We start from the raw sequence: 54,941 nt of genomic DNA, 5'->3' as shown, positions 1-54,941 counted from the left end.
TCCACCGACCTCGCGGCGAAGGTCACCCGCCGTATCCGTGCTGTCGCCAGTCAGCGCACCCAGTCGTCCTCACCGCCAGGACCGACCGTGATCGGGTCGATTCCGTGCCCGGTCAGATGCCAGGACTCAAATTGTGGGTCTGGCCCGATCCAGGGCCCTGCGCCTTCTTGAAAGTCGATGACCAACGCGCCATGGTCACGCACGTCGACCGCGGTGACCGACTGCCAGTAGAGCGCTAGAACAGGCGCGAGGCTCACACCTGTGCCGGGGTCCAGCTCGTGCCACTCGCCAGCAGCATCCCGGAACAGGAACGGCGCCTCCACCACCAACTCGGCATCCAGCCGGTACCTCTCGTCCGGATCGAGGGCGCACAGGCTCAGCCGCACTTGCTGATCAAATGCCGTGCGCTCCGCTCGAGAGCCGATCAAGGCCACTGGAACCTTCATGCCGCCTCCCCACGTCCACAGCAAGCCGACAACCTGATGATTCGACATCGTAGGTGCAGCCCGTTCCCCAGCGGCGTGCCCCCTGCGTGCCCGATCACCAGGAGACGAGCGGGGAACCACAGGGAATCGCGGACAGCGAGGAGCTCCCACGCAGGTCAACGACATCGCAGGTCAGCAAGCATCCGCGTACGGGGTCTTCCAAACTAGCTGCGCCGAATCGGAGGCTGGCCCGGGCAGCAGGCCCTGTGGAGGGCTTCGGGCAGTCAAGCCCGGTCACGGAACCGAGGCCAGGACGGGGACGACGGGAACCGATGGGGCCGACTGCTCGGCCCAGACGATCTTCCCGGTGGGGGTGAAGCGGGTTCCCCACCGCTCGGCGAGCTGGGCGACGATGAAGATCCCGCGGCCGCCTTCGTCCACGGCCGTCGCGTAGCGCAGATGCGGGGAGGTGCTGCTGCTGTCGCTGACCTCCACCACCAGGCTCGTATCGCGCAGAAGGCGCAGGTGGACAGGGGGTGCCCCGTAACGGATGGCGTTGGTGACCAGCTCGCTGAGGATCAGCTCGGTAGCGAATACCGTCTCCTCCAGGTTCCAGTCGGCCAGCTTCGCGAGCACCTCGGCGCGCAGGGCGGGCACCGCGGCGGGAATGGCTGGGATGTCCCATTCGGCGATACGGTCACGGGGAAACGCGCGGGTTCGGGCGACCAGGAGAGCGGCGTCATCGACTGAACGGGCGGGTAGTACCGCCTCCAGGATCATCTCGCACGTCTTTTCCGGGTCGAGCCCCACGCCGGAGAGCGTGTCGCACAGTAGCTTCAGGCCGGTCCCGATGTCGCGGTGACGGTTGTGGATGAGCCCGTCGGTGTAGAGCACGAGCTGCGTGTCCTCCGGCAGCCTCCGCTCGACGGCCTCAAAGCGCAGGCCGCCTACGCCGAGCGGGGGGCCTGCGGGCAGGTCGACAATCTCCACGCGGCCGTCCGGATAGGCGATAGCGGGCGGAAAGTGACCGGCTCTTGCCATCGTGCAGCTACAGGAGACCGGGTCGTAGATTGCATACAGACACGTAGCCGCGACAGTCCCCTCCTCGCTGTCGCCCGCCTCCACATCCATCTGATTGACCACGTCGTCAAGGCGGGCCAGTAGCTCGTCGGGCGGTAGGTCGAGGGTGGAGAAATTGCGGACCGCGGTGCGTAGCCGCCCCATCGTGACCGCGGAGCCTAGGCCGTGGCCAACCACGTCCCCGATTACCAGGGCGGTGCGGAATCCCGGGAGAGGGATCACGTCGAACCAGTCCCCGCCGACCTCAGCCTCGGCGGGCACGTACCGGAACGCCGGCCGGACGGCGCTAGTGTCCGGCAGCGCACGAGGCAGCAGGCTGCGCTGCAGCGTGGTGGCGATGGCGTGCTCGCGGGTGTAGCGGCGAGCCAGCTGAGAGACGGCAAGGCCGACAACGAGCAGCAGCCCGGCGGTGACGATGTCGTCCGCGTTTTTGAAGCGGATGAAGCTTTCGTACGGAGTGGTGAAGAAGAAAATAAACCACGCGGCGGCGGAAAGGGCTGTCAGAACCGCGACCCACCGGTAGCCGAGGGCGGCCACCGCCGCGACGACCAACATCAGGATCAGGGCTACGTTGGTCTGGGACAGGGTGGCTCGGATAGGTGTCAGGAGCGCGCACACGGCGAGTGGGCCTGCCACTGCCGCAAGGAACGCGGTCAACCCCTTGACGAGACCACGAGGCATGCACACCTCCCTTCTCTCTGGTGTAGCAGGGGTCACGTGGCGCGGCCAGCCGATATGGGTCTGGCCGGAACCTCGGGTCGAGGCCCTGGATGGCGTCCCGACCCTGCGGAGAAGCGTGGGCATGCCACATTGACAAACTCCTGTCGCACAGACAGGAGCCGCGCTTGTCAAGATCGCATGCGGCGGCTGGCATCAGCGGCTGACACGTTAAGCGCGAGCAGCAGCGGTCGAAGCCGGACATCCCTGGACGATCGACAGGGACGTACGGACGGTTGGTCGGCGTCGCCGGTCCCCGGTGATCGACCTGATAACGAGTTCCCCCGCGATCGATCGGGGCGGGGTCGTGACATGACGAGGGCCGCGCGGGTTCTTCGAGTGTGATCAAGAAGTGGGCCCGCGCGGCCTTGTCCCATCCTGCCTTCTGCGGCGTGAGCCGCCAGCACTTCGGCAAGTTGGTCGACGAGGTCGAACCGGGGGGAATCACGGTGCGAGAGCGAGCGTCACGACCGGCGCGGACACGGCCGCCGCCGTCCGGCCGGGGCCGGCCCGAAGTACGAACTCGCCTTCCGAGACCGGCTGGTCATCACGCCGGCCTACCTGCGCACCGGTCTGCCCCAGGATGCCCTCGCCGTGGTCCACGGCGTCGGCTCCTCGACCGTCGGCAGGGCGATCGGCGAGGTCAGGCCCCTGCTCGCGGCCCGTGGCTTCGCCGTCCCCGACCGGCCCGGCCTGCGCCTGCGCACGGTGGAGGACGTGTTCGCCTACGCCGAGGCCGAGAACATCGAGCTGCGGCTCGACGGGGCCGAAACCCAGGTCCGCCGCCCACAGGCCGGCCGCCCCGGGCGCCGGGCGTTCGTCTCGGGCAAACGCAAGCAGAACACCATCAAGACCACCACGTTCAGCGACGGCCAGGGCCGCCTGCTCTATTCCGGGGCGGAACGGCCCCGCCGGATGCACGACCAGACCGCCGTGTGCACTGAAGGGATCGCCGAGCAGTTCCGGACCCGTCCCGGCGTGAGAGCGAAGGTCGACTCCGGCTACCAGGGCCTCGCCAAGGAGTTCCCCCGTCAGGTCACCGCTCCGCCGAAGAAGCCGAAGGAGGACGACTGCGACGGCAACAAGCACGCCTGGCGCGAGGCGAGGCGACGGCAGTCATCGGCCAGGATCTGCGTCGAGCACACCAACGCCGAACTGCGGCAGCGGGCCCCGATGAGACGCTTCACCGGACGCCGTGAAACCTTCCCCGAGACCCAGCAGGCCACCGCCGCCCTGATCTTTGACCGTGCCGCAAAGAGGCCCACCCGCCGCGAGCACAGCACCGCACTCGTCCTCGCCGACAACGCCGCCTGCTGATCATCCACCAGCCGAACCACCAGGCCTGCATGCCCCGAACTCAATCGCGGGGGAACTTGTACGGCTACCCAGACCTTCGTCTGCGATGGGCGCCCTCCCTCACCACTGGTACGTCGTGGAGTGGGGGGAGAGACCATCCTCAAGCGGCTGCTACATCAACAACTTGACAACGCCCCGCCAACGTCTCTCGCCGGGCATCGCGATGCAGCAGACTCATCCTCACGGCCTTCGTGCTGAATGTGTGTGTTCCTTGGTCGGAGCACATGTTCGGACGAAGGCCGCCTCCGTGTACGGCGGTTACCGAACCGAGTGATCAAGTTCGACGCACCATTCGACGACGGACGTTAAAGATCAAGCTAGGGCCTGTCTCTTTGGAGTAGAAGCTCAACGGCTCAAGATCCACCGGACCCGCTAACAAAGCAGGCGATCTGGCGGGGTAAGCTGGCATTCCATGGCAATAAGCTCCGCCCTGTGGTCCTTCGCCCTAGTTGTAGGGCTTCTCACTTTGACTCCCGGACTCGACACGGCGCTAATCTTGCGCACGTCGGCCCTTGGCCGGCGCAGGAGAGCCTGGGGCGTCGTCCTCGGAATCCAGACCGGCACCCTGGTGTGGGGTGCGTTCACCTCCCTCGGAGTGACCGCGCTTCTCACGGCCTCCCACCTCGCCTACACCGCGTTGCGCTGGATCGGCGCCGCCTACCTGATTTGGATGGGGGCCCGCATGCTCCGGGACACCTTCCGGGGACTGCCCACGCCAGATACGGACGATTCCCTTCTGGCCGCCGGTGCGGACTCGGTCAGCGGCGGCTGGCGGCAGGGAACGCTCACCAACCTCCTGAACCCGAAAATGGGCGCCTTCTACGTCGCCGTCCTGCCTCAGTTCATCCCCCCAGGCGCCGGCCACTTCACCATGGGCCTCCTGCTCACCATGGTGCACATCCTCATCGGTCTGCTCTGGTCTGCCGTCCTCATCGGCTTTTCTCGCGTCCTGCACGGCTGGCTCCGCAAGCCCCAGGCCCGCCGTCTGCTCGACCGGATCACCGGCACCGTCATCGGCATCTTCGGTATCAGGCTGGCACTCAGCAACTGACAATCCGACTGTCAGGGTCCAGCGACCCGCTCAGCGCCGGACCCAGATCAAGGTAACTCAACACGACACACTGCAATCCCCAAGGAACCACGACGAGGTCAACGACCAGCATCATCCCACCCCTGGAGTTGTCGTTCCTCAGCAATCAACTCCGGCTTACAGCAGGTAAATTGGAATTAGAAGCCGTATGCCTATCGATCACGAGGACGGTTCTGGTCGAACAGGGTGCCTGGTCGGGTGATCTTGACCGGGTGGGGGCATGAAAGCAGGGCCTCTGGTGCAGCACGAGGGTTGTTGAAGCCAACTCGTGAGACCGGCGGCCCTGTTGATGCAGTTGTACGCGGTTTCGTCCTTCGAGTTCAACTCGGCGCCGTCGGCGTGCGATTGCCTCGCTCACCGGTTCGGGAACGCAGCCGACCGGCCGGAGAGAGGACGGAGGTACCCGTCGGACATGACCGACGCGAAGTGGGCGGTGGTACGTGACGCGCTGCCGGTGCCGGCCTGGCTGGAGGGCCGGGGCGGCCAGCCGGAGGGCTATTGTCACCGGCAGATGCTGGACGCGGTCTTCTACGTCACCGACAACGGCGTCAAGTGGCGTTCCGTTCCCGCCGACTTCCCCGCATGGGACCGCGTCTATGCCTTCTTCCGCAGGTGGCGCAAGAACGGCCTGGTCAAGGAGCTGCACGACCGCCTGCGCGGCAAGGCCCGTGAGGCCGCGGGCCGTGGGCACGCGGGCCATGGGCCAGGGATTCACCGGATCGCGGAGGAACCCAGTGACCCCGGCGAGAAGCCCGTTCCGTTGGAGCGCCGCACAACGCCCGCGCCGGAATGCCGGACAGAACACCGCCGACGCGAACGGCCGCTGTCACGCCCCGCATGGCCAGCAAGGGCATCGAGTCCAGCGAGCGACTCGGACGCCACCGCTGGACCATCGAGCGCACCATGGCCTGGCTTGCCGGCTGCCGCAGACGCCACCGCCGCTACGAACGCAAGGCCGAACACTTCCTGGTCTTCACCAGCGTCGCCTGCATCTTCATCTGCTACCGCCGACTCACCAAATGAGACGCTCTCTTACCTGCGTCGATGCCGGCCCAGATCACGGCCATGGTGCCTCCATACGGTGCGGTGTGCTGATGCCTGCCGACGGACGACCTCGCTGTCGATTCCCTACGGAGCGATCATTCACAATTCCTATCTCAGCTGAACGTGACGCTCCGGTTGGCGGCATCCGGTGCGATGAAGGCGAGAAGTGCCTCGGCCTCGTCCAGCACCGCCGCGGTGTCTGTCTGCGACAGCGGCCGGAACGGGGAGATGAGCAGTGTGGAGCCCATCTTCGACCATGTGCCGTGGACGAATCCGTCAACCAGGAAGGTGGGCCGCACCATCGCCTGACCCGGCATCACCTGCTTACGATCCGTCTCGCTGATCACTCGGGCGCGGTCCGCGTGCCCGAGGAGGAGGTTGTCGAAGGCGGGCAGAAAGCGCACCGGGACGGGTCGGTCCGGGTCGGCGAGCGGCGCGTCGGGCAGGTCGAAGAGCTCTGTGCCCTGCTCGTCGCGGAAGACGCGTAGCTGCGGCCGCAGCTCGTCGAGTGTCTCGCGCAGGCGGGTCAGCCCCGACCATGCCTGGATGTCCTTCACACCGGCCGGGCCGAACGCCGCCAGGTAGCGGCGGATCAGCCTCGCGACCTGCGGCGCCGCCATCGGTCGGCCGATCCACTGCTCCGCGACCGTGATGGCGATGCCGGCACGGGTGCCCCAAGCTCCCCACGCGCCGGTGGCCGGGGCATGCACCATCGGTACCCTCAGTTCTACCGCCCCCGCGAGCACGCGGCCGTCGCGGCCGGGGAAGCGCTCGGCGAGCGACGAGGCGAGCTGGTGCCGCTGCAGGGTCCGACCAGCCATCAGCTCCGTGCCGGTGGCGGCGATTTCGTCGAGGTCCAGCCCGGCAGTCTGTGCGGCGAAGTACCGCGCCCGCGTGGTGCGGTCCAGGACGGGCTGGACGACTGGCCGCAGCCAGCGGAAGTCGTCGCTGCTGGTCAGGTGCTGGGTGCTGCGCAGGACTGCGGAGCGCACCACGCGCCGGTCGTGGAGCAGTGCCGTCAGTTCGTCGTGCCGGAAGTCGGCCAGCCGGGTCCACAGGCCCACGTAGGGCCAGTTGGGCTCCTGCCCCTGCAGGGCGACCAGGTGCTCGACGACGTCGAGCGCTGGGCGGGAGGTTCGGGCCGCCAGGAACTGACGTTGGAGCAGTGTCCGGTTCAGGGTGCGGGTGGAGAGCACGGGGATATCGGGCATGTGGTGCCGGATCTCCTTGGATGTGGTGGGGACGCTGCAGCGAACGAGCCGCCCGTCAGTATGTGACAGGCGGTTCGCGTTGAGCCTCAGCCGACGATCTTCACGGAGACGTTGCCCCTGTAGTTGCCCTGCAGCAGGGAGACGAGCGCCTGAGGAGCGGCCGTGACGCCACCTTCCACGATCGTGTGGGGGAACACGAAGCGGTCCTCGCCCAACCAGGTGCTGAAGTGCTCGGTCCACGCCGCGACCTGCTCCGGCGTGTGGTAGGTGGAGAACGGCAGGACCTCGATCCTCTTGGCGGTCGCCGCGGTGAGGTCCGGCTCGGGGAACCGGTTCTCGTGGTCGCCGATCTGGGTGGCCAGCGCACCGCAGAGCGCGAACCGGGCACCGGGTGCAGCCGCTACGACCGCTGCCTCGAACTGTTCGCCGCCGACGTTGTCGAAGTAGACGGTAATGCCCTCGGGTGCCAGTTCCCGCAGGTGATCGAGGAGGGGGCGGTCGTGGTAGTTGAACGCGGCGTCGAAGCCGAGCTTGTTGACCAGGTAGTCGATCTTCTCCTGGCTTCCCGCGCTGCCGATCACCTTCGCGGCGCCCCGGCACCTGGCGATCTGCCCGGCCAGCGACCCGACGCCGCCCGCCGCACCGGAGACGAAGACGACATCATCGGCCCCGACCTTGGCGACCTCGGCCATCCCGTAGTACGCGGTGGGCCCCTGGCTGAGGTAGTGCACCGGGCTCGGGAACAACTCCGGGTCCAGCTTGGGGTACTGGTCCGCAGGCCCGGCCGAGTACTCGCACCACCCCGTCATGGTGCGGACCAGGTCGCCGACGGCCAGGTCCGCGCTGTTGGAGCGCACGACCGTGCCCACCGCGCCGCCTCCGATGCGCTGGCCGACCTGCCACGGCGGGATCGGCAGATGGGAGTCGGCGCGCATCATCTCCAGATAGGCGACCGACAGGCCCAGGTAGTCCGTGCGGACCAAGACCTCTCCGGCGCCCGGTTCGGGCGTCTGCACCTGCACGAGGTCGAAGTTGTCGAGCCCAAGCTCCGTCTTCAGGTGCTTGGCCAGCCGCACTTCCCACGCCGTGGGGGTGATCGTCGGCATCGTGCTGTCGGTCATCGTTCTCCTTGTTTCGATCAGTCGGCGCACCCGGCCCGGGGCCCGTGCCGTCCTCGCGAGATCCACGCTACGAGCTATAACGGTCACTTTCTGACCTCAATTGCCGCCATCCTGAGGTCATGGCGAACACAAGCTCCCGGACTCTGCGGCTGCTGTCCCTGCTCCAGACCCACCGGCACTGGCCCGGCGGCGAGCTGGCCGACAGGCTCGGTGTTTCCGTGCGCACCCTGCGGCGCGACGTCGACCGGCTGCGCGAGTTGGGCTACCCGGTCGAAGCCAGTCGGGGCGTCGAAGGCGGCTACCAGCTCACGGCAGGCGCCGCCCTGCCGCCGTTGGTCCTCGACGACGAGGAGGCAGTAGCGCTCGCCATCGGGTTGCGTGCAGCTGCCCAGGGCGCGGTCACCGGAATTGAGGAGTCCTCGATCCGCGCGTTCACCAAGGTCGTACAGGTCATGCCGGCGCGACTGCGCCGACGGGTCGACGCCCTGCGGGTGGTGACCGTGCCCTCCGTCGAGGGTGGTGGGGGGAGTGTCGAGACCGGTGTGCTGACCGCCATCGCGCAGGCATGCCGGGACGAGGAACGGCTTCGCTTCTCCTACACCGCCCGCGGTGGCGCTCGGAGCGCCCGCCATGTCGAGCCGCACGGGCTGGTCTCGCTCGGGTACCGCTGGTACATGGTCGCCTACGACCTGACCCGGCAGGACTGGCGTAACTTCCGGCTCGACCGCCTCGACGATCCGCGCAGCACCGGAGAACGGTTTCGCCAGCGTGAGCTACCCGCCGAGGACGCTGCGGCGTTCGTCCGTTCACGGGGCGCCGGTGTCCCCGCGCCGCATAGCGTCGAAGTGCTCGTGTACGCCACCGCGGCGGCTGTCCGCACGCGGATCGGCCCGTGGGCGACGGTCGAGGAGGTCGACGAGCAGCGATGCCGGGTACGGATGACCTCGCAGACGCTGGACTGGCCGACTCAGGCACTGGGCAATGTGGGTGCGGAGTTCGAGGTGCTCGGCCCTCCCGAGTTCGTCGACTTCATCCGCGAGTGGGCTGCCCGCTTCACCCGTGCCACCGGCTCGTGATTTTCTGGTGCCCGGGGCTTCCCGCCTGGCTTCTCAGGCAGCCACAGCCGAAGAATTCCGCCGGCTTGGGATAGTGCACCTCAGGGATCCATGGGGGCGCACAGCGCGTCCCTCGGGCGGGGCCCGGACCTCGAGAGGTCAGGTGATTGGCGGCGGCGGGCGGCCGGGTCCCGGGCGGCGACGTGCCGGGGAGCCCTCATCGAGATGACTGGATGCCCTCGGCCCCGACACGGGGTCGTCCAGCGGGAACGGCCGGGGATTGGACCTCGCACACGTCCTGCGCGGCGGGCGGGCATCGAGCCACGCCCCATGAACGCATCGGATCGTCACGCGGCGGCGGGCACCCGCGCAGCTGCACGTCGCTGCTGCGCGGGTGCCCGCCGCCCTGCTGCCTCAGCAGCTCGGTGCCGGTCAAAGTCCCGGTTCCGGAGAGGGATCCCTGCTACGTGCTACGGGCGCGCGATCCGTTGGGACAGCCATGCGAGCGCGGGCGGCATCCGGTATTCCACGGCATGGTGCCCTCCGTCGAACAACTCGAAGCGAATGACATCCTCATCCACTCCTATCTCGGTGAGGGCGTCGCGGAATGCTTGTGCACCCAGGTCGAGGAACCATTCGTCGCGGGTGCCCGCGTCGATCCAGATCGCGCGCTGGGATCGCAATGCCTCGGCGTGCAGCGGCGCCATCCTCACCGGGTCCCAGCCCAGCCAGCTCTGCCAGATCTCCGTTCGGATCGCGCCCGTGCGCGGATCGAAGGGCAACTGCGGTGTGCCGTCCGGAGCAGGCGAAAAGCAGGCCGAGACACCGAGCAGTTCGAGCAGCCGCAGGTCCTCATCCTTGGTGAAGGCCACTCGTGAGCGAAAGTCGTCCCACCAGCGGAAGATGTCGCCGTCGTACGCCCTCAAGTGACGTGCCGCCATGAGGAAATGAGGGATGTACTGGGCCTCCGACAATGAGTCGCCTGAGTGTGTCGCGAACGCTCCGAACAGGTCGGGTCGGAGCATCGATGTGATCATCGCGCCGAGCCCGCCGCTGGACTTCCCCGCCAGTGCCCGGTGATTGCGGTCGGCGAGCGACCGGTAGTGGGCATCGACCCACGGCACGATCTCCTCGCAGAGGTACGAGTGGTACCGGCCGGTCCCTGGTGAGTCGACGTACTGGCTGCCGCCGTACGTGGTCCAGGCGTCCACGAACACCAGAATCATCGGCGGCGCTTCGCCACGGGCGAAGATTCCGTCGATGAGTTCGGGTACCGGCCGGCGGTAGGGGGTGCAGTTGCGCCAGATCGGGAGGGTGCCGGCGTAGCCGAGCAGCAGATAGGTGACGGGGTATCGGTGCTCGGGGTCGGTGTCATATCCGGGCGGGGTGTAGACCCACAACGGCCTTTGCGCCGAATCTCCCAGCGGATTGTCGCGCAGCAGGGTGCTGTCGATGACGTGCTCGTCGATGCGGCCTGCGAGCGCGGTGGGCAATGGAGCCATCAGAACCTCCTCGGAAGCGAGAGGTTCGACACTACTATGATTTCAAAATATATGAATCCGAAATAACTGGTTGTATGCTGGTGTCATGGACGCAACGCAGCACGGTCCGCTCTCATCTGCGGACTCGATCGACCGGCACATTGCTCGCTGGGGGCACGAGGTTCCCGACCTGGACCCGAAGATCGAAGGCGTCGTCACGCGGATGCAGATGCTGGTTCGACATCTCCAGCGCTGTAAGAAGGCAGGGCTCGCCAAGCGCAAGCTGGAGATGTGGGAGTACGAGGTCCTCTGGCGCCTGCGCTCTGCCGGGGAGCCGTACCAGATGTCGCCGACGCGGCTGGCTCAAGTTTTGGACACCCATCCGGCGACGCTGACGAACCGGCTGGACCGTCTGACGAAGTCCGGCTATGTGACCCGGGAGCATGCCCCGGAAGATCGCAGGAGCCTGCTCGTCACATTGACCAAAAAGGGACACAATGCCTGGTCATCCACGATCGGCGATCAGATCGCGACTGAGCGCGCACTACTGGCGCCGCTGTGCGAAGCGGAGCGGGAGCAACTTGTGATCCTGCTGCGAAAAGTCACCTTGGCAGCGGAGTCAGATGGCCCGCCACTGATGCCGACTCTCGACTGAACACACCCACCAGCTCAGTAAGTTCTGACAGCCCTCGAAGCGCGGCCGCGGGTAGCCGTCTCGCCAGGCCAGGCGGGCGGTGGCGGCAATGTCCGCTCCAGCGAACACCGACTGGCCGGCAGGCTCGGCAAAGTCAGGAAGCAGGCTCACGACGCCGTCTCCTCGGCTCGCAGCGGCAGCTCGGCGTCCTTGTCACCGACGTCGCGTTGTGCCGCCGCGATGGCGGCCTTCCCGAAACGCGGCAGGATATCCGCCGACAGTCGGCGGGCGTAGGGAACGAAGACGGCGGCGAACTGCTCGCGCGGCATCTGGCGGTACTGCCGGGCGAAGAAGGCTTTCAGCCGCGGCAGATTCGGCAGGTGACGCGGGGCGAACAGCGCCAGGGGGCAGAGCAGGCAGACCCAGGGCCGGGCCCGACACGGCTTGCCCTTCGGCCCGTGCAGGCCAGCGAATTGGTCGGCGCAGGCCCCGCTGAACGCGTCCGCTGGCCCGACAGCAGCTCAGCGAGGACGTTCTCGGCGAGACAACGCCGTACGCCGTTGATACTAGAGACGCTGATCGATGCGCCAGATCCCGGCCAAAGACGCGAGCTGGCGCGACATCTCCATGATGGCGCCGGTGTTCCCGAACGCCGCAGCGACTGAGTGCTCGAGGCACGCCATCTCATGAGCCGTTCGTGTCTCCAGCGACCGACAGGGACCTCGGTCTTCGGGAGAGCTCTACGGCTCGCGAACTGCTGAGAGGTCGGCCCCTGCCAGCGGGCTGGGGACATGAAAACCTGGCTGACTGCCGCCGCGCGGGGCGCGGTCTCCGTGCTGAAAAAGATCCGCGTCCGCGGGCCGCTCGCCTGGCCCCGCACACGGCCGGGCGCGGTCGCCGCTGACAAGACGTCCCACGCGGACAAGCGTCAAGTTGCGGCGGTGGCTTCCGCGGACGGTCGTTGCCGAGTGAGCCGGAACTCGAGCATCGCCGCAAAGCGTTCGCCGGGATCATTCAGGTTCAGTTGCGCGATTTCTGCCGCTCGGCGAAGGCGGTATCGGAATGTATTGGGGTGGACATCCATGGCCGCAGATGCGTTCAGGGTGTTGCCGAGGTGGTCGAGCCATTGGGCCACGGTTTCCGCCATCGTGGTTCCGTGTTCTCGATCGTGGTGATGCAGCCGGGCAATGGGGCCGTCCAGCAGTCCGCCCTCATTGCGCAGTTGGTCACCGATCTCCAGCAAGAGTGCGTTGAGTTGGACGTCGGCGAACATCGCGACTCGGCCCGCCGGTTCCTGGCGCAGGACACGTAGGGTTCTGTCCGCATCGTGCCGCGAGCGAGCGAGGTCGGCCGGATCGGATGACGAGCCGTCGCGACCGATGCCGATCGCCACTCCTCCAGGTCTTTCCCGTGCGCGGTCGAGGAAATCGTTCGAAACCCGCTGGGCCATGGCCGTGACGTTTTCTTTTCCTTTCCTGATCGGCGCCGGCACGATCGCATAACACACGTCGCCGACCAATGCGGCAACCGCGCCGGGTGCCGCGACCGACAGGTGAAATGCGAAGGAGTCGGTGATCCGTTCCAAGGCCTGCCGTCGCGTCTGCCCGGAGACGGCAGTGTCGGCCGAGTTCCCATTCGGAAGGGACAGGCCGAGCACCGTCACGGTCCGGTGCGCCAGTCCAAGACGCTCGATCGCGCCCGACGCCGGGGCGCCTCCCGTCAATGCGGTTGTGATGAGGTCCGCGCGAACCTGCCGGTCGATGTCTACACCGATACGGTGCCGCAGCAGTTGCAGCGCAACGACTTTCGCGGCATCGACGAATACTTGCTCCTTTTCGTCGCTCAGGGGCCCAGGGACAGCCGCCCAGATCGAGCCGAGCACTTGGTCACCTGCTCGTACGGCAATCGCCACGCGCGGAAGACCTGGCACTCCTTCGATCTGCGGTGTGTCGATGAAGATCGGTTTCTCGCCGGCGTAGAGCCGTTTGAAGACGCCCGCTCGTTCCTGCGCGAGGCGGGCGTGCTGGGGGACGACACGTCCGAGAATCGTCTCGATCCGTGTTTGATCAGCCTCGTTCTGGCGATCGGAGAACGCCAGAATCTGTGAGTCGCGATCTTCGATGGTGATCGGCGCGTCGAGCAGTGATCCGATTGCGTTGGCCAGGGCGAACGAGTCTTCCGCGGGCATTCCGGCCAGCAGTTCCTCGCCGCTCGCACTGCTGGAGAGCAGCGAGCGGAGCAGGACGACCAACTGTGCCCACGTTGCTCCGCCGGCGAGGCCGAGCAGGACCACACCGCTGCGTTCGATGCAAGCACGCAGCTCCGGCTCGAGATCCAACGGCGCACGTACCACAAGGGCGGGCGCCTGGCGTGTGACCGCACGATCGAGCAAGGCCGGCAGATCTCGGACGTCGGCGGCGGTACACAGAAGCATGGCCCCGGGGCGAACCGGTACCTGTTCCCGCGGATCGTCGACGACGACGTCGGTGATCAACGTCGTTCCGTCGACGGTCCCCGCAAGAACCTCCAGCAGGGTGCCGGCGAGGTTGCTCACGACGTTGTCGAGCCTGGCTCCAGGGCTGGTCATGATCGGCACCCTTCGTTTGCTTCCTGCTGCACCCAACGGTACGTCGTTCGTGAATCCGCACCACATCCCGGTCGTGATTGGTGCTGCCGCACGATGCACGTCGTGGTGACGCGCAGCACGCTGGTGCACATCAACACCCCACCCCCGAAAGCAGGCAGTGTTTACATGTTCGCGACACCATCCACCAACGGTGCATCCGACGACGCGCGGTGCGCTGTCTCCGCGTCGTCCATGTCGTCATGGGCGGAAAGCCTCGCCGAGCTCGGGTTCGAACTGCCGTCGAGGGCCACGCCGATCGGCGTCTATGTTCCGGCGGTGCGGACCGGTGATCTGGTCTACACCTCTGGCCAGTTGCCGTTGGTGCGGGGATCGATCGAACGACCGGGAAAGGTCGGCCGCGAGGTGTCGGTGACGGACGCGTCGAGGGCAGCGGAAATCTGCACTCTGAATGCACTTGCTGCGATCGATGCCCTCGTCAGCCTCGACTCGGTCGTACGGATCGTGAAGGTGACCGGGTTCGTCGCTTCCGCCGACGACTTCGCCGGCCAGCCCGACGTCGTCAACGGCGCCTCGAATCTGCTCGCGAGCGTTTTCGGCGATGCCGGTACACACGCGCGCTCGGCTGTCGGCGTCGCCGAACTGCCACTGAACGCCCCTGTCGAAGTCGAACTCATCGTCGAGGTTGCCTGACCCCCGACACCCAGCCGGACCCGACCGAGCGACGCCCGGCACGGTCTGCCACGACTGTCCTCGCCAACCCAAAACGCCTATATCAAAAAATTGACCTCAAACAAGGACACATCATGACAGTCGACAGCTCCCTCGAAGAGGCGAACGAGGACAGCCTCGCGCAAGGACTCAACAAACGACACATCCGCATGATCGCGATCGGTGGCGCCATCGGAGTCGGGCTCTTCCTCGGGTCCGGGAAAGGCATCTCCTACGCCGGGCCGGCCGTGATCGGCGTCTACGCGGTCACCGGCGTGTTCATCTTCATCATCATGCGTGCCCTCGGCGAGCTGCTGATGTACCGGCCCGTCGCGGGGAGCTTCGCCGAGTATGCGCGCGAGTTCTTGGGCCCTGCATACGGTTTCGTCACCGGCTGGGGTTACTGGATCACCTGGACCATCATCGGGATGGCCGAACTCACCGCAGCCGGGGTCTTCGTCAAGTCCTGGTTCCCGTCGATGCCGCAATACCTCACGGCACTGATCGCGCTGCTCGCACTCGTCGGATTGAACCTGGCCAAGGTCGGATTCTTCGGGGAGGCCGAATTCTGGTTCGCATCGATCAAGGTCGTCACCATCCTTGCCCTAATCAGTGGCGGCATCCTCGCACTGGTCTTCAACGTCGGCAAAGCCGGCCAGGCAGGCGGGATCGAGAACCTCTGGAATCACGGAGGCATCGCCCCGCACGGGCTGCTCGCGGTCCTTCTGGCCTTCCAGATCGTGGTCTTCTCCTACCAGGGCGTCGAACTCATCGGCATGACCGCAGCCGAGACCAAGGACCCGGAGTCCGTGATACCGAAGGCGATCAACTCCGTGCCCTGGCGGATCGGGATCTTCTACGTCGGCACCCTGATCGTGCTGATGTCACTGTTCCCTTGGGATCAGTTCAGCGCGGACGAGAGCCCCTTCGTCAAGAGCTTCTCGCACATTGGTCTTCCCGCGGCCGCCGGCGTCATGAACTTCGTCGTCCTCGCCTCCGCTCTGTCGGCGTGCAGCGCCGGGCTGTACAGCAACGGGCGCCTGCTCAAGAAGCTCGCCGAGGACGGACTCGCACCCAAGGTGTTCGAGAAGACCAGCCGTGGTCACGTGCCTGCAGCCGCCATCATCGCCTCCGGCACTCTGATGCTCGTCGGCGTCGCGGTCAACGCGATCGTCCCGGAGAAGGCGTTCTCGTACATCTCGTCGGTCGCCACCCTCGGAGGAATCTGGAGCTGGGGTGTCATCGTCGTCTGCCACCTCGTCTACCGGCGTCGCGTCGAACGCGGTGAGGCACCCGCGAGTACGTTCCGGCTCCCTTGCGCCAAGGCCCTGTGCTGGGCCACCCTCGCCTTCCTCGCAGCTCTGACGATTCTCCTCGCGTTCGACGAGGGTCAGCGCATCGCCTTGTACGCCCTGCCGGTCTGGGCAACGGTTCTCATCGGCGGCTACCGGATGTCGTCGCGAAACTCCGCCCGCAAGGAGCACGTCCCGGCCCGGGCACCGAGCGCGCTGTGAGCCCTGAGTCCATCCACGTGCGCCAACGCCCTGCCGAGCAGCCACCTGAAGGAACAGCCGTGATTCCCGCCGCATACCCCCAGCTGCGTCTCGACGCCGCCGCCCTCGATCACAACATCCACGTCATGGCCGACTGGTGCAAGACCCATGACGTCGCGCTTGCTCCCCACGTCAAGACCACGATGTCCGCTCCCATCATCGAACGACAGATCGCGGCCGGCGCCGTCGGCGTCACCGTTGCCACCGTCGACCAGGTCGCGACCGTGCTCGGCTGGGGACACAACACCGTCCTCATCGCGAACCAGATCGTCGATCCATTCGGACTGGCGCGACTTCGGGCCTGGCTCACCGCCGAACCGGAACGGAAGATCCGGTGCTTCGTCGACTCCGCGGCCGGGATCGCCGCAGCGAATCAAGTGTTCGGCGCGCACGGCCCCGCTCTCGAGGTGCTTTTGGACATCGGCACCCCGGGTGGCCGCACCGGTATCCGCGACCCGAAGCAGGCTCGCCACACAGCGGAGCTCGTCCGAGCCGCCCCCGGACTCCGGCTCGTGGGAGTCGCCGGGTACGAAGGCGTCGCCCCGAACACAAGGACCGACGAAACGCTTGCGGCCGTGGACGAACACTGCCGCCAGGTCCGCGACGTCTACCTCGACGTCGCCGAACTCTTCGAGACCGACCGCCCCGTGTACTCGATGGGCGGATCGGCCTTTCCTGACCGTGTCGTCGACTTCCTCCCGACGGACGACGACGTTCCGGGCACAATCCGGTTGCTCAGGTCCGGTTGCTATGTCACGCACGATCACGGCGTCTACGCCCGCGTGAGCCCGATTCCCGGCCTCGTCCCAGCCCTGGCCGTGCGCGCGGTCGTCGTGTCCGCCGCCGAGGACGGCACCGCCGTAGTCGGGGCCGGGAAGCGCGACCTTCCCTACGACACCGAGACGCCGATCCTTCTGTCCGCCAGCACGGCGGGCGGACAGGACAAGTCCGATGTCCGCGGACGTGTGCGCGCGCTGTACGACCACCACACCGTGCTCTGCGACGCATGGAATCTTGAGGTGACGGATGTCGTCGAGTTCGGGATCTCGCACCCGTGCTCGGCATTTGACCGGTGGCCCGAGTACCTCATCACCAACGACCACGGTGATGTGATCGACGTCTGGCGCACCGACTTCCGCCGATCGTCGATCGCCACAGCGCTCAGCGCGTCGGCGAGAAGAACAGAGGCAGCTCATGCACGGTGATCAGCCGCTTGAACCGGATACACGGTCCGCTCGATCGAGGTCCGCGCGCATCGCCACCAGTTGTCCCTGACGCTCCCCTCTGGCACCGGGGGCGTACCCACCTCGCCTGGAGATTGCTTAGGCACCAGGTTGCGGATGACGGAGACAGGGCGGGGAAGGGGCCGCTGTTATCCACCCCACGGCCTGGCCCGCACACCGCCGACCCCGTCCACCTCTCCACCTCATCGCATCGGCATCCACCCCGGCGTCGCGGTCCGGTTGACCGAACGGAGATCGCTTCTTCAGGCCATGGTGCCCCGGTGGAGAGCGTCCCTATGGGAAGGCCAGTTTTCGCAAAAGCAGTGAGGAGAACGGTGTGGGCAGGGCGCGCAGCGTGCGGACCGGTGCCGCTTTGGGCCAGGGGAATTTTGCCTGCGCCAGTTCCTTCTTCAGGGCGCGTACGACGTGCCAGGCCGCCTGCTCCTGGCTGATCTGGAAGGGCTTGGGCAGGCCGTCTTCGCTGATGCGCTCGGTGGCGACGAAGCCAGGGGGGATCGTGGTGAACCGGATGCCCGGAGATGAAGTGAATACCGCCGCTTGGGACTTCGTCTCCGCCCATGCCGGGATGTTCGGCATCAAGTGGATATGCCGGGTGCTGGAGGTTTCCCGCTCGGGCTACTACCGGTGGATCGCCGGCGCCGAGGCGCGGGCGGGGCGGCAGTTCGAGAAGGACCCCCTGGTCGAGGAGATCCGCGAAATCCATGCCGAACACCGCGGGAACTACGGCGCGCTTCGAGTCCATGCCGAACTGCGCGGCTTCGGCCACACGGTCAACCGCAAGTGCGTGGCCAGGTGCGGTTCGCGGTCCAGCATCGCCGACAGCACCTCCCGCTCGTCCAGCTTCGGGTTCGCCAGTGCCCACAGGATGGGCATCCCGGTCGGGGTGCACACCAGGAACAGGCGCAGGCCCCAGAAGAACCGGGAGTGCGAGGCGCAGTACCCGTATCCGGCCCAGCCGGCCATGTCCGACCGCTTCACCGTCGGACGCGAGCGGCCACACTCCACCGGCGTGGAGTCGATGATCCAGTGGTTGTCGAACCAGAAGTCCGTGTCCACCGCCAGCATCCGTATTGCCTTCTTGACCAGCGGCAATGCTGTCTTGAGGCGCTTGTTGTACCCGAACTGCTGTGGCAGGTACGGCAACATTGGCGCGAGGTTTTGCCTCGCGTACCGCAGCGAGCGTGCCTCGGAGTGGAACCCCAGCAGGGCCTGCGCGACCGCGAGCGTGACCACCTCGGCATCAGTAAGCTTCGGCGGCCTGCCCATCCATCGGTTGGTCTCGGTTCGTCTTCGATCTTCACGTACAGCGCGGTCAGCAGGGTGTCCAGTTCGTCGTTGACGCCACGATCTTGGACACCCCGTTCGCATTTTCCAACGCACAGTCAGGCGAAGCCGCTACTCGGGCTATCCGTGCGTCCAGGACCTCCGTGCGGCCAAACCAAAGACGAGACCACCGACCAGGAACCAGGGATTCCACAGCAGCAGCGTCCACAGCCGCTGTTCCGGGCTTACGTTTATTTCCGAGCCCGCAACGTCGGTCAGCAGCAGCACCTCGACGGCGATGCCACGTATGAGCAGCACAGCGCAGGCACACCACCCCAGGGCCTTGACCACCCGTCCTGCCAGACCACGAGGCCGCGGCCTGGCGAGAAGCCATCCCAGCACACCGCCGACAAGGCACAGCAATCCCACGCCCCACAAGCCCACCACCACGAACCACCCGGGGCGTTCCTCGGCCAAGGGCCCCGCCGAGACGCTGAGGCCCCAACTGCCGCCCAGCGCCCAGTAAAAATGGAGCACGGCGAAAGCGACCGCCCAGGCACACGCTATGCGTCCCCACAACCCCAGCGTTGTCTTGTCATGCGGATCTTCATACATAACGAGGAGCATGCCACTGCTGCGGCACGCCGCCACCACCCTCACGAGAAACCAGCACGCCCACCTTCCAGTCGGCCACAACGTGCGACCGAACACATCGGACGTGATCGTCTAGTCCCGCGTGTGCGTGCGATAGAGGTCGAGTTCGCCGTGGAGCTCCAGAGCCAGCACGGTGCACAGCGAGTCGAGTTGGTCGTCGGTGAGGTGCTTCAGTTGCGGACCATTCCGGTGGAAACATCGGGATTGCTGAGATCGCTTGATGATCAAAGCAACGGTCGTGCTGGAGCGGCGCGTACAGCGCGGCGCGAACGGATTCTCCGGCGAGTTCGGTCATCTGCCGGTCGACCCGGCGGGGCCGCGATGCAACTGCGGCAACGGCGGCTGTCTGCAGGCTCTGGTCGGGCAGACGGCGCTCCTCGAACGGGCCCGGCGTGCGGGGGTCGGGCTCGGATTACGCGACGGCCTCGCCGAGCTGATCGACGCGGCGGAGGGCGGGGAGCGGGCGGTTCTGACCATCCTCGAGGAGGCCGGCGAGCCGCTCGGGCGCAGTGTCGCCGGCCTGGTCAACGTCCTCGCGATCAAGGCCATCAAGGTGATCGGCGAGAGCCACGTGCGGTGGCCCTTCCTCGGCCCGGCCTTCACAGCCGCGGCCGTCGCCGGGACGATCGAGCCGCTACGGGACCTGGAGATCACCGTGTCGCCGTGGCGGGACACGGAGCACGCGCGGGGCGCGGCCTGTCTCCTGCTCGCCCGCAGCGGAGCGATCACCGGACCGTAGGTTCAGCACGGCGCCGCCCGGCTCGCCCCGACCGCGTGAGATCCGTGCGATCCGTACGATCCGAGGGATCCGTGCGACGCATGACCCGGCGGCGTCATCCCTCCTTCACACGGCCGAAGACCTCGACCTCGGCCATGTTGAGCTCGACGGGGGACGCACTGGCGAGCCACACCCGCACATAGCGGCCCCCGGCCGTGGTCTCGACGGTGGTGGGGCTCCCGGCCTGGTCCGTCTCGTGGTGGCTCCAGACGCCCGGCTTACCGAGCTGGTCCGCCAGCGTTCCGGAGAAGGGCTGGTCGGACACCAGCACGTAGTAGTCCTTGAGCCTCCCCGCGCAGCAGTCCGTCCGGTTGTAGATCCTGATCCGCTCCAGGTTCGCGGTCGCTCCCAGATCGACCTGCCACCACGGCTGCGCCTCCTTGCCGCTGGTGGTGGAGAAGTCGAAGCGGTCACCGTCGACGGACTTGTCGGCGCTGAAGGGGAACGTCCCGCCCCAGTCGTAGTCCGAGCTCTGCGTCGCCGTCCTGCCACGGGCGAGTTCACGGAGCGGCGGCAGCCCCATGGACTCGTCATGCAGCTCCTGTACGCGTGTCACGAAGTCCTCGATGAACGGATCACCGATCTTCACCTGGCCGTGCTGGTGGTGCTCCGCCGGGTCGACGGTGATCTTCGATGCTGCGTCGGCAAGGGAGTCCATTGCTTCGCGCTCCTCGGCCGCCTTGGCCGCGTTCCCGGCATCGATGTCGGCGAGGACGTCCAGTCCGTGCTCCATCGCCCGTCCCCACAGTTCCGTGGTGTCCAGCCAGCGGGAGGCGTCGGAGAGGAACAGCTTGTCGGGTACGCCGTCCCGGATAACGGCCGGTGCTCGCGTGACCGCGCGGACGTACGGACGGAACTCCCTTATGGCCCCACGCGCGTCGGTTCCGCGGTTCTGCCAGAACCGATCCAGCCGGGCGCTGAACACTGGCGCCTGGGGCTGCCACAGCTCGGAACCGAAGGTCGGGGCCGCGTGGTTGAGATCGACGAACACCTGCACCGCGTCGGCCGTACCGGGGTCGCCCGCGGCGATGTGGAGAGCGGCCTGGCGTCCGGAGCGGGCCCGGTCGTAACCCCGGTCGTTCCACGAGAAGTCCGACATCGTGAAGACGGCGAGCTTGCTGGCGGCCTCCTGGTTCATCGGGTTGGAGACGATGCCGCTGAGGTGGTCGGACAGACCGGGCTCACGCTTGTCGTACGGCGCGAGCAGCAGCCGTCCCGCGGTCCGGCCGAAGTCATTGACCGGATAGTTGTCCCACACGAAGACCTTCCGGCCGAAGAGTTCGGCGGCCTTGGACGCCTGGGCGTTCGTGATCTCCCGCGGCACCACGTCAGTCCCGGTCCACATCACCTGCACCGCGGGGTCGAGCGTGGAACGGATCGTCTCCTTGTACGCGGTGTCGGTCAGATCGCCGTACTCGGTGGGCACCATCTGCAGCGGGTTGGTCCCATCCAGCTGGGCGACGAAGTCGCGCTGCACCTTGTTCAGCAGGCTCACCTGCGCGCGGGCGGCCGGACCGCGCCCAGGTGAGCCGAACTTTTCCTGGTCGCCGGCACAGTTCCAGCGGGTGTAGCTGATGTCGTCCAGCGGAATGGAGAACGACCGCACGCCCACGTCGTACATGGCCCGCAGCTTGTCGGTGAGCGCCTTGGTGTCGGCGGGGTCGGAGTAGCAGATGGACGCGCCGGGCGAGACGGCGAAGGTGAAGCGCACATGGTTAGCGCGGGCACGCCCGACCAGGTCGCTCAGCTCGGCGAGCTTGTCCGCCGGGTAGGGCTCGCGCCACTTGTCGCGGTGGTACGGGTCGTCCTTCGGCGCGTAGACATAGGTGTTGGACTTCACGTCGCCCAGGAAGTCCATGTGGTCCAGGCGTTCGGCCGTCGTCCACGGCGGGCCGTAGAAGCCCTCGATGGTGCCGCGCAGCGGCATCGAGGGGTAGTCGCTCGCCTGTGCGCCCACCACCTGCCAGTCGTCGCCCTGGCGTTGGAAGAGCTGACGCAGTGTCTGCACCGCGTAGAACTGGCCCGTCGCGTCCGTGCCTCCGAGGGCGATCTGCTGGTGCGAAGCCCGTCCCGACACGCGCAGGGCGTACCCCTCGGCGTGGTCGGACACGGCGGTGTCACCCAGCGCGCGTGCGATGTCCGGGCGTTCGGCGGATCCGAGCCTGATGGTGAGCAAACCGGCTGCCCCCGAGGGGACTTCGCCGGGGGTGACGACATCGACACGCGCGGCGCCGTGCTTCTTCATTTCGCGGATCAGCCGGTCACGGGCGGCCGCGTCCGTGTGGTCGTCCGCGACTACGAGCACCCGGCCCGTTACGGTCGCGTCGCGTCCGGCGCGGGAGATGGACTGCGGGGTGGGGGAAACCGGCGGCAGAGGGTCGGCGTCGGCCGAGGCCGTGTCCGGGACCGACTGGGCACTGGCGGCGTGCGGCAGCACCCCGAGCACCATGGCACTTGCTATTGCGAACATTCCGGCGGCGATCCTGCGTCTTGCCATGAAGATCTCCAGAGTGGTCTAGACCATAATGACCTCAAAAGGTTACTGCTGGAACTCGGTTCACTGTCAACAGGTCCGACCTATTGGATTAGACCACTTGATTCGCTACGTTTCGCTGGAGCCAACCACGGAGTCCAAGGCAAACACGATGAAGGGGAAAGCTCTGTGCTCAACCGTAGGTCGGCCGTAGCATGCGGCGCGCTCACCACGTCGGCCCTGCTCAGCGGCGTCGGGGGTGCCGCTCGCGCGTCCGCCGAGGTGAGGCGTGCCGCAGGGTACGCATCAGGGGCCGGGGACACATGCGCGCCACCCACGATCATGGCCGTACGCGATGTCGCGGCGGCGCCGGGGCGCTGGCGGCCGGGCGCCGCCACCCGCATCGTCCTGGTGCCGGGCTCCTCTGGGCGACTGCGCGACGAAGCCCGCACAACGGCGGCCGAGTTGGTCCAGGAGGGCCATCTGGACCGGTCGCCGCAGATCGTGGTGAAGCCACACCCCGCGCCTCACGACCTGGCCCTCCAGCTCGGCCGGGTGCCCGGTTCGGCTTCCCCCGAGGCGTATCGCGTCGAGACGGCCGGTGATGTCACGACGATCACCGGCAGCTCCGCGACCGGGTCTTCCACGGCACCCGGACCTTGCTCCAAATCCTCCGCCAAAAGGGCGAGGTGAGCGGGCGCATCACCGACTGGCCCACGTATACAGAGCGCGGCCTGATGGTCGACGTCGGCCGCAGACACTTCACACCGGGCTGGCTGGAAGGGAAGATCCGCGAACTGGCCTGGCTCAAGCTCAATGTGCTGCACCTCCACCTCAGCGACGGTCTGGGCTTCCGTATCGAGAGCGCATCGCATCCCGAGATCGTCACGCGACCGGCCCTGACCAAGGACGAGGTACGGCATCTCGTCTCCGTGGCCGACCGATATCACGTCACCGTCGTCCCCGAGATCGACTCGCCGGGGCACATGGAGGCTGTGCTCCGGGCGCACCCCGAACTCCAGTTGATCCGCGTCGACGGCACCAGGGACCCCGGGAAACTCGACTACAGCAAGCCCGCGGCCCGCAGACTGATGCAGGATCTGATCGCGGAGTACGCCGACCTCTCCCCGGCCCGTGGTTCCACCTCGGTGGCGACGAGTACTTCGGGTACCCGTGGGATTCGAACATCGGTGTCAGATCGTGCGCTAAGCCTTCGTCGGCCCTGGTGGGCGGCCGGTGGGTCGCCGGCGGCGGGACTGGTCCGAAGTCGTGTTGGTAAGGACGGCTGTTGGTGAGGGGCGAATAGCTACGGAGGACTTTGTGAGCCCTGAGCTGCGTCGCGTTCGAATCCGCGACTAGAGTCCTGGCCGTGAACCGTGTCGCACTGCATCTCAAGCGCACCACCGATCAAGGCATTCACGACGACCTTCTGTTGCGACTCGGCGTGTGGCGGCACGCGTGCGACTCGTATTACTTCGCCAGCGACGAGACTCCGACGACTGGCGCGGACGTGGCGCAACAACTCGCCCGCCTCCTCGAACAATGGGGTGAGCAAGTCCAGCAGCTGAGGCCGACCGGGGGCACAGCCTTCCTGCCGTTCGACTTCTCCGACGAGTGCACGGGGTGGCTTCGCGTGACGTCCCCAGACGGGAATCACGCTCGGGTGGAGGCTGGCTGGAGCCTCATCGAGGGCTGGAGCTTCTACCCCTCAGACATCGCTGACACAGCCCGGAACGTCGTCGACTTCGAGCCTGTCACCAACACCGCTGTGGACTGCCGCATTGAAGACCTGCTCGCCACCATCGCCCATAACCGAACCGAGTTCGACGTGAGTAGCCGTTGATCCACGACTTCGAGCCCAAGGAGCTCTCTCGTTGGTATCGGGGTCGCCTGGTAAGTGGCCCGTTCAGGCCGTTCGACCAGGACGAGTTCGACGCCCTTGAACGCGCGGTCGGACTGGCCCTGCCGACGGCGTACCGCTCGTTCTTGGAGGTGGCGGGCGGAGGAAGCCTGGCCTACTCAGTCCATCTCTCAGCCTGCGAACCCGAACCGCTCCAGGGCTTCGACGACCTCTATCAGTTGGGCCGTGACGACGCCGGTGAGTACGGCTGGGGCACTCTTCTGGGAGAGTACCGGCGCAGTCGCGATGGGTGGCTCGCGGAGAATGTGCCTCTGACTGGCCTGCTGCCCATCGCCCGCAACGGCGGCAGCGACACCCTCTTCCTGGACCTGAACCTGGCCACTCATGGCCAGCTCCATGCGTTCGTCCATGCCATCGCCTGGCCGGGGTATCTGGGCAGTCATGTCTTCACGAAGGTCGCCGACAACTTCGACGCTTACCTGGACAGCCTGTTCATCGACCCCGACATGGCGGAGGACGCCTGGGCCGACGTCGCCGACGGCGATCCATCGGATCCTTGGCGAAGGACCGTCGAGGAGTGGCTGGACAAGGAACTGCCGGGCTGGCGCGCTGAAGCCTGGGCTACGTCCTGATCTTGAGGCGAGCGCCTCAAGCGCCTTCGGGTCCCTGGAGACTTCGCAGGGTCGCGTAGCCCAGGTAGTCCGTTCCGGCTCGCTCGGCATAGCGCATCGCCGTCTGAGGATTCACGCCCAGGGCGTCTGCCAGGACGGCCAGCGGGGCTTGGCGGACCATTTGAATCCAGGCTCTGGAGCGTGAGGCCATGGCCGGGATTCCGGATTCGCGGAGAATCGTTGCAACGCTGTAGACGTGCATCGTCCGCCCGGGCATGCGCCCGGGAAACACCAACGGACAGTCCGGGTTCGCGGCCGTGCTGAGGCCGGGTCGAGAAGCGAGATGGACCCGGATCACGGCGGCTGCCGCCTCCGGAACCCCGATCCAGTCTCTGCCGAGCTTCACCTCCAGCCCGTTTGGGCCTTCGCGGAAGTCGTCCATGCGCATCGGAACGACCCTGACGAGGGGCTGTCCGAAAAAGGACGAGCATGATGCCGATGGCACGGTGGGCTGCCGGCAGGGTCTGATGGAGAAGCAGAGCGCGGAGCGATTCGATGTGGTCCTTCTCGCTCGCGAGTGGGCCGTTGCCGTGAGGCGCCCAGGGAACGGCGAGCCCGCTGACCAGCCGCTGCTTGATAGCCCAGCAGAGAAAGTTGTTCGCGTGTCCGCGCGTGCTGGTGCCGTTGCCGAACCTGGCATCGACGTCATGCTGACTGCACTCGTCCAAGCTCCTTCCGCGGTCGCCGAGCCAGCGCAGGAACTGGATGGCGACGGTCGTGTGCTGCTTGGCACGCAGGAAGGCGCTGGCGGTCACGGGTCGTTGGGGGCCAGCTGCTGATCTCGCCACCCCGACAGCATGCCCTCGAAGACCTGGCTCCGGGTGCAGCAGCGGAGCGCCGCCCACGATGAACAGTGACGGTGCCGCCCCCGGCACATCCCATGAGGAACCGCCCACGCCAACCCCCAACACGCCGCGAGAAAGGCGAATGAATCGTTCATTAAATGAGAACGAGCGGGGTGCCGCAGGTCACGCGGGCAGCCGTCAGGCGGTCAGGGCGGATCGTCGGGGTGTCTCCGGGCTGCGACCAGCCGATGCCTGCCTGCTCAGGCGCCCCCTACCAGCCAGGGGTGAGTCCTCTCACCTGATGCAATTCACGGCACTTTCTCCCAGATAACGCCCTATTATCTGCGGTATCACTGAGCGTGACCTGCGGAGACGTTCTTCGCACGCTGCGTGAAGCGACCCTGTTATCTGCGGCAAGGGAGGGGCGGTGCCCGCAGTCCTGCTGCTGCCGACCGGGAAGGTGCTGACGGTCCGGACGGCGGCCGACGCCTTCCTCGACTCACTCGGCAACCCGAACACCCTCCGGAACTACGGCATCGCCGTCGGGAAGACCGCCGAGCGGGTCGGCGAGGGCCGGCCGCTCGCCGCGGTGGCGGACGACGAGATCGGCGAGGCGCTGGAGCTGCTGTGGGGCAGCTCGGCGGTGAACACCTGGAACGCCCGCCGCGGCGCGGTGCTGTCCTGGACCAGCTGGTGCGCCGAGCGCGGGTACGACGGGCCGGCGGTCCCGGCCTGGGCGAAGCGCCTGGCGCCGCCGGACTCGGACACCCCGGTGCGCTCGAAGATGGCGATCGACCGGCTGATCGCCCGCCGGGACGTCCACCTGCGGGAGAAGACCCTGTGGCGGATGCTCTGCGAGATGTGTGCCCGTTCCGAGGAGATCCCGAACGTCAACATCGAGGACCTGGACCTGGCCGGCCGCCGCTGCCCGGTGAAGTCCAAGGGCGCCCAGCCGAAGGTCCGCCGCCGTGGCGCCGCCCGTGCCGACTACGTGCTGGAGACGGTGTTCTGGGACGCGGGCACCGCCCGGCTGCTGCCCCGCCTGCTGAGGGGCTGCACCCGCGGGCCGGTGTTCGTCACCCACCGCCGCCCCGGCCCCGGCAAGGTGCTCTCCGCCCGGGACGTCTGCCCGGACACCGGCCTGGCCCGTCTCTCCTACGGCCAGACCCGCGCGCTGCTCGACCAGCACACCGCGCTGGCCGGGCCGGGCACCGGCTGGGACCTGCACGAGTACCGGCACTCCTCCCTGACCCACCTCGGCGAGCAGGGCGCGTCCGAGCTGATGCTGATGGCCAAGTCCCGGCACAAGAAGGCGGAGAGCGTCCGCCGGTACTTCAAGCCCTCGGCGGAGGCCATCGCGGACGTCACGAGCCTGCTCGCGCCGGGCGACACCCGGCGTTGAGCTGCCGCAGGGAAGGGGCGACGGCGTCCTGACCGGTCGGTAGTGGGTGGGACCGGGAGGGACCGCGTCATTTGCTGGACGGTGAGGCTGTCGGTGCGGAGGCGTTCCAGCTGGCGAGGAGGTCGAGGGTTTCGGCGTCTCGGCTGCCGGGCGGGAGGCTGCGGGGGATGAGGTAGAAGCCGTCGTCGACGGTGAGTTGGGTGGTCTCGACTCGCGAGCGGAACGCACTCAGGCCCCATGATCGTTCTCACCGATAGTCACGGTTCTATTGATCCCCGAAGCCGAACTGGCTCACAGGTCGTCCGGCTGGAGGGCGGGTGCGGTGGCCTGCGCATCGACCGCTGTGGCGGCGAGGCTGCCGAGGAGCTTGACCCGTTCCTCGGTCGGGGATCCCGCCGCGCTCATGTAGGCGTACATCTTCCATCCGGGGTGGTCGGGCAGCTCGACACCCTCGTAGACGAATTCGAGGTCGCCGACGTCGGGATGGTGGATGTGCTTGGTGCCGGTGTGGTGCAGGCGGACGTCGTGGGCGGACCAGCGGCTGCTGAAGGCGTCGCTGCGGGCCGCGAGTTCCCCGATGAGGTCGGTCAGGGCCTTGTCGCGCGGGTTTCGTCCTGCGGCTGTCCGCAGGTTCGCGGCAGAGGTGTCCGCGGCACGCTCCCACTGCGGGTAGAAGGAGCGCGCGGCGGGGCTGAGGAAGATGAACCGCGCGCCGTTGTTCCGGGCGTCCGGGTCCTCAAGCAGCGGGGCGAGCAGGGCGCGGGCGAGCTGGTTGGTGGCGAGGATGTCGGCCCGCTGGTTGACGATCCATGCGGGTGCTCCGGTGATCGCGTCGAGGAAGCGCTGGAGCGAGGGCCGGATCGTCGATTGTGCCGGGCGGGAGCGGCGTCGGCTCGGTGAGGGGTTCGCGGCCCTGGCGAGGTCGTGCAGGTGCTCGGTCTCCGCCTCGTCGAGGCGAAGCGCCTGGGCCAAGGCGTCGAGTACCTGGGGAGAGACGCCGGCGAGGTTCCCGCGTTCCATCTTCGCGTAGTAGTCGCTGCTCATCCCCGCCAGCATGGCGACTTCCTCGCGGCGCAGGCCGGGCAGGCGGCGACGGCCGCCGCCGACGATCCCCGCCTGCTCGGGGGTGATCCGGTCGCGTCGTGTGCGCAGGAAGTCCCGCACCTCGGCCTGGTTGTCCATGTCATCCACGGTACGGCCGGTCGAGGATCTGTAGGAGTGACTGCCAGTACACGTATAAGCCGTCCCTCGCGCCCTCTGGAGGCCGGTGCTGCAATGGCTACGTCGGGGCGATCCGGACCCTTCGGACCGCCGAGCGCCGACCGCCATCGGGCGGCCGGCCACGCATTGTCACCACGAAGGACAGGAAACACGATGAGCCAGGACCAGAAGCAGGGACGCGTCGCCGTCATCACCGGGGCCTCCTCCGGGATCGGCGCCGCGACCGCCCGGTCCCTGCACGCAGCGGGCTACCGGGTCGCGCTTCTTGCCCGCCGCACGGACCGCATCAAGGCCCTCGCCGACGAGCTCGGCGACGGTGCGATCGCCATCTCCGCCGACGTCACCGACCGCGGCGCCCTCGTCGCGGCGGCCGAACAGGTGAAGCAGGAGTTCGGCGGCACGGACGTGCTGGTGAACAACGCCGGGGTCATGCTGCTCGGCCCGTTCTCCGCCGAGCGGCGCGACGACTACCGCAAGATGATCGAGGTCAACCTGCTCGGTGCGATCACGGCCACCGAGGTGTTCCTCGACCAGCTCAAGGACGGCGTCGGCGACCTGGTGAACGTCTCCTCCGTCGCCGGCCGGGTCGCCAACGTCGGCAGCGGCGTGTACGCGGCCACCAAGTTCGGCATCAACGGCTGGTCGGAGTCGCTGCGCAAGGAGCTGCTGCCCGACGTCCGCGTCACCGTGATCGAGCCGGGCGTCGTCGCCACCGAGCTGCCCACCCACATCACCCACGAAGCGACCCGCCAGGGCGCCCAGCAGCTCTACGACGTCGCCGAGGTCACCGCCGAGGACGTCGCCGAGGTCATCACCTTCGTCCTCCAGCGCCCCGGCACCTGGCCATCCACGAGATCCTGCTCCGACCTGCCAGCCAGGCACTCTGACCTGATCACCTCTCGTGCGCGAGCGGCGTCCGCGCCCGCACGGAACGAGGGCACCCCGCTGCGGCACCGACGCCGGCCGCGGCGCGGGAGTCCTTGGGGGTTTCCCGTACGGGTCGCCCGCGCGCAGCCGACCCGTACCCGGTGCTCGGCGAACCGGCATCGACCAGCGAACGAACAGGATTTCTCGTGAAGCACATCCACCTGCGCGACCTGGACGTCTCCCGCATCGGCCTGGGAGCCATGGGCATGTCCCACGGCTACACCGGCGCCGGCACCGACGACGACCAATCCGTGCGCACCATCCACCGCGCCCTGGACCTGGGCGTCACCCTCATCGACACCGCCGAGGTCTACGGCCCCTACACCAACGAGGAACTCGTCGGCCGCGCCCTCAAGGGCCGCCGCGACCAGGCGGTGCTCGCCAGCAAGTTCGGCCTCATCTCCCACACCGGCCGCCCCGGTGCCACCGACAGCAGCCCGGCCAACGTCCGCGCCGCCGTCGAGGGCTCGCTCAAACGCCTGGGCACCGACCGCATCGACCTCTTCTACCAGCACCGCGTCGACCCGGGCACGCCCATCGAGGAGACCGTCGGGGCCCTGGCCGAGCTGGTAGCCGAGGGCAAGATCCGACACATCGGCCTCTCGGAAGCCGGCCCCGAGACCATCCGCCGCGCCCACGCCGTCCACCCGATCACCGCGGTCCAGTCCGAGTACTCGCTGTTCACCCGCGACCCCGAGGCCCGCATCCTGCCCGTGCTGCGGGAACTGAACATCGGCTTCGTGCCCTTCTCCCCGCTCGGGCGCGGCTTCCTGACCGGCACGATCCGCTCCACCGGGCAGTTCGACCCCACCGACTTCCGCGCCGACAACCCCCGGTTCACCGGCGAGAACTTCCAGCAGAACCTGCACCTGGCCGACCAGGTCGCCGCCATCGCGACCGAGATCGGCGCCACCCCGGCGCAGGTGGCACTGGCCTGGCTGCTCGCCCAGGGCGACTTCATCGCGCCCATCCCCGGCACCCGCCGCGTGGCTCGCATCGAGGAGAACGCCGGCGCCGACACTGTCCGCCTCACCGCTGGCCAGCTCACCGCTCTGAACAGCCTGCCCCCGGCCGCCGGCGACACCCACAACGAGGCCGGCATGCGGATGATGGAGCGCTGATGACCGGGACCAACCCGCGCGTCGCACCGGACCTCGTCCGCCGCCACGCCCCGAAACTCGCCGATCTGACCGACGACGTCCTCTTCGCCGATGTCTGGGAGCGGCCCGACCTGTCCCCACGCGACCGCAGCCTGATCACCGTCGCCGCCCTGGTGGCTCTGGGCCGCGACGCCCAGCTGACCGGCCATCTGCGCCGTGCCCTTGACAACGGCCTCACCACTGGCGAACTCGTCGAGGCGATTACCCACCTCGCCTTCTACGCCGGCTGGCCCGCCGCCGTGAGCGCCACCGGCGTCCTGGCCACGGTCACCGAACCCACCGACTGAACCGGCACCATCCGCCGACCACCCGTCCTTCCAGGAGAGTCCCCCGTGCAGCACGTCACCCTGAACAACGGCGTCGAGATGCCGATCCTCGGCTTCGGCGTCTACCAGATCCCCGCCGACAAGACCGAGCAGGCCGTCACCGACGCCCTCGGCGCTGGCTTCCGCCTGCTGGACACCGCCGCCGCCTACGGCAACGAGGAAGCCGTCGGCCACGCCATCAAGAACAGCGGCATCCCCCGCGAGGAACTGTTCGTCACCACGAAGCTCTGGGTCCAGGACGCCCCCGCCCAGGACAACACCCGCCGCGCCCTGGAGACCTCCCTGACCAAGCTCGGCCTGGACCACGTCGACCTGTACCTGATGCACCAGCCCTACGGCGACGTCTACGGCCAGTGGCGCGCCATGGAGGCCGCCACCAGTGAGGGCCTGGCCAGGGCGATCGGCGTCGCCAACTTCTACCCCGACCGCCTCCTGGACCTGATCCTCAACAACGAGATCACCCCGCAGGTCAACCAGATCGAGACCCACCCCTTCTTCCAGCGCACCGCCGACCACGACCTCATGCGCGAGCACCGTGTGCAGCACCAGGCGTGGGGCGGCTTCGCCGAAGGCAAGAATGACCTGTTCACCCACCCCGTCCTCAGCAAGATCGGCGAGGCGCACGGCAAGTCCGTGGCCCAGGTCGCGCTTCGCTGGCTGATCCAGCGCGACATCGTCACCATCCCCAAGTCGGTCAACCCCGACCGGATGGCGCAGAACATCGACGTCTTCGACTTCCGCCTCACCGACGACCAGATGTCCGCCATCGCCGCCCTCGACACCGGCGCCACCCTGTTCTTCGACCACCACGAACCCGAGATGGTCGCCTGGCTCAGCAAGCGCCGTCTGGAGGGCTGAACACCTCCCCCGGGGGCTTCGGCGAGGTGGGCGCGTGTGCCGTGTGCTCAGCCCCAGTCGGCCTGCTCCGGGTCTCGCAGTGGCCGCAGGCCGCCGGGCATCTCGGGCAGGAGGAAGGAGTACCGGCCGAGCATGTTGACGTGGTGCCGGATGAACGGGGAGAGCCGGGCGACGTCCTGCTCTCGGACGTCGAAGCCCTGCGCGCGGAGCCGGACCAGGACGGCGTCCATGTAGCGGGTGTTGAAGAGCACCAGGGCGTTGAGGACCAGGCCGAGCGCGCCGATCTGGTCCTCCATCCCCTCCCGGTAGTGCTGGTAGAGCTGACCGGCGCGGCCGTGGAAGATCTTCCGGGCGAGCGCGTGGCGGCCTTCCTGCAGGTTGACCCGCCGGTAGGAGAGCCGGGCCCGGCCCGTCTCCGGGCACACGTCCAGCGACGGCGTCCCGGCCGGGGCCTTCCGGCCGGTGAGGAACAGCGGGCCTCAGGTGCGGCGGCCGATCAGGCGAGGCAGAAGTTGGGCGGTGCCGGACTGCCAGTGAATCCACTCCGTCGCCCCGCCGTTGGCGGTGATCTTCCCGCGCTTGTCCTGCGGGTACAGGTCTTCCACGTTCAGGCACAGCACCTCATCGGCCCGGGCCGCGGACTCGTAGAGCAAATTCCAGAACGTCTTCTCCCGCAGGGCGACGTCCAGCCGCCACAGGGCGGCGATCTGGTTCTCCGCGAGGGCCTTGGTGCGGTCCGGCGGTGCCGGCCGCCGCTCGATGCCGATCGTCGGATCGCATTCGATCCAGCCCTGGCGCTGCCACCAGCCGATCGCTTTGCGGGCAATGGACAGCTCCCGATTGACGGTGTCGGCGTCCATATCGTCCGCTCGCGCCGCGGCCAGCTCCGATGAGCAGCCGAAGCCGCGCGCTGTGCCGACGGCCGAGGTGACGTACGAGGTCACGGGGTCGGGGATCGCCAAGATCTCCTACCTCGCCTGTATCGAGGTTGACACGGCCACGGTCGAGAAGGGCGTCACGCTTCCGTGGAGGAAGTCGGTTCAGGTGCCCCTCGGTAAGGCTCCGACCGTCGCCATCATCCTCGACGGAAAGGGCGGACAGGCGGCCTGCACTCTTGCGATCCGCGGCAAGCACGTCCAGCGCGCCACCGCCATGGGCGAGTTCGGGCGCGCCACGTGCACCGGAGATCTGCCCCCCGGCGACGGCGAGGGGTGACGCAGCACCCTCCAGGACACCCACTGTCCGGTTTGTCCGCTCGGGCGTGCCGGGGCAGGCACGTCGTGTATAACCGTTGCGCTGCGCGGCGGGAATGCGGGGTCCGAACTCCCCGCAGCCGAAGCACGATTGAGCCCCAAGGCCTCCGAAACCGTGCTGCCACCCCCTCGTTTCCCGTCCCACGGCATGAACTGCCGTCGGCCCGCGGCCGGCCGCGGACACTGATCAACTGCGTACGAGGGATGGGATATGAGTCCGAGAGGAGCCCGCGCCAGGCGGGCGAACGGGAAGAAGCGCGCGGTCTGGCTGGCGGCGGGAGTCGTCGTCCTGGGAGGCACGGGTGTGACGGCCGTCGCCGTCTCGGGAGGTGGCGAGGACGCCGGGCCCGGTGACGGGTCGCGGCCGGCGAATGCGCATGTGCTGGCCCTGGACGGCAAGGACCCGAAGAGGCGCGCGCTCCCGCGCACCGAGACGCAGACGTTCTCTCTCATCGGCGTCTCGTGGGAGGACAGCGGCGACACCTTCGCGGGCACCGCGCAGATACGTACCCGCAAGGCGGCCACTGGCGAGTGGAGCGAGTGGCGCGACCTCGACTTCGACGTACGGGCGCCAGAGTCCGCTGAGGGCGACGCGTCGGAGGTGCGCGGCGCTTCGGAGCCGTTGTGGGTCGGCCCGTCGGACGGGGTCGAGGCGCGGGTCGTCGCGGACGGCGAGGAGACCGCGGTGCCCGATGCACTCCGGCTCGACATGATCGACCCCGGCAAGACCGTCAAGGGCAAGGGCAAGGGCAACGGGAACGGCGGCGACAAGGGGAACGGGAACGGGAAGGGGAACGGCAAGCCCACCGCCTCCCCCGACGCCACGCCGGAGCCCTCCGATCCCGCGCCGACCGACGCGCCCACGACGGCCGCTCCCAGCGCCGATCCGGGCGATACGACAGGAGGCTCCGGCGGCGGCGAGGGCTCGCAGCCTCCCACCGACGAGCCGACGGGTTCGGCCAGTGCGCCCGAGGAGCCGGCTCCGTCCACCGCCCCGACCGAGTCCACCCCTGGCACGGACCCGACGGAATGACCGCCGGACGAGCCCACCGGCGCGCCCACCGACGAGCCCACCGGCCGGCCCTCGGCCGAGCCTCCCACCAGCGAGGCCCCTACGGACCCGACCCCCGGCACGGTGCCCACGGAGGAGCCCACCGGACCCGCTCCCACCACCGATCCGAGCGGCACCCCCGAGCCCAGCGCCACCGCTCCGACCACTCCCGCCATCGTCAGCCGTGCCGACTGGGGCGCGGACGAGTCACTCGTCCAGGACCCGCCCGCGTACCTGAACAAGGTCGACGCCGTCTTCGTCCACCACACGGCCGGGACGAACGACTACACCTGCGCAGACTCTCCGGCCATCATCCGCGCGATCCTCACGTTCCACGTGCAGACGAACGGCTGGAACGACATCGGCTACAACTTCTTCGTCGACAAGTGCGGCACGGTCTTCGAGGGCCGTGCGGGCGGCGTGGACCGGCCTGTGCTCGGGGCCCACACCTATGGATTCAACAGCTATTCCTCGGGCATCTCCCTGCTCGGCGACTACGAGAACGGCGGCACGCCGACGGCCGCGGCCAAGCAGGCCATCGCCGACCTGGCCGCCTGGAAGCTCGGTCTGCACGGCGTCGACCCGGAGGCGAAAGTGACGCTCACCGCTGCCGCCGACACCGGCGTGTGGACGAAGGGCCAGGCCGCCAATTTGAACACCGTCTCAGGGCACCGCGACGGTTACGCCACGCTCTGCCCCGGCGCGAGCCTGTACTCCGCGCTCCCGGGGATCCGTACTGCCGCCGGCAATTCCCCGTACGCCACCGGAAACTGACGAGCACGACCACCACGAACAACAGCGGCCGGAACCCTTCCACAGGGTCCCGGCCGCCAGGCGTCGCGCGGCGCGAGACCTCCCACTCCTGCTCCAGGCTATGGCGGAGGTAAGTCCGGATGAGGGGGGCGCCTACCGCCCCCATGTGCGGGGGCTCGTGACCGGCTGGCGCGCGCTGTTACGTCAGGCCGCGGGCCCGACGGGAGGACGGGACCTCGACAGGGCCGTCTTTACCTGGCTCGACGCGGCGCTGCGACGGCAATACCTCAAGGCCGTCATCTTCGACACGCTGCGCCACGCCGTGAATGTCCCTGGGCCCGAGGGACCGACCCTCCGCACCTCCGCGCAGTGGTGGGTCCAGGGGCAGGACCGCCCCTACTCCAAGGAGAAGGATGACCTCAAGCGCGAGCTGTCCGCGCTGCTCGACCAATACCTCATAGCTCGGCGGAGCCAACCGGCCGCCCCACTTCCGTCGTCACCGAACGGAGCCGTCGATGTGGCCCATGCGCTCGTCCATGAGGACCTTCTCGGTGCCGAAGTCCTCCATCACGGTCCGGTGGGTATGGCGCGGGCCGTGAGGCGTGAGGGCCCTTGGCAATCGGGTCCCAGCAAGCGTCGGCCCGGTCACTGGCACCACGCCCTCGGGCCGGGGCACCAGGCCACGGCTCGCCGAGCGTGGTACGGGGCGGGCCTCCTGCGGTGCCTTCTTCGGGCACCAGCCGGAGACCGCCGTGGTGAACAGCCACGTCGCGAAACCGTTTCGACGCCGGGGGGGCAGCGTGCTCCGACACCGCACCGCCCCGTACGAACCCCAGGTCCGCGATGGCCTGCTCCACCCTCATCCGCTGGGTTTCGGTGACGCGGTCGGGGTGGTTGCGGACGTTGGACACCGTGCCTGCGGAGACTTCGGCACGGCGCGCGACGTCGACGAGCTTTGCGCCTTGTTGGCCACCGGTGCGAGCCGCGCTCTGCCCCCGGAAGACGTAGGTCTTGCTGTGACATGGGCAGGGTGTCAGCTTCGTACGGGCAATGTGGTTGGCGACCAGGGCCGACAGCCAGTCCATCGCGTGGATGGTGCGGTAGCTGTCGTCCTTGGGCGGGCAGCGCACCAGCTCGCCCGTGTCGAGTTCGTACAGCTGCCACTCGACGCGGACGGAGCCCGAGCGGGCGGATTCCGTCTCCAGGCCGACGATTTCGCCTCAGCGCATGCCGGTGTAGCCGTTGAGGACCACGGCGACGAACTCGTCCTTGCGGACGGACAGCAGGGCGGCCCGTTCGCCACCGGAGGCACTCCGGGGTCTACTCGACAGCTGACCGCTTCCTTCCAACACGGCCCCGGAGAGGATCTGAACGAAAGACCTGACCCTACGGTCGGCGCCGGACCGCTGCGGGGAGAACGGAGGTCGGTGGCGGTACTCATGGGGCGAACACGGCGTGGACTCCTTCGAGTTGAGGTGGTTGACGGACCATGACTTCGAGGTGGTCTGCCGTGACCTGTTCAGTTATGTCCTCGTCGAAAGCGACCACGTCCGCATCCTCGTCGACTGCGGGCTCTTCCACGGTCTCGCCGACCTGCGGCGCCGCAACTGGCGGCCCCTCCGCTGTGACACCTCGGACATCCACGCCGTGGTCGTGACTCACGCTCATCTGGACCCTTGCGGATACCTGCCCCACCTCGTCCGCCCTGGATTCCGGGGCCCGATCCTGACCACCGTCTAGGACCTGTCCGGCCGATCATGAGGGTTGCGGGGAGCGCGTGGACGCGCAGCGCGGCGGGTGTCATGATCACGCGGGCGTCCGGCGCGGGTCCGGTGCGCGGGGAGGGACCATGAAGCTCTACGTCGCCATACCTGTTGTTCTGCTGGCGTTGCTCATCGCCGCCTCCGGCGTAGCGGGGATTACGCGTGGCTGGGTGCTTCCCACGAACCGGCGGCCGGTCCACCGCCCCCGCCTCTACGGGTGGGGCCAGTTGGTGGGTGCCTTCGCCCTGTGCTCGCAACAGGTCTTCTTCTGGGTGCCCAGCGACCCCGACACCCGCCAGTGGGGGTCGCTGAGCGGCAGCGCGCTCCTGCTGACCGGCCTCATCATGATGATGTTGAGCCATCGCACGCGCGGTAATCGGCAGGGCAGCGGCACGCCCTGAGGGAGGCGTCCCGTTAGAGGTTGCCCATTCGGTTATGTGACTGTCTGACCGGTGGGTCGTTGTTCCAGCATGGGGCGGGGCGACTTGACGGATACCGAGTGGGAACGACTGCGGCCGTTTCTGCCAGTCGGCAACAAGTTTCTGCCAGTCGGCAACAATCGGTGCGGCCGGTGACGGGACCACCGGCAGGTGACTGACTGCGTCTACGAGCGAGAGCACGGCACAGAGGCGGCAACAGGGCGATCCGTATCTGGACGGAACGCGTGGTCGAGCGTGGTCGCCGAGCTGGTGAAACCGATCCGCTCGCCGGCCTGCCCCATCGAGCACGCCGTACCGGGTCCGCGCAGCGAAGCCCGTTCGGCGCTGACGCTTGACTTCGACCATGGTCTCCTCCATAACGTCATCCCATGTCCGACAGGAAAGGCTCGAGCGAGCCCGGAAAGCTGCCGCGCTCGCTGTACGAGCGGGAGCTGTACCGGCTCCAGACCGAGCTCGTGAAGCTCCAGGAGTGGGTGCGGGTCGAAGGCGCACGGCTCGTCGTGGTGTTCGAGGGACGTGACGCGGCGGGTAAGGGCAGCACGATCAAGCGCGTCGCCGAACACCTCAATCCCCGGTTGGCGCGTATCGTCGCTCTGCCGCGGCCCACCGAGCGTGAGCGCGGCCAGTGGTATTTCCAGCGCTATGCCGAGCATCTACCAGCCGCGGGGGAAGTGGTCCTGCTCGACCGGAGCTGGTACAACCGCGCGGGCGTCGAGCGCGTCATGGGTTTTTGCACCATGGAAGAACACCAGCGGTTCCTTCGCCAGTGCCCGATCTTCGAGCGAATGCTGGTGGAGGACGGCATTCTGTTGCGCAAATACTGGTTCTCGGTGAGTGACGCGGTGCAGGAGGAGCGGTTCCGACGCCGACTGCAGGATCCCACCCGCCGGTGGAAACTCTCGCCGATGGACCTGGAATCGATCACCCGCTGGGAGGCCTATTCGCGGGCGAAGGACGAGATGTTCGTCCATACCGATATCTCGGAGGCTCCGTGGTACGTCGTCGAGAGCGACGACAAGCGCCGGGCCCGCCTGAACATGATCGCCCATCTCCTGTCGACCGTGCCGTACGAGGCAATCACTCCGCCTCTGATCGAACTGCCTCAGCGGCCTCCGGCCACCGGGTACCAACGGCCGCCGAGGAACCTTCAGACGTACGTCCCCGACCGCGCGTCACAACTCAAGAAGTGAGGCGAGGGGTCTCGCACGATCGGGCCGTCAGTGGTACGACAGCCACCGGACACTCGGCGTGGTGGAGCAGGGGACGAGCAACTCGGCCGAGTTGGAGTCCGAGGTGGCTGCGGCGGCGATGCGCGCCGACAACGATCGGGTCTGCAACGGCGCGCGCCGGACCAGCACTTTGCGGCCGTTCCCTCAGCCGCCGCCGAGTGCAGCCGGACCGTCGGGTATTCGCGTACGGGCTCGACCACCGCTTCGTCGATCAGGGTCGCCGCACGTTCCTTACGGTAAAGGTGCGGCTCACCGGCAGTGCGCTGATGATCGGCGCGGTCGTGCGAGGGGCAGCGCCAGGCATGTACGGCATCCAGCTCGCAGCCCCTTGCCCCAGCCTCGTGGAAGGCAAACCGGACCGCCGCCCCTCCCCGGTTCCCCGACACACACGAGGATCCGCCCGCGCACGCCTTCGATACACGCCCTGTCACCGCGCACGACGATGACGGGACAAGAGTCCCGGGCGGCCACGGCCAGACTGACCGAGCCGAGCAGAAGTCCGGTGAGTCCGCCACGGCCTCGCTCCCCGGTGATCAGCGCCTGGGCATTGCGCCCCTCGTACAAAAGGGCGATCACCGCGTCCTCGGGCGTCACCTCGACCGAGACGTCGACGTCCGGATGACGGCGGCGGGCACGTTCAGCGGCACATTCGACGATGCTGTCGGCGAGCGCCTGGTTCGAAGGGCGCCCCAGGCTGAGCGTTGGCGCGGCGCTTCACACACTTGCCCCCTTCTCGTTCCACGCAGCATGCCATCGGTCCGAGGAACAACCCGCTGCCATCTCCGTAACCAGCGACCAGAACGCCCATCTCAATCAGCAGCCAGGGTGCCCAAGAGAGCCGGACGGCCACTCCTCGGAAGCCACTGAAGGAAAACCCCAAAACCACATCTGGCCCTCCCTGGCCACCCGACAACTTACGAAGCACCCCATGGCTGTATCCCGGCACTCCGTCAGCGACGTCATGACCCACACGGCCGTGGCCATCGGCCGCGAGGCCTCGTACAAGGAGATCGTCGAGCTGATGCAGCAGTGGAAAGTCAGCGCCGTACCGGTCCTCGAAGGCGAGGGCCGCGTCGTCGGCGTCGTCTCCGAGGCGGACCTGCTGCCGAAGGAGAAGTTCCGGTAGGACGGCCCGAAGCTGCCCGGCCAACTGGAGGCGGCGTCCAAAGCCGACGCTGTACTGGCCGAGGAGCTGATGTCGAGTCCGGCCGTCACCGTCCACCCCGACGCCACGCTCGCCGAGGCCGCCCGCATCATGGCGCGCAAGCGAGTGAAACGACTGCCCGTCGTGAACGATCTCGGCATGCTGGAGGGCGTCGTGAGCCGCAGCGACCTGTTGAAGGTGTTCCTGCGCCCGGACGAGGAGATCGACGAGGGGATCCGAACCGCTGCTGTCGCCGAGCTCTCCCCCGGACCGGGTGGAATTCTCTGTGCTGGATGGTGTCGTCACCCTGCGGGGACCTCTCCAGAACCCTTCGCTGGTGCCGCTTCTGGCTCGGGCCATTCACGCGGTCGAAGGCGTCGTGGACGTGCGCATGGAGCTTGGCTGACGTTCCCTCCAGGCACTACGTCCCACAGCAGCTGGTCCGGCTCCGCAATGCGGGCGGTCGCGACCCAGCAGGGGTATCGACTGGGTGAAGCTCCTCCGGCGGAGTGGACACTCGACCTCAACCGTGCGGGGGCAGTGTCGTGACTGCGCTGCTACTGAAACTCGGCCGGGCCGTACCAGTCTCCTTGATCAAGTCGACTGTCACCACAGTCATAAGCCGTGCGCTGTGAACGCCACGGCGTGGAGAGCCGGGCGAGCTGAAGCGCTGCGGCCTGCACGAAGATCTCGGCCCGCGACGTTCCGGGTGGCTCTTCTTCGTTGCGTCGGAAACACTGGGACGGTTTCTGGGACTGCAGCCGATGGGGGGCCGTGTCCAGGAGGACTCAGATGGCCACAAGGCGACAATTCATCAAGGCCGGCCTCGCCGGCGGAACGTGCCTCTTCATCCCGGCCGGGTCTGCGTCCAGGCGGGCCTGGCCGGGCGTCCCCAGCCGCGTCCTGGACCCGACGCGCATCGACAAGTACGTCACCGAGCTTGCCGTCCCGCCGGTCATGCCCTGGGCCAAGAGGGACGACGCAGGACGCGTCGACCACTACACGATCGGTATTCGGCAGTTGCGGCAGCAGATCCTGCCGGCCGGTATGCCCGCCACAACGGTGTGGGGATACGGGTCGACCCGGCATCCGGGAAGCTTCTCCTATCCGTCACGCACCGTCGAGGCGACCTTCGGCCGGGCCATACGGGTCACGTGGGTGAACCAACTGCTCGACCGCCACGGCAACCATCTGCCGCACCTGCTGCCGGTAGACCCCACACTGCACTGGGCCAACCCCGAAGGCGGAATTTCACGGCGTGATGCACGGCCGGCCTTCACCTCGACACCCGGCCCTTATACCGGACCCGTGCCGATCGTGACCCACCTGCACGGGGGGCACAACACGCAGGAGAGCGACGGCTACCCCGAGGCGTGGTATCTACCCCGCGCTTCCGACATCCCCGACGGATACGCACGGGTGGGCTCCTTCTATGAACAATTCAAGACGATATTCGAGAGCCAGTTCGATGCGGCCTGGGTGCCAGGAACCGCCATATTCCAGTACGCCAACCAGGAGCGTGCCGCCACCTCCTGGTTCCATGACCATGCCCTGGGGGTCACTCGACTGAACGTCTACGCGGGGCTGGCGGGCTTCTACCTCCTGCGCGGCGGGCCCGCCGACCTCCCGGACGGTGTGCTTCCGGGGCCGGCGCCGAAACTCGGCGACCCCCCGGGAAGGCACTACTACGAGATCCCGGTCGTCATCCAGGACCGGTCGTTCTCCACCGACGGCAGCCTGTTCTACCCGGCGAGCCGCGCATCCTTCGACCACTTCACCGGGCCCTACATCCCCGGCAGTGACATCTCCCCCATCTGGAACCCGGAGTTCTTCGGCAACACCATGGTGACCAACGGCCGTACCTGGCCGGCTCTCTCCGTCGAGCCGCGCCGCTACCGCCTGCGGTTTCTCAACGGCTGCAACGCACGCTTCCTGATCCTGAAGATCGTCACCGACCCGATGGCCCCACGTCCCGCGGCCCCGGTCCTCCCCTTCTGGCAGATCGGTTCGGAGGGAGGCTTCCTGCCGTCACCCGTGCAGCGCGACCAACTGCTCACCGCCCCCGCCGAACGCGCGGACGTCATCGTCGACTTCACCTCCATCCCGGTCGGCACTGATCTGTACCTCATCAACGAGGGCCCCGACGAGCCGTTCAAGGGTGGGAGAGCAGGCACAGACTTCCGGCCGGCGGCCCCCGGCACCACTGGACAGGTCATGAAATTCACGGTGGCACGACCGCTCGCCACGTCGGACAGGACCGTGCCCCCCGCCCACCTCACCCTTCCACCATTCGAACCACTCGGTCCAGCGAGCCACACGCGGCAGGTCTCCTTGCAGGAGCAGAACTCCGCCGTCCTGCGGGGCGTGGGCCCCCGCGTGGTGATGCTCGGCACCGTGGACCGGCATGGACACCAGACCCCCATGGGATGGGCCGATCCCATCACGGAGAACCCGGCACTCGGGGCGACCGAGATCTGGGAAATACACAACTCCACCCGCGATGCCCACCCGATCCACATCCACGAGGTTCAGTTCCAGGTCGTCGACCGGCAAAGCACCGGGCACAACGCAAGGCCTCCAGAGCCCTGGGAGAGCGGTTTCAAGGACACGGTGATCTCCTATCCGCACGCCATCACCCGGGTCAAGGCCACCTTCGACCGGGCGGGACAGTATGTGTGGCACTGCCACATGCTCGAACACGAGGACAACGAGATGATGCGGCCATACCGTGTCGGCCCTCACTGAACACCAAGGCACCTCGCTCAACACTGCCATCGCTATGTGACGGTGACCGTTTCAGCCACCCGGCGTGTCGAGCCGGCTCCGGCCGCCACCTTGTTCCGGTCGCTGGTGACCCGGCCCGGTTGGAGATCGTGCGGCAGCTCGCGGTCAGCGAAGCGAGAATGGTGGAGGTTCGAGCACCTGGCCTGTCTGTGCGAGTGCGGGCTGGCCGGCTCGCGCCCGGTGGCCGGGTGTCGGTATTCGCTCTCGCCCGGCCCGTGCTGCTGACTGCGGCGGAGGCTGGGCCTGGGGCGACTGAGTGCGCGGGTGCCTCATCAGGCGGGTTCCTGACGGACTTGCACCAGTCTCATGACTTCGCCTTCGCGGTCCGAACACGCTCGAAGTCCCTCCCGAGATCACCATCACGCTGGGCGACAGCTCGGGTACCCGGTCGAGCGAAAGCCCGGACGACGCGTGCGTGGACCGCGTGCCTGCCGACGGAGGCCGAGACTCCGGCGTCGCCCTGTGACAGGGTTCAGGTGCCCGGGGTGCCCGGCGAGGGACCGAACAGCCACCATGTGGACACCAGAGGGCCCGAACGGCCCAAGGGGCGAGGCCAATGGGCACTGGCGCACTACCTGGTACTACCGGTACGGGTGGAGGGTGGAAGAGTCGCCAGGAGGTGAGCCACGGTGATGTACTGGAATGGTGGCTGGGCCTGGGTGACCCTGATGCCCCTGCTGTGGATCGCCCTGATCGGCCTTGTGGTGTGGGCGGTCCTGCGCCTGACGCAGCACTCGGCTGGTCGCCACGACGCCACGGACGACCCCCGGAAGGCACCGAGGGAAACGCCGGAGGAGATCCTCGACCGCCGCTTCGCCTCCGGCGAGATCGATGCAGAAGCGTACACCGAGGCACGCAAACGTCTCGCCGACCACCGACCGGGACCCCGGTGACCATGCTGAGGGGCCGTTGGCTGCCGCTCACCATGCTGGTTACGGCGCTGGTGATGCCGATCGCCTCGATCGTGTGAGCCGCCAGCAGTGACGTCGGGCGATCCGGCCCGCCGGCGAAGAGTGGGTGCAGTCTCCCGCGACGGACCGATGCGCAACCTGGACGGCGCTGAGCGCGCGCCGGATGCTTCGCCGACCGATGGGACCCCCGTGTCGGAGAAGCCATGGAGTTCAGCAACGGCTACTACGCCCCGGAGCGCGTCAGGTGGCACCAGGACAGCCTCACCGTGTGCCACTTGGGAAAGAACACCTCAACTCGGTGGCGGGCGCTCAGGGCACCGCCGTTCCACGGTAGCCCCGCCGAGGCGGGAGCCCAGGCAACACCGTGGACGGGACCCGCGGCCGCATATCGGCGGGCTCCTTCTGCACCGGATGACCGGCGAGGGCCGCGACGATGTCGGCTGCGGCCAGCACCCCGGCGAGACGCCCGTCTTCCTCCAGCACCGGCAGGGCGTCGGCTTCGGTATAACTCATGAGGTCGGCCGCGTGGCGTACGGTCTGCTCGACATGTACGAGCGCCGACCTGCGGGCGGGCAGGAGGTCGCGCACGCGCAGGCCGGACAGCGAGGCGGCCGGTGCCGCACAGACAACCGCCACATCGGCCCTGTCCAGCAGGCCGGCACAGCGACCGTCCGGATGCACGACCGGAAGGTGACGGGAGCCGGATCGCTCCAGCAACTCCCAGGCCACGAGCACGGTTTCGTCGACATCGATCGTGACCACGGCGGCGCGCATCACGACGGCGACCGTCCGCGCCAAGACCTCCTGCTCACCGTGGACCGCCCCCGGCTGCTGCTCCTCCATGGTCGCCTCCTTCATGTTTGCGAGCGTCGCCGCGGTGTCACGGGGAGGGCATCGGCTTCCCGTTCGCCGCGGTGTGGGTCGGGCACAGTCAACTGCCCACGCAGCACCACCGCACCAGCCCGTACGCCCACCTCCTGATCCTCGAGCACGGCATGACGCGACTCAGCCCAGCGGGTACTCACTGGGCGGGCAACCGCCTCTTCCAGACAGGCGACAACCTCATCGTCGCCGATCTGGGAGAAGTCGATTGTGTAGAATTGTCCGACCGCAAAGAAGTTCCGCGGGGTGTGCAAGGCATATCAGTTCCTCTGCCTCCTCGCCGCGCCGTGCGGTCCAGTCGTGAGGTACCACGGGGACGGCGAGCACGATCCGTGCAGCACCGCGGGCGCGGGCGACCCGGCAGGCCGCGCGCGCTGTGGACCCCGTGGCCACCCCGTCATCGACCACCAGCACCGTACGGCCCTCCAGCCTGATCGGTTCCCGCCCGCCCCGGTACCGCTGGGCACGGCTCTCCAGCACCTCCCGCTCACGGGCCTCGACCTCAGCCAGCTCATCCGGCGTGATGTGCGCCGTGCGGACCACGTCATTGATCATGCGTACCCCGCCCTCGCCAATCGCTCCCATTCCCAGCTCTGGCTGGAAGGGCACACCCAGCTTCCGCACCAGGCAGACATCCAGCGGCACGCCCAGCGCCTCGGCGACCTCCGCGGCGCCCGGAACCCCTGTGCGGGGCAGGCCAAGTACCACCACCTCACCCCCTGAGGTGCGCCAACCGGGTGGCCAGTTGTCGGCCGGCATCACGACGATCCATGAAGAACACGATCCGACCTCCTCGTCCCGGAGGAACACGTGGGCGACGCGTGCGCCCCCTACCTCCATCCTCGCCCCTTCGCTGATGCTTGTTACGCAGGCGAGCACGCATGAGGCCGTGCTCGACGGGACCTGCCCGGGGTCCACAAGCGCTTCGAGGTGACGGTCTGCGCCTCTCTCACCACTTACCAAGGAACTGCGTACCGGCGACGTACAAAGCCAGGCGGAACTGCGTTCGGACCTTCGACTGATGGCCGCCGATTGCGGCCTCACACCCCACGTCGGTGTCCGCCAGTGGGGTGACCGGATCCGGGCGAACGTCTGCCCGCCGCAGCCCGTCCGACAATGCCGGGCCACGGTCAGAGACCGCCGCGCTGCCCGGGGACGGTGTTCATCGGCCATGTCACCGTGCGGCTGACGTCCGAGAGCGAGACGATTGCGACGGGCCTGCCGTGATCCATGACCAGGACCCGGTATTCGACGCCCGGTTCCATGCGCGGCAGCCGAATGCCGGTAGCGGTAGCGCGAACCGGTGAGGAAGCCGGCGACCGTGGTGTTGGCGGAAACCGTGAGAGGTTCGGACGTCATGGCATCCCGCACCGGGACACCGGCGAGCACGCCGCGCAAATGGGCCTGACGTCCCTCGGCTGTGGCGGCCGCGATGAGGAACCAGCCGATCAGAGCCTGCCAAAGACCGCCGAACGCGCCGGTCCGCATGAACGCGATCAGCCCGAACACCACGAGCAGCCACCCGAGGACTCGCTCCGCCGCAGTCCGCCCGCAGCCGGTCTCCCGTGCGCCACCACAGGAACGCGCGCAGCAGCCTGCCCCCGTCGAGAGGTGCGGCGGGCCCGCGTTGAAGGCCGCGAGCAGCACATTGATGCCTGCCAGCCACGCCACCATCTCCACCACGATCCCGGACACGGACGCCAGGTGGAGCAGCCAGGCCCCGAGTGTGAGCAGCCCGCCAGAAGGAGGCTGACGAGCGGGCCGACGCCGGCGATCCTCAGCTCCGCACCGGGGCTGGACCCCTCGTCCTTGAGCCGGGCCGCTCCGCCCAGCAGACACAGGACGATGTCGTCCACCTCGACAGCACCGCCGGGAACCGATGCCTGGCACGCTCTGGATCAACTTGCCTGGTGGTTTGGCAGTCGGCCCACCGAGGCACGCGCGTCTTGTGGTGGCAGGGTGGACCGCAGCGCCCGGTAGCGCCGAAGCCGGCCGACAGATCGGGTGCGCGGCGGCCTTGCCGAGCCGGATGTCAGTGGCCGGCGGCGACGCCCGAGAGTTCGTTCGTGCTCTTCGGCAGCGTCACCGACGTGATCTTCTCGCCGGACTCGATATCGACGGCGTGCAACGTGCGCTTGCCCGGTTCGGAGACGTAAGCGGTGTGGTCGCGGACGAAGAGGGTGGGACGGGCCTGCTGCCAGTCCAGCGGCTCCTGCCACTTGTCCACTACGGGGATCTTCTTCTCGGCCTTGCCGGTCTCCGGGTCGATGACGTGAAGGGTGCCGTCGGTGCCGAGGACAAGTGCCTCGCCGTGGGGTCCGCGGCCGAGCGAGCGGAACGAGTAGCTGGTGCCCAGGTCAACCAGGCGCAGCTTTGCCGTTTCGGTGTCGATGAGGGAGATGCGGGTCGGTCGCTCCAGTTCTGCGTCCGGATCGGTCTTGTAGTCGCCCAGGAGGATCGGCGATGCGTCGCTGCCCGCCTGGTTACCGATGCGGCCGTAGTCGTCGGGGGCGTCAACCTTGGTGAACTCGCCGTTCTTGTAGATCAGGACGCCGTCCTCGCAGCCGACGGCGACGGCTTCGCCCTGGGCGGCGGCTTCGCCGTGGACGCCGGGGCACTTCTCGTTGCGCTTGATCTCCTTGTTGTTCGTGTCCAGGACGAGTGCGCCGGTGCGCTTCTCCTCAGTGCCGAGGGTGCTGAGGAGTTCGCCGTTGCTCAGTTCGATGGCGACGCCGTGATGCGCTTCGGTGGAGGTGTAGGCGCGGCCCTCGGGCTTCTCTCCGCCGCTCAGGTCGGCGGGGTTGAAGACGTTGACCTCGGCGGTGCCGTCGGTGAACAGGACCGTCTTGCCTGCGTGCCGCACGACGTGCCCGGGCTTGGCGCCCTCGTAGGTGATGTCCGTGAGGTTCTGCTCGGCGGCATCAAGGACCCGGAAGCCGGCGTCGGTGGAGACGATGACGTGGGAGTCGTCGCCTGCCGGGTTGACGCGGTTGAAACCGGGCAGATCGATCGTCTTGGTCAGCTTCAGACTCTCGCCGTCCAGGACGTACAGGCCGCCGTCGAAGGTGGCGACCAGCGGGTCCTTGATCGTCGCGGAGGACTGGGCACTCGGCGAGCCCTTCGCCGACTTCGCGTCGGAGGAGGCGCCGTCCCCTCCCCCGCAGGCGGTCAGCACCGTGGAGACGGCGAGGGCGAGGGCGGTTCCGGTGAAGGCTCTGTTGCGTATCGTCTTGCTCACTGTGTGTGTTCCCTTCCGGCCGCGCGGGCGCGGCGTGAGTGTGTCTTTTGGTGACGGTCGGCCGTGCCGGTACCGGCACGGTGGCGCGGGGTTCAGTTGCCGGTCAGGCCGTCGGCCATAGCGGTGGTGTTGGCACGCATCATCTGCAGGTAGGTGTCGGCGCCCTTGCCCTTGTCGGTGAGCGACTCGGAGTAGAGCTCGACGACACGTACCTGTCCGCCCAGTTCGGTGCGCAGGACCTCGGCCAGCCGGTTGGGCTGAGAAGAGTCGGCGAACACGGTCCGCACCCTGGCCTCGCGCGTGGCTTGGGTGAGCGAGCGCAGATCGGAGGAGCTGGGCGAGGCGAGCGTGGTACCGCTGGGGATGACCGCGCCGACCACCCGGAAGCCGAAGCGGTCGGCGAGGTAGCCGAAGACGTGGTGGTTCGTCACCAGCGCCCGCCGCTCCTCGGGTATGCGGTGGAAGGACTTCTCCATCCAGGTGATGAGGTCGGCGAGTTGCTCGTTGTAGCGGGCGGCGTTGTCCCGGACCACCTTCTCGTCCACGCCGTCCACGTGCTCGACGATCTCGTCGGCGATCAGGCCGGCGGCCTTGCGTACGCGGTTGGGGTCGGTCCAGAAGTGGGGGTCGGGCTGCCCGGTCTCCGCTTCGGGGCCGCCGTCGTCCCGCGCCTGGAAGGTGAGCGGGTTGACCGCCTTGCCGGCCTCGAAGGTAGCCACCCCTGCGTCGCGGGCGGCGTCCACGTGCCGCAGCACGTTCTCCTCCAGGCCCAGTCCGTTGAAGACCACGAGGTCGGCGCGCTCCAGCTCGGCGGCCTGAATGGCCGACAGGCCGAAGGAGTGCGGGTCGGCGTTCGGTTTCATCAACACCGTGATCTCGGCTTCGTCGCCGAGGATCTTCTGGGTGATGTCTCCGAGGATGTTGGTCGTCACCACGACTCTGGGCGGGTCGTCGCCGCTCGTGCAGGCTGTGGCCGTAGCGGCGAAGGCGAGGGCGAGCAGGGTCAGCAGCAGTCGGCGCAGCCGCAGAACGGTTCGCTTCGGCGTCGTCATCGTCCGGTCTCCACCATCAGGGCCGGCTTCATGTCGAGGTCGAAGGTGCGGGCGACACGCAGGTTGTCGTTGTAGTCGATCTCGTACACGCGGCTGCCCGCAGGGTCGTTGAGGTAGGCCCGGCTGCGGTCGACCTCGATGGCAGGGCCTGCGGCCCCGTCGGTGCGGGCCTCAGGGACGTCGGTCAGAAGCCGCTTGGTCTCGGACACCTCCTTGCCCGTGGTGATGTCGTAGCCGTGCAGGGCCCCGTCGTCCTGGAGGACGAGCAGAGGTGAGCCCTCGCCTGCGGTGTTGACGGCGACGACGGGTCCGGTCTTCACCCGTGTCCAGGTGCGCTCCAAAACATCCAGCACCCACACCGCACGGTCCGCGGCCAGCGCCGTGAGCGTGTCGCTCCCTGCGCGGTGGCGGAAGTGCGACGCGCGTTCCTCTGCGGGGACTTCGGCACCGTACGGTATCTTTTCGGCCGCGAAACCGCCGTCGTTCTCGCTGATCAGCAGGGCGCCGTCCGCGCATCCGAGAACCACCCCACGCCGGGTGACGGCGTCGCCCCGCGGGGCCTCGCACTCCGCGTCCGGTGAGGCGAGTCGCTTGCCCTCCCGGTCGTGCACCACGACCTTCGTTGAGCCGTCCTCGTCCGTGAGGGCGAGGAGATGCTCCGCGTACGGCATGACGGCGCCTTCGTATGTCCCGGGCAGCGCGCGAGGATTGCCCACCTCGCCCTTCTCGAGTTCGGCGCGGTGGTAGATCGCGGCCCGGTTGTCCTCGCCGGTCACGGCGGTCACGGCGGCGTCGCCGCGGACGCGCGCGCCGGCGTCTCCCGGCACGCGGCCTACGTCGCGGATGGCGGCGCGGTAGTAGTGCACATGGTCGCCGTGGTCCACCGTCCAGGCACCGCCGTCGAGGATCCGCGTACCGCCCGCGGTGTGCAGGTAACCGAACCGGCCGTCCGTGGTGAGGCCCGAGGCGTCTGCGATCGGGGACATCTCGTGCACCTTTCCGGTGATCAGGTCGAGTGCCCGGGTGGCACCGGTGGCCGGGTCGTTGAGCAGCAGCCGGGACTGCTGCTCGGCTGCCTCCTGCGCCCCTTCGATGTAGCCGTGCGGAGTGGCGGAGGCGGAGGAACCCGCCTTCGGGGCGGACACGTTGTCGTCCTGCCCCACACAGCTCGTGGCGAGCAGCGCGAGGGACGTAAGCGCGGTCGGTCCCCAAGCAGTGACGTTTCTTCGGATAAGCAAGGGCATAGCCTCTCAAATCTCTGTCAGTTGGTTGTTGCGGAGCGGATGGCGGCCGGGCGCGCACGGCGGCGGTGGCAGATGCCGGACGCCAGGTGGGAGAGGAAGAACAGTCCCACCGCGAGAGCCGAGACGGTCGCACCGGCCGCGGTGCTCAGGTGCCAGGACAGCAGCAGGCCACCGAACGTGGCGATCACGCCGAGCAGCGCCGCGAGCACCATCACGCCCCGCACACTGCGCGCCCACGGCAGCGCGGCCGCCGGCGGAGCGATGAGCAACCCCAGGACCAGCAGCGTCCCCACGATGTGGAAGGAAGCGACGATGGCCAGCGCCAACAGCCCCAGCAGCACGGCGTGGGCCAGGCGTGGACGCAGACCGAGCGTCTGGGCCTTGCGCGGATCGAACGCCAGGGCGAGGAAGGCCCGGTGGCCGAGGACCGAGACGACCAGCGCCAGCAGCAGGGCCCCACCCAGCAGCACCAGGTCCTTTTCACGGACGGCGAGGACGTCACCGAAGAGGAACCCGGTGAGGTCCACTGCGAAGGACTGCGACTGCGACACGACGATGACGCCGAGCGAAAGCATTCCCACGAAGAGCAGACCGATTCCGGTGTCCTGGGACAGCCGGGGCCTGCGGCCGAGGGCGGTGACACCTGCCGTCATGACGGCCGCGCTCAGCAGCGCCCCCACCAGCAGGTTGCCTCCCAGAAGCGCGGCGAGCGCGACGCCGGGCAGCAGACCGTGCGACATGGCGTCACCGAGGAAGGCCATCCCCCTCAGCACCACCCAGGTCCCCGTCAGGGCGCAGATCGCCGACACCAGGACTGCGCCCCACAAGGCCCGTTGCACGAAGGTCACCTCGAAGGGACCGGTCAACCACTCCATGACGAGCACACTACAATGAAAACCATGTTCAAAAAACACGGCCCCTCACCCACCGCCGTCGAGGACGCGACGTTTCGCATCCGGTTCGCAGAGCTGTCCGCGGGCTACGCCGGCCACCTGGTGCTCCACCAACTCAGCGCCGGAATAGCGGCATTGACCACCACCGCACTCGTCGGCCCGAACGGCAGCGGGAAGTCCACCCTGCTCGGCGTTCTGGCCGGCGTGATACAGCCGACAGCAGGCGAGCTCCACCACGCCGGCGGCCGGCCAGCGGCATTCGTCCCCCAGCGCGGTGCCGTCGGCGACGCACTACCGCTGACGGTCCGGCAGACCGTGGAGATGGGATGCTGGGGCGCACGCGGTCTGTGGCGCCGACTCACCCGTCAGGACCGAGCCGCGGTGGACTCGGCCCTGGAACGCCTGGGCATTGCCGACCTGGCCACACGGCAACTCGGAGAGCTGTCCGGCGGGCAGAGGCAGCGCGCCCTTATCGCCCAAGGGCTCGCTCAGGAGTCGGACCTGCTACTGCTGGACGAGCCGACCACGGGACTCGACCCCGAGGCCAGGGAACGCATAGCGATGCTGCTGACGGAGCTGGTCGCCGACGGCGTGACCGTCGTCCACGCCACACACGACCTGGACGCCGCCCGCTCGGCCGACGTCTGCCTCCTGCTGCGCGAGGGGCGCCTGGTGGGCCAAGGCCATCCCCGGCAAGTCCTCACCCCCTCGACGTTTGCCCGGATCTGGCAACCTGCCTGAGGTACCACCGACAGCTCTCGCCAGGCACGGCACCCTCGCCAGGGGCACCGCTGCCTCATGGCACACGAACCGACGACCGTTTTCACTCAGCTCGGCTGAGACCTTCCACATCAGGAGGCAGCGATGGCGACACGGCGCACGGTACGGCTGGGCACGATCCAGGAAACGCTTCTGATCCCGCTGTCCGGGCGCGCGGTCGACAACCGCAAGCAGACACCCGCGCCCTGCGCGCCCCCGGACGGAGGAGATCGTCGCGTCGATCGACTACCAATTCCCCCGCTTCGACAACCAACCCAGCCTGGTCGGCCCGGTGCTGCGCACCTCCGTGTTCGACCTCTGGGTGTCCGACTCCCTCACCGCCCACCTGGAGGGCACCGGACGTTCCCCCTTGATCGTGGACACCCTGATCATTGGATCGTGAAGATCCGAAGGACAGGAGTTCCCGTTGGGGACATCGAAGTACTCGCCTGAGTTCCGGGCCGATGCTGTCGCGTTGTACCGCTCCGGTCCGGGGCGGACGTACGCGTCGGTGGCCAAGAATCTCGGGGTGAAAACCACGAGACGCTCCGCACGCGGCCGCGGGATACCGAGCAGGCTGCCGTGCCCGGCGCGGTGGAGGCCGGCGCGTTGGAGAGGGAGAACAAGCGGGTGCGGGGCCCAGGTCAAGGAGCTCGAGCTGGAGCGAGAGCCTGCGAAGGCCGGCCGCGAAGTGTTTTGCGGGCGAGACCAGCTGGTGAGGAACCGTCAACTAACCACTGCCTGACCTGGTGTTGCTTTCGTAGTCGGTGATCGCGTTCTGGAGGGCGTCGATCGTGCCGGGTGGGTGGGTTCGCCGGGACTGGGTGAGGGCTGCGGTGGTGTCGGGGGCCGCGGCGAAGGCCAGCAGGGGCATGGTCCGGTGGGCGTGGTACCTGGCCGCCACCGGTGGCGAAATGAGTGCCTTCGGCACCTCTGACCGCCTCGCCGACTTCGGCGGCGTCGCACCGGTTCTCCGTGACTCCGGCAAGATCAGCGGGAGTCTGCGGCGCCCTCAGCGATACAGCCGCGGACTCCAGCGCGTCTTCTACACCTCGGCGCTGTTCAGTATCCGAGGGTGCGAGGAGTTCCGCCGGTTCTACGATCGCAAGCGGTCCGAGGGCAAGCGCCACACCCAGGCCGTCCTGGCCCGGGACCGCCGTCGCGTCAACGTCCTCCGGGCCCTTCTACGCCACGGACGAACCTATGAGCCCTTGCCACCAGCGGTGCTTGCTGCGTGATGCCTCTGTCCCGCTGCCTATCTGCCAGATCAGCGGTATCAAGTTCGACTGACTGGCAGGCTCGTGGGAGTATCCGCTTGTTGGGACCCGTCGGTGAGGAGCCCGGTGATCACTCAAGGAGTAAAGATCACGGCGCGGTGCGACGACTGCGGTGGCGTGCTGATACTCGACGTTGGCCAATACATCGACCATGGGCAGCTGTGGTGGGGCACCGAAGGCGCATGCACCGCCTGTCCCAATGGGTGGTGCGAGCAAGATACGGGTGGAGCGACTCCTGACGAGATCAGGAATGCCCTGCTGGCAGAGCATGGACCCGCACAGCTTCACCTCGCGGACGACGAGTCGAGCCTCGTCCCCGTCTTGCGAGTCCTGCGCGAGATACTCCACCTGCCCCTGGGCCAGGCACGGGTGATGGCCGGCGCGCTCCAAGAGACCGGCCTGGTTGGCACGCGGGTCGAGATGGAGCTCATTGCCGACAAGCTGCAACGCCGATCAGTCGCTACAACGATCGAGACGTCGACCAACTGAACCCTCACGCTGAAATTCCCCCTGATCGTGGACAACGGGCGCCTACGCTGCGGGGCGAGATCTTCTCTGCACCAAGGCGGTGCGTGCTGGTTCCCGGGCAACCCCGGATCACGCCGCGGCTGCGGGGGCACCGCAGGCCGCGGCGTGATGGGCCTCGGACGAGCGTCAGAGCGCCTTGATGCGGGCCTTGAGCAGGCAGAACTCATTGCCCTCGGGGTCGGCCAGGACATGCCACTGCTCGTCCCCGGTCTGGCCGATGTCAGCCCGGCGGGCACCAAGCTTCAGGAGGCGCTCGAGCTCGGCGTCTTGGTCGCGGTCGGTGGGGTTGAGGTCAATGTGCAACCGGGACTTCCCCGGCTCCGGCTCGTCCCGGACGCTGAAGAAGATCGTGGGCTGCGGACCGCCGAACCCTTCCGGCGTCCCGATCTCCACGCAGCCCTCCTCGCGGCCGACCACGACGTAGCCCAAGACCTCGCACCAGAACTGCGCCAACAGTTCGGGGTCGCGGCAACCGAGCACAAGCTCACCGATACGACATGCCATGAAGAAACCTGCTCTCAGTCGGCGGGCCGCCGAGGCCACGCGCGCAGCTCTGGGCTCCCAGCAGCGAAAACAACTCCGCGACCTTACCGAACGAGGCGGGCATGGAAAAGATCTTTTCCATGCCCAGGGCCTGTCGGGGCGGCCGCGGTCCCAGGTCAGCGAGCGGCGCACGTGCTCGGGCAGCGTGGTGATCGTGGCGGCGATCGCGTCCTAGACTGCCTCGGCACCGCGGCCGGCCAGGAGGGTGCCGCAGGGCGTGGCCCAGCTCATCGCGTTCCTTGCCTCCGATGCCGCCGCGTACATCACGGGCTCGGAGTACCTCGTAGACGGGGGCCGGCACCTGAACCGGTGACCCTCGGGACGGCACGGGGGACCGCCCCATCCCACGTCGTGTCGAGCCACCCCTGGAGCACCTCGCACAGCGGCACGAGGTCCTGGTCCAGTGCGGCAAGCAGCTCGGGGGCAGGCTTCGACGTCGTGCGCCAGCCACGCAGGGCGGCCAGGAACGCCGCCTGCATCGCCCCGCCGATACTCGCGGGCCGCAAGTCCTCCCCACTGCCGCCGGTGCGTGCCGCCACGTAGTCGGCCACGGCGTCGGCCCAGCTGACCCAGTGCGCCAGGGCCTCCGCCCGAAGGTCCGCGGAGCCGTCGAGGACGACGAAGCGGCGCAGCCAGATGCCCTGCTCGTCGACGGAGCCGCGCAGGGCCTCGACGATGCACGCGCGGACGACCGTCATGACCGGCGCCGTGTCGTCGGCTTCGGCCAGCAGGCGGCGCAGGGTGCGGGTGTGGTCGTCGAAGGCGGACCAGACGATCGCCGACTTCGATGGGAAGTGGCGGAAGAAGGTGGTGCGGCTGATGCCGCTCGCCGCGGCGATCTCGGCGATGCCCGTCGCGCCGTATCCCTGGCTCAGGAAGAGATCGAGAGCTGCCGCCTCGATCTGCTCGCGCGATGCCACCGGCGGCCGTCCGCGCCCCCTTCGGGCCTGCTGCATCCGGGACCTCCCTCCCTACTCCCTGTTTTCGGTACCGAGTACCATTAATAGCATTCCGGTAAGGATCACACATTGGGAGCACGCATGGAAGCCTGGCAGTTCGCCGAGGTCGGAAAGCCGTTGAGCCGCAATGAGGTCGCGGAGCCGACCGCGCGCTCCGGCGAGATTGTCATCGCCGTGAAGGCGGCGGGCCTCTGTCACAGCGACGTCGGTTTCCTCGACGGCACGCTGACGCCCCTGCTGCCGTACCGTCCCATCACCCTCGGCCATGAGATCGCCGGTGTCGTCGCGGATGTCGGTGCGGGCGTCACCCGGTTCGCCGTCGGCGACCGGGTCGCCGTGCCCGCCGCGATCGAAGGTCCCGGCACCTCGTCCGACGGCGGCTTCCAGCCCAAGGTCGCCGTCCGCGAGGACCTGGTGATCGCGCTGCCGGACACCATCGCCTGGGACCAGGCCGCCGCGGCCACCGACGCGGGGCTCACCTCGTACCACGCCGTCGTCGTCCAGGGGCAGGTCACCGCCGGCAGCAAGGTCGGCATCATCGGTATCGGCGGGC

The 54,941-nt window shown here is 68.0% G+C and carries 58 protein-coding genes and 8 pseudogenes (1 of these 66 only partly in view); 36 read left to right on the top strand and 30 right to left on the bottom strand.

What is annotated here, in order from left to right; translation table 11 throughout:
- Window positions 1-50 precede the first annotated feature (50 nt).
- The 3 genes from OG395_RS47700 to OG395_RS47690 all read right to left on the bottom strand — a co-directional run bounded on the left by OG395_RS47700 (window position 51) and on the right by OG395_RS47690 (window position 2,825).
- A complete protein-coding gene (locus tag OG395_RS47700; protein ID WP_327248502.1) occupies window positions 51-446 on the bottom strand; it encodes a DUF6188 family protein in 396 nt (131 codons plus the stop codon).
- 273 nt (window positions 447-719) lie between these two features.
- Window positions 720-2,186: an ATP-binding SpoIIE family protein phosphatase gene (locus OG395_RS47695; protein ID WP_327248501.1), complete on the bottom strand. Its 1,467-nt coding sequence runs from the start codon at window positions 2,184-2,186 to the stop codon at window positions 720-722.
- Between the two features lie 480 nt (window positions 2,187-2,666).
- On the bottom strand, window positions 2,667-2,825 hold the full coding sequence (locus OG395_RS47690) for a hypothetical protein (protein ID WP_327248500.1): 159 nt from the start codon (window positions 2,823-2,825) through the stop codon (window positions 2,667-2,669).
- Between OG395_RS47690 and OG395_RS47685 the strand changes: the two genes are divergently transcribed.
- The 4 genes and pseudogenes from OG395_RS47685 to OG395_RS47670 all read left to right on the top strand — a co-directional run.
- Window positions 2,763-3,539: a transposase family protein gene (locus OG395_RS47685; RefSeq protein WP_327249689.1), complete on the top strand. Its 777-nt coding sequence runs from the start codon at window positions 2,763-2,765 to the stop codon at window positions 3,537-3,539. The genes OG395_RS47690 and OG395_RS47685 overlap by 63 nt on opposite strands.
- Window positions 3,540-3,990: 451 nt before the next feature.
- Window positions 3,991-4,629, top strand: a complete 639-nt coding sequence (locus tag OG395_RS47680) for a LysE family translocator (RefSeq protein WP_327248499.1) — start codon at window positions 3,991-3,993, stop codon at window positions 4,627-4,629.
- Window positions 4,630-4,957: 328 nt separating this feature from the next.
- Window positions 4,958-5,302, top strand: a pseudogene (locus OG395_RS47675) (transposase); the annotation flags it as partial.
- A gap of 179 nt (window positions 5,303-5,481) precedes the next feature.
- Window positions 5,482-5,691, top strand: a pseudogene (locus OG395_RS47670) (transposase); the annotation flags it as partial.
- 134 nt (window positions 5,692-5,825) lie between these two features.
- Here the strand turns inward: OG395_RS47670 and OG395_RS47665 are convergent.
- Entirely contained in the window at window positions 5,826-6,923 is a 1,098-nt protein-coding gene (locus OG395_RS47665) for a winged helix DNA-binding domain-containing protein (RefSeq protein ID WP_327248498.1), read from the bottom strand.
- Between the two features lie 86 nt (window positions 6,924-7,009).
- Window positions 7,010-8,044, bottom strand: coding sequence for an MDR family NADP-dependent oxidoreductase (locus tag OG395_RS47660; RefSeq protein ID WP_327248497.1), 1,035 nt, complete (start codon window positions 8,042-8,044; stop codon window positions 7,010-7,012).
- 119 nt (window positions 8,045-8,163) lie between these two features.
- On the opposite strand from OG395_RS47660, the gene OG395_RS47655 reads away from it, so the two are divergent.
- On the top strand, window positions 8,164-9,120 hold the full coding sequence (locus OG395_RS47655) for a helix-turn-helix transcriptional regulator (protein WP_327248496.1): 957 nt from the start codon (window positions 8,164-8,166) through the stop codon (window positions 9,118-9,120).
- A 449-nt stretch (window positions 9,121-9,569) separates the two neighbouring features.
- Here the strand turns inward: OG395_RS47655 and OG395_RS47650 are convergent, their stop codons facing one another.
- Window positions 9,570-10,601 (bottom strand): alpha/beta hydrolase, encoded by a 1,032-nt coding sequence (locus tag OG395_RS47650; RefSeq protein WP_327248495.1) that lies wholly within the window; start codon window positions 10,599-10,601, stop codon window positions 9,570-9,572.
- 85 nt (window positions 10,602-10,686) lie between these two features.
- Between OG395_RS47650 and OG395_RS47645 the strand changes: the two genes are divergently transcribed.
- Complete coding sequence (locus OG395_RS47645) at window positions 10,687-11,235, top strand: MarR family winged helix-turn-helix transcriptional regulator (RefSeq protein ID WP_327248494.1); 549 nt, start codon at window positions 10,687-10,689, stop codon at window positions 11,233-11,235.
- Window positions 11,236-11,381: 146 nt separating this feature from the next.
- Here OG395_RS47645 and OG395_RS47640 read toward each other — a convergent pair whose 3' ends face one another.
- The gene (locus OG395_RS47640; RefSeq protein ID WP_327248493.1) at window positions 11,382-11,543 is read right to left on the bottom strand and encodes a hypothetical protein; all 162 of its coding nucleotides are present in this window, start codon (window positions 11,541-11,543) and stop codon (window positions 11,382-11,384) included.
- A 599-nt stretch (window positions 11,544-12,142) separates the two neighbouring features.
- Window positions 12,143-13,801, bottom strand: a complete 1,659-nt coding sequence (locus tag OG395_RS47635) for a PucR family transcriptional regulator (RefSeq protein WP_327248492.1) — start codon at window positions 13,799-13,801, stop codon at window positions 12,143-12,145.
- Window positions 13,802-14,032: 231 nt separating this feature from the next.
- Between OG395_RS47635 and OG395_RS47630 the strand changes: the two genes are divergently transcribed.
- The 3 genes from OG395_RS47630 (at window position 14,033) to OG395_RS47620 (ending at window position 17,267) form a co-directional block, all read left to right on the top strand.
- On the top strand, window positions 14,033-14,491 hold the full coding sequence (locus tag OG395_RS47630; protein ID WP_327249688.1) for a RidA family protein: 459 nt from the start codon (window positions 14,033-14,035) through the stop codon (window positions 14,489-14,491).
- A 113-nt stretch (window positions 14,492-14,604) separates the two neighbouring features.
- The gene (locus OG395_RS47625; RefSeq protein ID WP_327248491.1) at window positions 14,605-16,023 is read left to right on the top strand and encodes an amino acid permease; all 1,419 of its coding nucleotides are present in this window, start codon (window positions 14,605-14,607) and stop codon (window positions 16,021-16,023) included.
- Window positions 16,024-16,082: 59 nt separating this feature from the next.
- Window positions 16,083-17,267, top strand: coding sequence for an alanine racemase (locus OG395_RS47620; protein ID WP_327248490.1), 1,185 nt, complete (start codon window positions 16,083-16,085; stop codon window positions 17,265-17,267).
- A gap of 312 nt (window positions 17,268-17,579) precedes the next feature.
- Here OG395_RS47620 and OG395_RS47615 read toward each other — a convergent pair whose 3' ends face one another.
- Entirely contained in the window at window positions 17,580-17,882 is a 303-nt protein-coding gene (locus OG395_RS47615) for a hypothetical protein (RefSeq protein WP_327248489.1), read from the bottom strand.
- Here OG395_RS47615 and OG395_RS58680 point away from each other — a divergent pair.
- A pseudogene (locus OG395_RS58680) lies at window positions 17,770-18,042 on the top strand (IS3-like element ISRhosp1 family transposase); the annotation flags it as partial. The gene OG395_RS47615 and the pseudogene OG395_RS58680 overlap by 113 nt on opposite strands.
- A 50-nt stretch (window positions 18,043-18,092) precedes the next feature.
- Here the strand turns inward: OG395_RS58680 and OG395_RS47610 are convergent.
- The 3 genes and pseudogenes from OG395_RS47610 to OG395_RS47600 form a co-directional block, all read right to left on the bottom strand.
- A pseudogene (locus tag OG395_RS47610) lies at window positions 18,093-18,688 on the bottom strand (IS982 family transposase); the annotation flags it as partial.
- A gap of 22 nt (window positions 18,689-18,710) precedes the next feature.
- Window positions 18,711-19,184: a DUF3995 domain-containing protein gene (locus OG395_RS47605; protein ID WP_327248487.1), complete on the bottom strand. Its 474-nt coding sequence runs from the start codon at window positions 19,182-19,184 to the stop codon at window positions 18,711-18,713.
- A gap of 111 nt (window positions 19,185-19,295) precedes the next feature.
- Complete coding sequence (locus tag OG395_RS47600; protein WP_327248486.1) at window positions 19,296-19,451, bottom strand: hypothetical protein; 156 nt, start codon at window positions 19,449-19,451, stop codon at window positions 19,296-19,298.
- On the opposite strand from OG395_RS47600, the gene OG395_RS47595 reads away from it, so the two are divergent.
- Entirely contained in the window at window positions 19,444-19,962 is a 519-nt protein-coding gene (locus OG395_RS47595) for an ROK family protein (RefSeq protein ID WP_327248485.1), read from the top strand. The genes OG395_RS47600 and OG395_RS47595 overlap by 8 nt on opposite strands.
- A gap of 94 nt (window positions 19,963-20,056) precedes the next feature.
- Here the strand turns inward: OG395_RS47595 and OG395_RS47590 are convergent, their stop codons facing one another.
- The gene (locus OG395_RS47590; protein WP_327248484.1) at window positions 20,057-22,498 is read right to left on the bottom strand and encodes a beta-N-acetylglucosaminidase domain-containing protein; all 2,442 of its coding nucleotides are present in this window, start codon (window positions 22,496-22,498) and stop codon (window positions 20,057-20,059) included.
- Between the two features lie 318 nt (window positions 22,499-22,816).
- Here OG395_RS47590 and OG395_RS47585 point away from each other — a divergent pair, with 318 nt between their 5' ends.
- The 4 genes from OG395_RS47585 (at window position 22,817) to OG395_RS47570 (ending at window position 24,967) form a co-directional block, all read left to right on the top strand.
- A complete protein-coding gene (locus tag OG395_RS47585) occupies window positions 22,817-23,167 on the top strand; it encodes a hypothetical protein (RefSeq protein WP_327248483.1) in 351 nt (116 codons plus the stop codon).
- Entirely contained in the window at window positions 23,164-23,769 is a 606-nt protein-coding gene (locus OG395_RS47580; protein WP_327248482.1) for a family 20 glycosylhydrolase, read from the top strand. The genes OG395_RS47585 and OG395_RS47580 overlap by 4 nt, the downstream gene beginning before the upstream one ends.
- Before the next feature lie 74 nt (window positions 23,770-23,843).
- The gene (locus OG395_RS47575) at window positions 23,844-24,317 is read left to right on the top strand and encodes a hypothetical protein (RefSeq protein ID WP_327248481.1); all 474 of its coding nucleotides are present in this window, start codon (window positions 23,844-23,846) and stop codon (window positions 24,315-24,317) included.
- The gene (locus OG395_RS47570) at window positions 24,314-24,967 is read left to right on the top strand and encodes an SMI1/KNR4 family protein (RefSeq protein ID WP_327248480.1); all 654 of its coding nucleotides are present in this window, start codon (window positions 24,314-24,316) and stop codon (window positions 24,965-24,967) included. Before OG395_RS47575 ends, OG395_RS47570 begins: the two co-directional genes overlap by 4 nt.
- A 16-nt stretch (window positions 24,968-24,983) precedes the next feature.
- On the opposite strand, the gene OG395_RS47565 is transcribed toward OG395_RS47570, so the two are convergent.
- Window positions 24,984-25,394 (bottom strand): hypothetical protein, encoded by a 411-nt coding sequence (locus OG395_RS47565; RefSeq protein WP_327248479.1) that lies wholly within the window; start codon window positions 25,392-25,394, stop codon window positions 24,984-24,986.
- Between OG395_RS47565 and OG395_RS47560 the strand changes: the two genes are divergently transcribed.
- Both OG395_RS47560 and OG395_RS47555 read left to right on the top strand, forming a co-directional pair.
- Entirely contained in the window at window positions 25,387-25,785 is a 399-nt protein-coding gene (locus tag OG395_RS47560) for a hypothetical protein (protein ID WP_327248478.1), read from the top strand. The genes OG395_RS47565 and OG395_RS47560 overlap by 8 nt on opposite strands.
- Before the next feature lie 433 nt (window positions 25,786-26,218).
- Window positions 26,219-27,193, top strand: a complete 975-nt coding sequence (locus OG395_RS47555; protein WP_327248476.1) for a site-specific integrase — start codon at window positions 26,219-26,221, stop codon at window positions 27,191-27,193.
- 291 nt (window positions 27,194-27,484) lie between these two features.
- On the opposite strand, the gene OG395_RS47550 is transcribed toward OG395_RS47555, so the two are convergent.
- Entirely contained in the window at window positions 27,485-28,375 is an 891-nt protein-coding gene (locus OG395_RS47550) for a helix-turn-helix transcriptional regulator (protein ID WP_327248475.1), read from the bottom strand.
- Window positions 28,376-28,567: 192 nt separating this feature from the next.
- Between OG395_RS47550 and OG395_RS47545 the strand changes: the two genes are divergently transcribed.
- The 4 genes from OG395_RS47545 to OG395_RS47530 are packed head-to-tail and all read left to right on the top strand — an operon-like array spanning window position 28,568 to window position 31,685.
- Window positions 28,568-29,491 carry an SDR family oxidoreductase gene (locus tag OG395_RS47545; protein ID WP_327248474.1) on the top strand — a complete coding sequence of 308 codons (924 nt, stop codon included), beginning with the start codon at window positions 28,568-28,570 and terminating at the stop codon, window positions 29,489-29,491.
- A complete protein-coding gene (locus OG395_RS47540; RefSeq protein ID WP_327248473.1) occupies window positions 29,488-30,462 on the top strand; it encodes an aldo/keto reductase in 975 nt (324 codons plus the stop codon). Before OG395_RS47545 ends, OG395_RS47540 begins: the two co-directional genes overlap by 4 nt.
- Window positions 30,462-30,788, top strand: a complete 327-nt coding sequence (locus OG395_RS47535; RefSeq protein WP_327248472.1) for a carboxymuconolactone decarboxylase family protein — start codon at window positions 30,462-30,464, stop codon at window positions 30,786-30,788. The genes OG395_RS47540 and OG395_RS47535 overlap by 1 nt, the downstream gene beginning before the upstream one ends.
- Window positions 30,789-30,833: 45 nt before the next feature.
- A complete protein-coding gene (locus tag OG395_RS47530) occupies window positions 30,834-31,685 on the top strand; it encodes an aldo/keto reductase (RefSeq protein ID WP_327248471.1) in 852 nt (283 codons plus the stop codon).
- 47 nt (window positions 31,686-31,732) lie between these two features.
- On the opposite strand, the pseudogene OG395_RS47525 reads toward OG395_RS47530, so the two are convergent.
- Window positions 31,733-32,065 (bottom strand): annotated as a pseudogene (locus OG395_RS47525) (Tn3 family transposase); the annotation flags it as partial.
- 99 nt (window positions 32,066-32,164) lie between these two features.
- Window positions 32,165-32,629, bottom strand: coding sequence for a hypothetical protein (locus OG395_RS47520; protein WP_327249779.1), 465 nt, complete (start codon window positions 32,627-32,629; stop codon window positions 32,165-32,167).
- Here OG395_RS47520 and OG395_RS47515 point away from each other — a divergent pair.
- The 3 genes from OG395_RS47515 (at window position 32,598) to OG395_RS47505 (ending at window position 34,763) form a co-directional block, all read left to right on the top strand.
- Window positions 32,598-32,900, top strand: coding sequence for a hypothetical protein (locus tag OG395_RS47515; RefSeq protein ID WP_376339584.1), 303 nt, complete (start codon window positions 32,598-32,600; stop codon window positions 32,898-32,900). The genes OG395_RS47520 and OG395_RS47515 overlap by 32 nt on opposite strands.
- A gap of 249 nt (window positions 32,901-33,149) precedes the next feature.
- The gene (locus OG395_RS47510; RefSeq protein WP_327248469.1) at window positions 33,150-33,971 is read left to right on the top strand and encodes a hypothetical protein; all 822 of its coding nucleotides are present in this window, start codon (window positions 33,150-33,152) and stop codon (window positions 33,969-33,971) included.
- Window positions 33,972-34,073: 102 nt separating this feature from the next.
- On the top strand, window positions 34,074-34,763 hold the full coding sequence (locus tag OG395_RS47505; protein ID WP_327248468.1) for a peptidoglycan recognition protein family protein: 690 nt from the start codon (window positions 34,074-34,076) through the stop codon (window positions 34,761-34,763).
- A 481-nt stretch (window positions 34,764-35,244) separates the two neighbouring features.
- Here OG395_RS47505 and OG395_RS47500 read toward each other — a convergent pair.
- Window positions 35,245-36,040 (bottom strand): annotated as a pseudogene (locus tag OG395_RS47500) (LacI family DNA-binding transcriptional regulator); the annotation flags it as partial.
- Between the two features lie 181 nt (window positions 36,041-36,221).
- On the opposite strand from OG395_RS47500, the gene OG395_RS47495 reads away from it, so the two are divergent.
- The 3 genes from OG395_RS47495 to ppk2 all read left to right on the top strand — a co-directional run bounded on the left by OG395_RS47495 (window position 36,222) and on the right by ppk2 (window position 38,135).
- Complete coding sequence (locus tag OG395_RS47495) at window positions 36,222-36,482, top strand: MBL fold metallo-hydrolase (RefSeq protein WP_327248467.1); 261 nt, start codon at window positions 36,222-36,224, stop codon at window positions 36,480-36,482.
- A 109-nt stretch (window positions 36,483-36,591) separates the two neighbouring features.
- Window positions 36,592-36,906, top strand: coding sequence for a hypothetical protein (locus OG395_RS47490; protein ID WP_327248466.1), 315 nt, complete (start codon window positions 36,592-36,594; stop codon window positions 36,904-36,906).
- 407 nt (window positions 36,907-37,313) lie between these two features.
- A complete protein-coding gene (ppk2, locus tag OG395_RS47485) occupies window positions 37,314-38,135 on the top strand; it encodes a polyphosphate kinase 2 (RefSeq protein WP_327248465.1) in 822 nt (273 codons plus the stop codon).
- On the opposite strand, the gene OG395_RS47480 is transcribed toward ppk2, so the two are convergent.
- Window positions 38,125-38,271, bottom strand: a complete 147-nt coding sequence (locus tag OG395_RS47480; protein ID WP_327249687.1) for a universal stress protein — start codon at window positions 38,269-38,271, stop codon at window positions 38,125-38,127. The two genes, ppk2 and OG395_RS47480, sit on opposite strands and share 11 nt — an antisense overlap.
- A 152-nt stretch (window positions 38,272-38,423) precedes the next feature.
- On the bottom strand, window positions 38,424-38,831 hold the full coding sequence (locus tag OG395_RS58675; protein WP_442818800.1) for a universal stress protein: 408 nt from the start codon (window positions 38,829-38,831) through the stop codon (window positions 38,424-38,426).
- Window positions 38,832-39,102: 271 nt separating this feature from the next.
- Here OG395_RS58675 and OG395_RS47475 point away from each other — a divergent pair.
- The 3 genes and pseudogenes from OG395_RS47475 to OG395_RS47465 all read left to right on the top strand — a co-directional run bounded on the left by OG395_RS47475 (window position 39,103) and on the right by OG395_RS47465 (window position 42,995).
- Window positions 39,103-39,724 (top strand): annotated as a pseudogene (locus OG395_RS47475) (CBS domain-containing protein).
- A 386-nt stretch (window positions 39,725-40,110) separates the two neighbouring features.
- Window positions 40,111-42,063 (top strand): multicopper oxidase family protein, encoded by a 1,953-nt coding sequence (locus OG395_RS47470; protein ID WP_327248464.1) that lies wholly within the window; start codon window positions 40,111-40,113, stop codon window positions 42,061-42,063.
- Between the two features lie 668 nt (window positions 42,064-42,731).
- Window positions 42,732-42,995 (top strand): SHOCT domain-containing protein, encoded by a 264-nt coding sequence (locus OG395_RS47465; RefSeq protein WP_442818691.1) that lies wholly within the window; start codon window positions 42,732-42,734, stop codon window positions 42,993-42,995.
- A gap of 327 nt (window positions 42,996-43,322) precedes the next feature.
- On the opposite strand, the gene OG395_RS47460 is transcribed toward OG395_RS47465, so the two are convergent.
- From OG395_RS47460 to aztB, 7 genes are all read right to left on the bottom strand, one after another.
- Window positions 43,323-43,871: a CBS domain-containing protein gene (locus OG395_RS47460; RefSeq protein WP_327248463.1), complete on the bottom strand. Its 549-nt coding sequence runs from the start codon at window positions 43,869-43,871 to the stop codon at window positions 43,323-43,325.
- A gap of 204 nt (window positions 43,872-44,075) precedes the next feature.
- Window positions 44,076-44,450 carry a phosphoribosyltransferase family protein gene (locus tag OG395_RS58670; RefSeq protein ID WP_376339771.1) on the bottom strand — a complete coding sequence of 125 codons (375 nt, stop codon included), beginning with the start codon at window positions 44,448-44,450 and terminating at the stop codon, window positions 44,076-44,078.
- A gap of 575 nt (window positions 44,451-45,025) precedes the next feature.
- Window positions 45,026-45,160 carry a hypothetical protein gene (locus OG395_RS47450; RefSeq protein WP_327248462.1) on the bottom strand — a complete coding sequence of 45 codons (135 nt, stop codon included), beginning with the start codon at window positions 45,158-45,160 and terminating at the stop codon, window positions 45,026-45,028.
- A 767-nt stretch (window positions 45,161-45,927) separates the two neighbouring features.
- The gene (gene aztD / locus OG395_RS47445; protein WP_327248461.1) at window positions 45,928-47,133 is read right to left on the bottom strand and encodes a zinc metallochaperone AztD; all 1,206 of its coding nucleotides are present in this window, start codon (window positions 47,131-47,133) and stop codon (window positions 45,928-45,930) included.
- Between the two features lie 92 nt (window positions 47,134-47,225).
- Entirely contained in the window at window positions 47,226-48,185 is a 960-nt protein-coding gene (aztC, locus tag OG395_RS47440; protein ID WP_327248460.1) for a zinc ABC transporter substrate-binding protein AztC, read from the bottom strand.
- Window positions 48,182-49,429, bottom strand: a complete 1,248-nt coding sequence (locus OG395_RS47435) for a hypothetical protein (RefSeq protein WP_327248459.1) — start codon at window positions 49,427-49,429, stop codon at window positions 48,182-48,184. The genes aztC and OG395_RS47435 overlap by 4 nt, the downstream gene beginning before the upstream one ends.
- A 17-nt stretch (window positions 49,430-49,446) precedes the next feature.
- The gene (aztB, locus tag OG395_RS47430; RefSeq protein ID WP_327248458.1) at window positions 49,447-50,304 is read right to left on the bottom strand and encodes a zinc ABC transporter permease AztB; all 858 of its coding nucleotides are present in this window, start codon (window positions 50,302-50,304) and stop codon (window positions 49,447-49,449) included.
- Window positions 50,305-50,319: 15 nt separating this feature from the next.
- Between aztB and aztA the strand changes: the two genes are divergently transcribed.
- Both aztA and OG395_RS58665 read left to right on the top strand, forming a co-directional pair.
- Window positions 50,320-51,063, top strand: a complete 744-nt coding sequence (gene aztA, locus OG395_RS47425) for a zinc ABC transporter ATP-binding protein AztA (protein WP_442818690.1) — start codon at window positions 50,320-50,322, stop codon at window positions 51,061-51,063.
- 445 nt (window positions 51,064-51,508) lie between these two features.
- Window positions 51,509-51,826 (top strand): transposase, encoded by a 318-nt coding sequence (locus OG395_RS58665; RefSeq protein ID WP_442818689.1) that lies wholly within the window; start codon window positions 51,509-51,511, stop codon window positions 51,824-51,826.
- On the opposite strand, the gene OG395_RS47420 is transcribed toward OG395_RS58665, so the two are convergent.
- Entirely contained in the window at window positions 51,812-51,985 is a 174-nt protein-coding gene (locus OG395_RS47420; protein ID WP_327249778.1) for a hypothetical protein, read from the bottom strand. The two genes, OG395_RS58665 and OG395_RS47420, sit on opposite strands and share 15 nt — an antisense overlap.
- Here OG395_RS47420 and OG395_RS47415 point away from each other — a divergent pair.
- Window positions 51,951-52,319 (top strand): annotated as a pseudogene (locus tag OG395_RS47415) (transposase); the annotation flags it as partial. The gene OG395_RS47420 and the pseudogene OG395_RS47415 overlap by 35 nt on opposite strands.
- Before the next feature lie 105 nt (window positions 52,320-52,424).
- A complete protein-coding gene (locus tag OG395_RS47410; protein WP_327248456.1) occupies window positions 52,425-52,847 on the top strand; it encodes a hypothetical protein in 423 nt (140 codons plus the stop codon).
- Between the two features lie 165 nt (window positions 52,848-53,012).
- On the opposite strand, the gene OG395_RS47405 is transcribed toward OG395_RS47410, so the two are convergent.
- Window positions 53,013-53,390, bottom strand: a complete 378-nt coding sequence (locus tag OG395_RS47405; RefSeq protein WP_327248455.1) for a VOC family protein — start codon at window positions 53,388-53,390, stop codon at window positions 53,013-53,015.
- Window positions 53,391-53,634: 244 nt separating this feature from the next.
- On the opposite strand from OG395_RS47405, the gene OG395_RS47400 reads away from it, so the two are divergent.
- Window positions 53,635-53,742, top strand: coding sequence for an SDR family oxidoreductase (locus OG395_RS47400; RefSeq protein WP_327248454.1), 108 nt, complete (start codon window positions 53,635-53,637; stop codon window positions 53,740-53,742).
- Here the strand turns inward: OG395_RS47400 and OG395_RS47395 are convergent.
- Window positions 53,693-54,385, bottom strand: coding sequence for a TetR/AcrR family transcriptional regulator (locus OG395_RS47395; RefSeq protein WP_327248453.1), 693 nt, complete (start codon window positions 54,383-54,385; stop codon window positions 53,693-53,695). The genes OG395_RS47400 and OG395_RS47395 overlap by 50 nt on opposite strands.
- Before the next feature lie 84 nt (window positions 54,386-54,469).
- Here OG395_RS47395 and OG395_RS47390 point away from each other — a divergent pair, with 84 nt between their 5' ends.
- Window positions 54,470-54,941 carry the 5' portion of a zinc-binding dehydrogenase gene (locus OG395_RS47390; RefSeq protein WP_327248452.1) on the top strand. It continues 467 nt past the right edge of the window, so 472 of the gene's 939 nt are visible here — the first part of the coding sequence; the start codon lies at window positions 54,470-54,472; its stop codon lies off the right edge, out of view.

Origin of the sequence: Streptomyces sp. NBC_01320 (assembly GCF_035974375.1) — a bacterium.
Lineage (GTDB): Bacteria > Actinomycetota > Actinomycetes > Streptomycetales > Streptomycetaceae > Streptomyces > Streptomyces yanii.
Note: the sequence above shows the minus strand (reverse complement) of the source record. Positions and strands in the feature narration are given on the sequence as shown.

What these genes read in the sequence shown, in the direction of transcription:
- OG395_RS47700 (WP_327248502.1), bottom strand. Translation starts at nt 446, where the DNA reads ATGAAGGTTCCAGTGGCCTTGATCGGCTCTCGAGCGGAGCGCACGGCA.
- OG395_RS47695 (WP_327248501.1), bottom strand. Translation starts at nt 2,186, where the DNA reads ATGCCTCGTGGTCTCGTCAAGGGGTTGACCGCGTTCCTTGCGGCAGTG.
- OG395_RS47680 (WP_327248499.1), top strand. Translation starts at nt 3,991, where the DNA reads ATGGCAATAAGCTCCGCCCTGTGGTCCTTCGCCCTAGTTGTAGGGCTT.
- OG395_RS47665 (WP_327248498.1), bottom strand. Translation starts at nt 6,923, where the DNA reads ATGCCCGATATCCCCGTGCTCTCCACCCGCACCCTGAACCGGACACTG.
- OG395_RS47660 (WP_327248497.1), bottom strand. Translation starts at nt 8,044, where the DNA reads ATGACCGACAGCACGATGCCGACGATCACCCCCACGGCGTGGGAAGTG.
- OG395_RS47655 (WP_327248496.1), top strand. Translation starts at nt 8,164, where the DNA reads ATGGCGAACACAAGCTCCCGGACTCTGCGGCTGCTGTCCCTGCTCCAG.
- OG395_RS47650 (WP_327248495.1), bottom strand. Translation starts at nt 10,601, where the DNA reads ATGGCTCCATTGCCCACCGCGCTCGCAGGCCGCATCGACGAGCACGTC.
- OG395_RS47645 (WP_327248494.1), top strand. Translation starts at nt 10,687, where the DNA reads ATGGACGCAACGCAGCACGGTCCGCTCTCATCTGCGGACTCGATCGAC.
- OG395_RS47640 (WP_327248493.1), bottom strand. Translation starts at nt 11,543, where the DNA reads ATGCCGCGCGAGCAGTTCGCCGCCGTCTTCGTTCCCTACGCCCGCCGA.
- OG395_RS47635 (WP_327248492.1), bottom strand. Translation starts at nt 13,801, where the DNA reads ATGACCAGCCCTGGAGCCAGGCTCGACAACGTCGTGAGCAACCTCGCC.
- OG395_RS47630 (WP_327249688.1), top strand. Translation starts at nt 14,033, where the DNA reads ATGTCGTCATGGGCGGAAAGCCTCGCCGAGCTCGGGTTCGAACTGCCG.
- OG395_RS47625 (WP_327248491.1), top strand. Translation starts at nt 14,605, where the DNA reads ATGACAGTCGACAGCTCCCTCGAAGAGGCGAACGAGGACAGCCTCGCG.
- OG395_RS47615 (WP_327248489.1), bottom strand. Translation starts at nt 17,882, where the DNA reads ATGCCGAACATCCCGGCATGGGCGGAGACGAAGTCCCAAGCGGCGGTA.
- OG395_RS47605 (WP_327248487.1), bottom strand. Translation starts at nt 19,184, where the DNA reads ATGTATGAAGATCCGCATGACAAGACAACGCTGGGGTTGTGGGGACGC.
- OG395_RS47595 (WP_327248485.1), top strand. Translation starts at nt 19,444, where the DNA reads ATGATCAAAGCAACGGTCGTGCTGGAGCGGCGCGTACAGCGCGGCGCG.
- OG395_RS47590 (WP_327248484.1), bottom strand. Translation starts at nt 22,498, where the DNA reads ATGGCAAGACGCAGGATCGCCGCCGGAATGTTCGCAATAGCAAGTGCC.
- OG395_RS47585 (WP_327248483.1), top strand. Translation starts at nt 22,817, where the DNA reads ATGGCCGTACGCGATGTCGCGGCGGCGCCGGGGCGCTGGCGGCCGGGC.
- OG395_RS47560 (WP_327248478.1), top strand. Translation starts at nt 25,387, where the DNA reads ATGCGCATCGGAACGACCCTGACGAGGGGCTGTCCGAAAAAGGACGAG.
- OG395_RS47565 (WP_327248479.1), bottom strand. Translation starts at nt 25,394, where the DNA reads ATGCGCATGGACGACTTCCGCGAAGGCCCAAACGGGCTGGAGGTGAAG.
- OG395_RS47550 (WP_327248475.1), bottom strand. Translation starts at nt 28,375, where the DNA reads ATGGACAACCAGGCCGAGGTGCGGGACTTCCTGCGCACACGACGCGAC.
- OG395_RS47545 (WP_327248474.1), top strand. Translation starts at nt 28,568, where the DNA reads ATGAGCCAGGACCAGAAGCAGGGACGCGTCGCCGTCATCACCGGGGCC.
- OG395_RS47535 (WP_327248472.1), top strand. Translation starts at nt 30,462, where the DNA reads ATGACCGGGACCAACCCGCGCGTCGCACCGGACCTCGTCCGCCGCCAC.
- OG395_RS47510 (WP_327248469.1), top strand. Translation starts at nt 33,150, where the DNA reads ATGAGTCCGAGAGGAGCCCGCGCCAGGCGGGCGAACGGGAAGAAGCGC.
- OG395_RS47490 (WP_327248466.1), top strand. Translation starts at nt 36,592, where the DNA reads ATGAAGCTCTACGTCGCCATACCTGTTGTTCTGCTGGCGTTGCTCATC.
- ppk2 (WP_327248465.1), top strand. Translation starts at nt 37,314, where the DNA reads ATGTCCGACAGGAAAGGCTCGAGCGAGCCCGGAAAGCTGCCGCGCTCG.
- OG395_RS47470 (WP_327248464.1), top strand. Translation starts at nt 40,111, where the DNA reads ATGGCCACAAGGCGACAATTCATCAAGGCCGGCCTCGCCGGCGGAACG.
- OG395_RS47460 (WP_327248463.1), bottom strand. Translation starts at nt 43,871, where the DNA reads ATGAAGGAGGCGACCATGGAGGAGCAGCAGCCGGGGGCGGTCCACGGT.
- OG395_RS58670 (WP_376339771.1), bottom strand. Translation starts at nt 44,450, where the DNA reads ATGATCAATGACGTGGTCCGCACGGCGCACATCACGCCGGATGAGCTG.
- OG395_RS47450 (WP_327248462.1), bottom strand. Translation starts at nt 45,160, where the DNA reads ATGGAACCGGGCGTCGAATACCGGGTCCTGGTCATGGATCACGGCAGG.
- aztC (WP_327248460.1), bottom strand. Translation starts at nt 48,185, where the DNA reads ATGACGACGCCGAAGCGAACCGTTCTGCGGCTGCGCCGACTGCTGCTG.
- OG395_RS47435 (WP_327248459.1), bottom strand. Translation starts at nt 49,429, where the DNA reads ATGCCCTTGCTTATCCGAAGAAACGTCACTGCTTGGGGACCGACCGCG.
- aztB (WP_327248458.1), bottom strand. Translation starts at nt 50,304, where the DNA reads ATGGAGTGGTTGACCGGTCCCTTCGAGGTGACCTTCGTGCAACGGGCC.
- aztA (WP_442818690.1), top strand. Translation starts at nt 50,320, where the DNA reads ATGAAAACCATGTTCAAAAAACACGGCCCCTCACCCACCGCCGTCGAG.
- OG395_RS47405 (WP_327248455.1), bottom strand. Translation starts at nt 53,390, where the DNA reads ATGGCATGTCGTATCGGTGAGCTTGTGCTCGGTTGCCGCGACCCCGAA.
- OG395_RS47395 (WP_327248453.1), bottom strand. Translation starts at nt 54,385, where the DNA reads ATGCAGCAGGCCCGAAGGGGGCGCGGACGGCCGCCGGTGGCATCGCGC.